Origin of the sequence: Pantoea sp. MQR6, assembly GCF_022761075.1 — a bacterium.
GTDB classification, from domain to species: Bacteria; Pseudomonadota; Gammaproteobacteria; order Enterobacterales; family Enterobacteriaceae; genus Pantoea; species Pantoea phytostimulans.
In genome coordinates, this window is sequence record NZ_JAKYXB010000004.1 from 344,376 (window position 1) to 402,046 (window position 57,671).

The 57,671-nt window shown below is 48.8% G+C and carries 52 protein-coding genes (1 of these 52 only partly in view); 28 read left to right on the forward strand and 24 right to left on the reverse strand.

Annotated elements, in window-relative coordinates:
- Positions 1-13 precede the first annotated feature (13 nt).
- Together MUG06_RS16810 and MUG06_RS16815 are read left to right on the forward strand one after the other, a co-directional pair.
- A complete protein-coding gene (locus MUG06_RS16810; RefSeq protein ID WP_243079320.1) occupies positions 14-1,273 on the forward strand; it encodes a Gfo/Idh/MocA family oxidoreductase in 1,260 nt (419 codons plus the stop codon).
- Positions 1,274-1,608: 335 nt separating this feature from the next.
- Positions 1,609-2,187: an NlpC/P60 family protein gene (locus tag MUG06_RS16815; RefSeq protein WP_243079321.1), complete on the forward strand. Its 579-nt coding sequence runs from the start codon at positions 1,609-1,611 to the stop codon at positions 2,185-2,187.
- A gap of 82 nt (positions 2,188-2,269) precedes the next feature.
- On the opposite strand, the gene MUG06_RS16820 is transcribed toward MUG06_RS16815, so the two are convergent.
- Together MUG06_RS16820 and ascF are read right to left on the reverse strand one after the other, a co-directional pair.
- Positions 2,270-3,700 (reverse strand): 6-phospho-beta-glucosidase, encoded by a 1,431-nt coding sequence (locus tag MUG06_RS16820; RefSeq protein WP_243079322.1) that lies wholly within the window; start codon positions 3,698-3,700, stop codon positions 2,270-2,272.
- 32 nt (positions 3,701-3,732) lie between these two features.
- The gene (gene ascF, locus MUG06_RS16825) at positions 3,733-5,181 is read right to left on the reverse strand and encodes a PTS cellobiose/arbutin/salicin transporter subunit IIBC (RefSeq protein ID WP_243079323.1); all 1,449 of its coding nucleotides are present in this window, start codon (positions 5,179-5,181) and stop codon (positions 3,733-3,735) included.
- A 315-nt stretch (positions 5,182-5,496) separates the two neighbouring features.
- Between ascF and MUG06_RS16830 the strand changes: the two genes are divergently transcribed.
- Both MUG06_RS16830 and umuC read left to right on the forward strand, forming a co-directional pair.
- On the forward strand, positions 5,497-6,516 hold the full coding sequence (locus MUG06_RS16830) for a LacI family DNA-binding transcriptional regulator (RefSeq protein ID WP_243079435.1): 1,020 nt from the start codon (positions 5,497-5,499) through the stop codon (positions 6,514-6,516).
- A 465-nt stretch (positions 6,517-6,981) separates the two neighbouring features.
- Positions 6,982-8,244 carry a translesion error-prone DNA polymerase V subunit UmuC gene (gene umuC / locus MUG06_RS16835; protein WP_243079324.1) on the forward strand — a complete coding sequence of 421 codons (1,263 nt, stop codon included), beginning with the start codon at positions 6,982-6,984 and terminating at the stop codon, positions 8,242-8,244.
- 89 nt (positions 8,245-8,333) lie between these two features.
- On the opposite strand, the gene MUG06_RS16840 is transcribed toward umuC, so the two are convergent.
- The 5 genes from MUG06_RS16840 to MUG06_RS16860 all read right to left on the reverse strand — a co-directional run bounded on the left by MUG06_RS16840 (position 8,334) and on the right by MUG06_RS16860 (position 13,167).
- Positions 8,334-9,245 carry a LysR family transcriptional regulator gene (locus MUG06_RS16840; protein ID WP_243079325.1) on the reverse strand — a complete coding sequence of 304 codons (912 nt, stop codon included), beginning with the start codon at positions 9,243-9,245 and terminating at the stop codon, positions 8,334-8,336.
- A gap of 226 nt (positions 9,246-9,471) precedes the next feature.
- On the reverse strand, positions 9,472-10,743 hold the full coding sequence (locus MUG06_RS16845) for an OprD family outer membrane porin (RefSeq protein ID WP_243079326.1): 1,272 nt from the start codon (positions 10,741-10,743) through the stop codon (positions 9,472-9,474).
- Positions 10,744-10,985: 242 nt separating this feature from the next.
- Complete coding sequence (locus MUG06_RS16850; RefSeq protein ID WP_243079327.1) at positions 10,986-11,705, reverse strand: dienelactone hydrolase family protein; 720 nt, start codon at positions 11,703-11,705, stop codon at positions 10,986-10,988.
- 434 nt (positions 11,706-12,139) lie between these two features.
- Positions 12,140-12,445 carry a DUF1471 domain-containing protein gene (locus MUG06_RS16855; RefSeq protein ID WP_243079328.1) on the reverse strand — a complete coding sequence of 102 codons (306 nt, stop codon included), beginning with the start codon at positions 12,443-12,445 and terminating at the stop codon, positions 12,140-12,142.
- 389 nt (positions 12,446-12,834) lie between these two features.
- The gene (locus MUG06_RS16860) at positions 12,835-13,167 is read right to left on the reverse strand and encodes a gamma-glutamylcyclotransferase family protein (RefSeq protein ID WP_243079329.1); all 333 of its coding nucleotides are present in this window, start codon (positions 13,165-13,167) and stop codon (positions 12,835-12,837) included.
- Positions 13,168-13,533: 366 nt separating this feature from the next.
- Here MUG06_RS16860 and MUG06_RS16865 point away from each other — a divergent pair, with 366 nt between their 5' ends.
- The 4 genes from MUG06_RS16865 (at position 13,534) to MUG06_RS16880 (ending at position 19,452) form a co-directional block, all read left to right on the forward strand.
- Positions 13,534-15,573: a beta-galactosidase gene (locus MUG06_RS16865; RefSeq protein WP_243079330.1), complete on the forward strand. Its 2,040-nt coding sequence runs from the start codon at positions 13,534-13,536 to the stop codon at positions 15,571-15,573.
- Positions 15,570-16,976: a glycoside-pentoside-hexuronide (GPH):cation symporter gene (locus MUG06_RS16870; protein WP_243079331.1), complete on the forward strand. Its 1,407-nt coding sequence runs from the start codon at positions 15,570-15,572 to the stop codon at positions 16,974-16,976. The genes MUG06_RS16865 and MUG06_RS16870 overlap by 4 nt, the downstream gene beginning before the upstream one ends.
- A gap of 103 nt (positions 16,977-17,079) precedes the next feature.
- Positions 17,080-17,958, forward strand: a complete 879-nt coding sequence (gene araC, locus MUG06_RS16875) for an arabinose operon transcriptional regulator AraC (protein WP_243079332.1) — start codon at positions 17,080-17,082, stop codon at positions 17,956-17,958.
- A gap of 288 nt (positions 17,959-18,246) precedes the next feature.
- Positions 18,247-19,452 carry a sugar transporter gene (locus tag MUG06_RS16880; RefSeq protein WP_215848479.1) on the forward strand — a complete coding sequence of 402 codons (1,206 nt, stop codon included), beginning with the start codon at positions 18,247-18,249 and terminating at the stop codon, positions 19,450-19,452.
- A 337-nt stretch (positions 19,453-19,789) separates the two neighbouring features.
- Here the strand turns inward: MUG06_RS16880 and MUG06_RS16885 are convergent, their stop codons facing one another.
- Both MUG06_RS16885 and MUG06_RS16890 read right to left on the reverse strand, forming a co-directional pair.
- Positions 19,790-20,545 carry a DNA-binding transcriptional regulator YciT gene (locus tag MUG06_RS16885; RefSeq protein ID WP_243079333.1) on the reverse strand — a complete coding sequence of 252 codons (756 nt, stop codon included), beginning with the start codon at positions 20,543-20,545 and terminating at the stop codon, positions 19,790-19,792.
- A gap of 73 nt (positions 20,546-20,618) precedes the next feature.
- A complete protein-coding gene (locus MUG06_RS16890; protein WP_243079334.1) occupies positions 20,619-21,881 on the reverse strand; it encodes a DUF1479 domain-containing protein in 1,263 nt (420 codons plus the stop codon).
- Positions 21,882-22,136: 255 nt separating this feature from the next.
- On the opposite strand from MUG06_RS16890, the gene MUG06_RS16895 reads away from it, so the two are divergent.
- The gene (locus MUG06_RS16895) at positions 22,137-22,958 is read left to right on the forward strand and encodes a Cof-type HAD-IIB family hydrolase (protein WP_215848476.1); all 822 of its coding nucleotides are present in this window, start codon (positions 22,137-22,139) and stop codon (positions 22,956-22,958) included.
- Positions 22,959-23,038: 80 nt separating this feature from the next.
- Here the strand turns inward: MUG06_RS16895 and MUG06_RS16900 are convergent, their stop codons facing one another.
- Complete coding sequence (locus MUG06_RS16900) at positions 23,039-23,923, reverse strand: SDR family oxidoreductase (RefSeq protein ID WP_243079335.1); 885 nt, start codon at positions 23,921-23,923, stop codon at positions 23,039-23,041.
- A gap of 100 nt (positions 23,924-24,023) precedes the next feature.
- On the opposite strand from MUG06_RS16900, the gene MUG06_RS16905 reads away from it, so the two are divergent.
- Positions 24,024-24,851: a helix-turn-helix transcriptional regulator gene (locus MUG06_RS16905; RefSeq protein ID WP_243079336.1), complete on the forward strand. Its 828-nt coding sequence runs from the start codon at positions 24,024-24,026 to the stop codon at positions 24,849-24,851.
- On the opposite strand, the gene MUG06_RS16910 is transcribed toward MUG06_RS16905, so the two are convergent.
- Positions 24,848-25,231, reverse strand: coding sequence for a helix-turn-helix domain-containing protein (locus MUG06_RS16910; RefSeq protein ID WP_215848473.1), 384 nt, complete (start codon positions 25,229-25,231; stop codon positions 24,848-24,850). The genes MUG06_RS16905 and MUG06_RS16910 overlap by 4 nt on opposite strands.
- Before the next feature lie 114 nt (positions 25,232-25,345).
- Here MUG06_RS16910 and MUG06_RS16915 point away from each other — a divergent pair, with 114 nt between their 5' ends.
- Positions 25,346-26,395, forward strand: a complete 1,050-nt coding sequence (locus tag MUG06_RS16915; protein ID WP_243079337.1) for an NAD(P)-dependent alcohol dehydrogenase — start codon at positions 25,346-25,348, stop codon at positions 26,393-26,395.
- Positions 26,396-26,538: 143 nt separating this feature from the next.
- On the opposite strand, the gene MUG06_RS16920 is transcribed toward MUG06_RS16915, so the two are convergent.
- Positions 26,539-27,294, reverse strand: a complete 756-nt coding sequence (locus MUG06_RS16920; protein WP_243079338.1) for an IclR family transcriptional regulator — start codon at positions 27,292-27,294, stop codon at positions 26,539-26,541.
- Between the two features lie 142 nt (positions 27,295-27,436).
- On the opposite strand from MUG06_RS16920, the gene MUG06_RS16925 reads away from it, so the two are divergent.
- The gene (locus MUG06_RS16925) at positions 27,437-28,579 is read left to right on the forward strand and encodes an MFS transporter (protein WP_243079339.1); all 1,143 of its coding nucleotides are present in this window, start codon (positions 27,437-27,439) and stop codon (positions 28,577-28,579) included.
- Positions 28,580-28,727: 148 nt separating this feature from the next.
- Here MUG06_RS16925 and MUG06_RS16930 read toward each other — a convergent pair whose 3' ends face one another.
- Together MUG06_RS16930 and MUG06_RS16935 are read right to left on the reverse strand one after the other, a co-directional pair.
- Entirely contained in the window at positions 28,728-28,916 is a 189-nt protein-coding gene (locus MUG06_RS16930; protein ID WP_243079340.1) for a hypothetical protein, read from the reverse strand.
- 86 nt (positions 28,917-29,002) lie between these two features.
- Complete coding sequence (locus MUG06_RS16935; protein ID WP_243079341.1) at positions 29,003-29,236, reverse strand: DUF4060 family protein; 234 nt, start codon at positions 29,234-29,236, stop codon at positions 29,003-29,005.
- A gap of 367 nt (positions 29,237-29,603) precedes the next feature.
- Between MUG06_RS16935 and MUG06_RS16940 the strand changes: the two genes are divergently transcribed.
- The 3 genes from MUG06_RS16940 (at position 29,604) to MUG06_RS16950 (ending at position 30,988) form a co-directional block, all read left to right on the forward strand.
- On the forward strand, positions 29,604-29,741 hold the full coding sequence (locus MUG06_RS16940; RefSeq protein WP_215848469.1) for a hypothetical protein: 138 nt from the start codon (positions 29,604-29,606) through the stop codon (positions 29,739-29,741).
- 656 nt (positions 29,742-30,397) lie between these two features.
- Positions 30,398-30,622, forward strand: a complete 225-nt coding sequence (locus MUG06_RS16945) for a hypothetical protein (protein ID WP_215848468.1) — start codon at positions 30,398-30,400, stop codon at positions 30,620-30,622.
- Positions 30,623-30,691: 69 nt separating this feature from the next.
- Positions 30,692-30,988, forward strand: a complete 297-nt coding sequence (locus tag MUG06_RS16950) for a hypothetical protein (protein ID WP_243079342.1) — start codon at positions 30,692-30,694, stop codon at positions 30,986-30,988.
- A gap of 81 nt (positions 30,989-31,069) precedes the next feature.
- Here the strand turns inward: MUG06_RS16950 and MUG06_RS16955 are convergent, their stop codons facing one another.
- Positions 31,070-31,273, reverse strand: coding sequence for a hypothetical protein (locus tag MUG06_RS16955; RefSeq protein ID WP_215848466.1), 204 nt, complete (start codon positions 31,271-31,273; stop codon positions 31,070-31,072).
- 356 nt (positions 31,274-31,629) lie between these two features.
- Between MUG06_RS16955 and MUG06_RS16960 the strand changes: the two genes are divergently transcribed.
- The gene (locus MUG06_RS16960) at positions 31,630-32,259 is read left to right on the forward strand and encodes an aspartate/glutamate racemase family protein (protein ID WP_243079343.1); all 630 of its coding nucleotides are present in this window, start codon (positions 31,630-31,632) and stop codon (positions 32,257-32,259) included.
- Between the two features lie 58 nt (positions 32,260-32,317).
- Here the strand turns inward: MUG06_RS16960 and MUG06_RS16965 are convergent, their stop codons facing one another.
- Together MUG06_RS16965 and MUG06_RS16970 are read right to left on the reverse strand one after the other, a co-directional pair.
- Complete coding sequence (locus tag MUG06_RS16965) at positions 32,318-32,968, reverse strand: hypothetical protein (protein WP_243079436.1); 651 nt, start codon at positions 32,966-32,968, stop codon at positions 32,318-32,320.
- A 215-nt stretch (positions 32,969-33,183) separates the two neighbouring features.
- Positions 33,184-34,071, reverse strand: a complete 888-nt coding sequence (locus MUG06_RS16970) for a siderophore-interacting protein (RefSeq protein WP_243079344.1) — start codon at positions 34,069-34,071, stop codon at positions 33,184-33,186.
- 327 nt (positions 34,072-34,398) lie between these two features.
- On the opposite strand from MUG06_RS16970, the gene MUG06_RS16975 reads away from it, so the two are divergent.
- The 3 genes from MUG06_RS16975 to MUG06_RS16985 are packed head-to-tail and all read left to right on the forward strand — an operon-like array spanning position 34,399 to position 38,051.
- The gene (locus MUG06_RS16975; protein WP_243079345.1) at positions 34,399-34,965 is read left to right on the forward strand and encodes a sorbitol dehydrogenase family protein; all 567 of its coding nucleotides are present in this window, start codon (positions 34,399-34,401) and stop codon (positions 34,963-34,965) included.
- 33 nt (positions 34,966-34,998) lie between these two features.
- Positions 34,999-36,657, forward strand: coding sequence for a GMC family oxidoreductase (locus tag MUG06_RS16980; protein WP_243079346.1), 1,659 nt, complete (start codon positions 34,999-35,001; stop codon positions 36,655-36,657).
- Entirely contained in the window at positions 36,654-38,051 is a 1,398-nt protein-coding gene (locus MUG06_RS16985) for a cytochrome c (protein WP_243079347.1), read from the forward strand. The genes MUG06_RS16980 and MUG06_RS16985 overlap by 4 nt, the downstream gene beginning before the upstream one ends.
- A gap of 48 nt (positions 38,052-38,099) precedes the next feature.
- Here MUG06_RS16985 and MUG06_RS16990 read toward each other — a convergent pair whose 3' ends face one another.
- Together MUG06_RS16990 and idnO are read right to left on the reverse strand one after the other, a co-directional pair.
- A complete protein-coding gene (locus tag MUG06_RS16990; protein WP_243079348.1) occupies positions 38,100-38,636 on the reverse strand; it encodes a gluconokinase in 537 nt (178 codons plus the stop codon).
- A gap of 21 nt (positions 38,637-38,657) precedes the next feature.
- Positions 38,658-39,422 (reverse strand): gluconate 5-dehydrogenase, encoded by a 765-nt coding sequence (idnO, locus tag MUG06_RS16995; RefSeq protein ID WP_215848461.1) that lies wholly within the window; start codon positions 39,420-39,422, stop codon positions 38,658-38,660.
- Between the two features lie 230 nt (positions 39,423-39,652).
- Here idnO and MUG06_RS17000 point away from each other — a divergent pair, with 230 nt between their 5' ends.
- The 4 genes from MUG06_RS17000 (at position 39,653) to MUG06_RS17015 (ending at position 44,862) form a co-directional block, all read left to right on the forward strand.
- Entirely contained in the window at positions 39,653-40,645 is a 993-nt protein-coding gene (locus tag MUG06_RS17000; protein WP_243079349.1) for a LacI family DNA-binding transcriptional regulator, read from the forward strand.
- Between the two features lie 151 nt (positions 40,646-40,796).
- Positions 40,797-41,744 carry a 2-hydroxyacid dehydrogenase gene (locus MUG06_RS17005; RefSeq protein ID WP_243079350.1) on the forward strand — a complete coding sequence of 316 codons (948 nt, stop codon included), beginning with the start codon at positions 40,797-40,799 and terminating at the stop codon, positions 41,742-41,744.
- A 77-nt stretch (positions 41,745-41,821) separates the two neighbouring features.
- Positions 41,822-43,129, forward strand: a complete 1,308-nt coding sequence (locus tag MUG06_RS17010; protein ID WP_243079351.1) for an MFS transporter — start codon at positions 41,822-41,824, stop codon at positions 43,127-43,129.
- Between the two features lie 662 nt (positions 43,130-43,791).
- Complete coding sequence (locus MUG06_RS17015) at positions 43,792-44,862, forward strand: diguanylate cyclase (RefSeq protein ID WP_243079352.1); 1,071 nt, start codon at positions 43,792-43,794, stop codon at positions 44,860-44,862.
- A 46-nt stretch (positions 44,863-44,908) separates the two neighbouring features.
- Here the strand turns inward: MUG06_RS17015 and map are convergent, their stop codons facing one another.
- The 3 genes from map to MUG06_RS17030 form a co-directional block, all read right to left on the reverse strand.
- Complete coding sequence (gene map / locus MUG06_RS17020) at positions 44,909-45,694, reverse strand: type I methionyl aminopeptidase (protein WP_215848457.1); 786 nt, start codon at positions 45,692-45,694, stop codon at positions 44,909-44,911.
- Complete coding sequence (locus MUG06_RS17025) at positions 45,694-45,936, reverse strand: ParD-like family protein (protein ID WP_215848456.1); 243 nt, start codon at positions 45,934-45,936, stop codon at positions 45,694-45,696. The genes map and MUG06_RS17025 overlap by 1 nt, the downstream gene beginning before the upstream one ends.
- A 263-nt stretch (positions 45,937-46,199) precedes the next feature.
- A complete protein-coding gene (locus MUG06_RS17030) occupies positions 46,200-48,386 on the reverse strand; it encodes a TonB-dependent siderophore receptor (protein ID WP_347568900.1) in 2,187 nt (728 codons plus the stop codon).
- A 303-nt stretch (positions 48,387-48,689) separates the two neighbouring features.
- Here MUG06_RS17030 and MUG06_RS17035 point away from each other — a divergent pair, with 303 nt between their 5' ends.
- From MUG06_RS17035 to MUG06_RS17055, 5 genes are all read left to right on the forward strand, one after another.
- Positions 48,690-49,775 carry a site-specific integrase gene (locus MUG06_RS17035; RefSeq protein ID WP_243079353.1) on the forward strand — a complete coding sequence of 362 codons (1,086 nt, stop codon included), beginning with the start codon at positions 48,690-48,692 and terminating at the stop codon, positions 49,773-49,775.
- 544 nt (positions 49,776-50,319) lie between these two features.
- Entirely contained in the window at positions 50,320-51,216 is an 897-nt protein-coding gene (locus MUG06_RS17040; RefSeq protein WP_243079354.1) for an ABC transporter substrate-binding protein, read from the forward strand.
- Positions 51,213-52,136, forward strand: a complete 924-nt coding sequence (locus tag MUG06_RS17045) for an amino acid ABC transporter permease (RefSeq protein WP_243079355.1) — start codon at positions 51,213-51,215, stop codon at positions 52,134-52,136. The genes MUG06_RS17040 and MUG06_RS17045 overlap by 4 nt, the downstream gene beginning before the upstream one ends.
- A complete protein-coding gene (locus MUG06_RS17050; RefSeq protein WP_243079356.1) occupies positions 52,129-52,890 on the forward strand; it encodes an amino acid ABC transporter ATP-binding protein in 762 nt (253 codons plus the stop codon). Before MUG06_RS17045 ends, MUG06_RS17050 begins: the two co-directional genes overlap by 8 nt.
- A gap of 23 nt (positions 52,891-52,913) precedes the next feature.
- A complete protein-coding gene (locus MUG06_RS17055) occupies positions 52,914-55,229 on the forward strand; it encodes a molybdopterin-dependent oxidoreductase (protein ID WP_243079357.1) in 2,316 nt (771 codons plus the stop codon).
- An 84-nt stretch (positions 55,230-55,313) separates the two neighbouring features.
- Here the strand turns inward: MUG06_RS17055 and MUG06_RS17060 are convergent, their stop codons facing one another.
- Both MUG06_RS17060 and MUG06_RS17065 read right to left on the reverse strand, forming a co-directional pair.
- Positions 55,314-56,642 (reverse strand): MmgE/PrpD family protein, encoded by a 1,329-nt coding sequence (locus tag MUG06_RS17060; RefSeq protein WP_243079358.1) that lies wholly within the window; start codon positions 56,640-56,642, stop codon positions 55,314-55,316.
- Positions 56,639-57,671 carry the 3' portion of an amidohydrolase gene (locus MUG06_RS17065; protein ID WP_243079359.1) on the reverse strand. Its footprint extends 101 nt past the window's final position, so only the last 1,033 of its 1,134 coding nucleotides appear in the window; its start codon lies beyond the right edge, outside the window; it ends in the stop codon at positions 56,639-56,641. Before MUG06_RS17065 ends, MUG06_RS17060 begins: the two co-directional genes overlap by 4 nt.

The following is a 57,671-nucleotide window of genomic DNA, read 5'->3' on the forward strand; positions in this document are numbered from 1 at the left end:
AAACGGAGGAAGCATGACCCATAAGCGCAAAGCCTCATACGCCCAGACAGGGCCGGGGACGCCCACTGGACAACCTTTACCGGTTCCAGCCCACTTTGGACAACCCGCAAAGATAGATGTAGGTAGCGTGGAGCATGAAAAAGTAAGCTTCGAGAACTGGAAAGGGCAAGCCGATCGTCCCGAGCCTGAACCGCCAGTGGTGCTGCCGCCGGAAAAACGTCTTGGCATTGCTATCGTTGGGCTTGGGCGTTTAACGCTGAATCAAATTTTGCCTGCTCTTCGCCAAAGCCAATATGCCCGCCCGGTAGCGTTGGTTTCTGGTCGACGTGACAAAGCGCAAGTGGTTGCGGCGCAATACGGTATCGATGCAGATGCTATTTATAGCTACGACGAAATGGCGCGCATGGCGGAGAACAAAGCCATTGATGCGGTCTATATCGTGACGCCAAATGGCCTGCATCGCGATCATGCAGTAGCTGCGGCGAAAGCGGGCAAGCATGTGCTGTGTGAAAAGCCGATGGCAAACACGTCTGAGGAAGCGCGTGAAATGATCGCCGCCTGTAATGAGGCGGGTGTCAAACTGATGATCGCTTATCGTTGCCAATATGACGTGTTCAATCTCGAAGCGGCGCGGCTGACGCAGTCCGGTGAGCTGGGCCGACCACGCTTTATTCAGGCTATTACCACTCAGGTGCAAGGCCCAGGCGAGCAATGGCGTATGCGTGCCGCATTAGCAGGTGGCGGGGCATTACCAGATATCGGTTTATATTGCCTGAACGGTGTTCGTACCATGCTGGCCGAGGATCCCATTGAGGTCTATGCGCAAATCATTAATCCAGAGCAGGATGCGCGCTACCAGGAAGTCGAAGAGTCGGTCACTTTTACGCTGCGTTTCCCGTCGGGCGTTATTGCCCACTGTATCACCAGCTACGGTGCGCATGAATGCAAGGATATGAACATCCGGTTAGAGAAAGGTTGGGTGTCGTTGGAAAATGCTTATGCTTATCAAGGCCAGCGCTTGTATGTAGCGCAGCGGTGCGGTGATGCTGAGCAGGTAAATGAAATCCGACTTTCGCCCCAAGATCAGTTCACGCTTGAAATTGATCACTTCGCTTACGGCATATTGCACAATCGGCCTTTCCATTCGCCGGGCGAAGAGGGGTTGCAGGATCACCTGCTGATGGAAGCAATTTATCGTTCTGCACGGGAAGGATTGCCAGTGAGGATAGATTATCCGTCTGAACATTCGCCACTGGCTGTAACGCAACGTTAAAACAACAGAAAGCCGGGCATACCCCTTAGACGCGGGTTATGTCAGGCTTTACTCGCCCATCCGCTAAATGGAGTCACGGGATAATTAACGCTTATAGATACATGTCATTATTAATCAAGAAAATAATAACGCGGTTAAATCTATTTCCCATGCTTATAAAATTTTTTATGTAAAGTGTTTAATAAAGAGAGGCGTTAATAGATTTTACAATTGTAAATTTTCGTCAATGAAGTTAAGTGTGTGTAATTCAAGTAGATAGGCCATTTTTTCAATTAAACCGGTGCTGTATAAATCCACGCACAGTTAATGTGCTAAAACACCCGGTATCCGCCATCATGACGTTATCTAAAAGAGTCAAAGTCTTATTCTGTCTGTCGTTTGTTACTTTGGCGGGGTGCTCATCTCATTCTGCTACTGGCCATAAAAATCTGCCTGCGGATACAACTGATACCTATAGCCGTTCTGATCAGCAACCTGATCTGATTCCCGTCGTCGCAGCACTGCATGACCAAATGCATTCCTGGCAAGGCACACCTTATCATTGGGGTGGAACCACGTTAACCGGGGTTGATTGCTCAGGTTTTGTCTGGCGAACGCTGAAAGACCGTTTCAATCTTCCCATGGATCGCGTGACGACCACCCAGCTTATTCAAATGGGAAAACGTGTCGATGCCGAGCATCTTCAACCGGGGGATTTAGTCTTTTTCCGCATTAACCATGAAATGCATGTTGGCTTCTATGACACTGACCACCAATTCTTACACGCCTCTTCCAGTAAAGGCGTTATGCGCTCTTCGCTCCACAATCCTTACTGGAAACGCGTTTTTTATCAGGCAAGGCGTTTACCAAAAGAATATAACGCTGAAATAACCTTTAATGCTGAACCGAACGCAGTCACCTTGGCGAAAAACTAATTGTGCTGTTTATTCTGGCGCGAAGAGGTGACCTGAGATGCGTAAAAATTAACGTTTCTCAGGCCATTGTCCGAGAAAGGACTCAGTCTAAATCTTTGCCGTTACTGGCAATCACTTTTTTATACCACCAAAATGATTTTTTACGGGTGCGCAGCAACGTTCCGTTTCCGTGATCATCGCGATCAACGTGGACAAATCCGTAGCGTTTACTCATCTCTCCGGTTGATGCTGCAACCAAATCGATGCAACCCCACGTGGTATAACCCATTACCGGAATACCGTCGGCAATCGCGTCTGCCATGGCGCGAATGTGCTCGCGTAAATAGCTGATGCGATAGTCGTCAACGATCTCGCCATCGGCATTAAATTCATCACGCGCGCCAAGACCATTCTCCACCAGAAACAGCGGTTTTTGATAACGGTCATACATCATGTTCATGGTAATACGCAGGCCCAACGGATCGATTCCCCAGCCCCAGTCGCTGCGCTTGATATGCGGGTTGGTTAATGACTTCACCACATTGGCGGCGCTGCTGTTGTTCTCATTCATATCTGCCGACGCGCAGCGTGACGCGTAGTAGCTGAATGAAACAAAATCGACGGTATTTTTCAGGATTTCAGCATCTTCATCCGCCATGACAATCTTGACATCTTTTTCGCGGAACACCCGTGCGGAATAAGAGGGGTAAGCACCTCGAGCCTGCACATCAATAAAGAACAGATTTTCACGATCTTTTTCTAATGCTGCCCACACGTCTTCGGGTTTGCTTGACCAAGGGTAGAAATTCCCGCCTGCTAGCATGCAGCCAACCTGATTTTCAGGATTGATTTCATGCGCAATACGGGTTACTTGTGCGCTGGCCAACAGTTCATGATGCGCCGCCTGATATTTCACCTGCTCTGGATTTTCACCCTCTTCAAAAACCAAGCCTGCACCAGAAAAGGGACTGTGCAGCAGAATGTTAATCTCATTAAAGGTTAACCAGTATTTCACCAGGCCATCAAACGCTTCAAAGCAGGTACGTGCATAGCGCGCAAAAAAGTCGATCATTTTGCGATTACGCCATGAACCATATTCGGTGACCAAATGCATGGGAACGTCAAAATGGCACAGCGTCACCAGCGGTTCGATGCCATATTGACGGCAGGTTTCAAACAGATCGCGATAAAACGCAATACCTTGCGGATTAGGCGTTGACTCATCCCCATTGGGGTAAATGCGGCTCCAGGCAATTGAGGTGCGAAAAACGGTGAATCCCATCTCAGCCATTAAGGCAATATCGTCGTGATAGCGATGATAAAAATCGATCGCCTCATGGCTTGGATAGAACTCATCCTGATGCAGGGTAAATCGCTTTTCCAGACCCAGCTTGACCTTCATGCGGTTGGATCCATGTGGGATCATGTCTACTGTAGTCAGTCCTTTACCACCTTCAAGATAACCGCCTTCTGACTGATTAGCGGCTAATGCGCCACCCCATAAAAAACCTTCAGGAAATGTCGATTCAGACATAAAAAACCTCAGTATCTGGCAACGATCGCCAGTCAATTAGCATTAACAGTTTTAACGGTGTCAGCGGAAAGGGGACTCGCTGATGTCGGCGCTGCTTCACTTTCCGGGATGTCTTCAAACCCTAAAATGAGCGTGAGAATAAAGGAGAGCACCACGGAAAGCACCATCACGGCAGCGACCCAGACGATGCTCATAGGGTTGGAGGGATCGAAAAATTGTACGCTGGTAAACAGGCCGGGAGAGGCCATCGAATGGCTGGCGAGCCCACCAATACCAGCAACCGCGCCGCAAATAAATCCACTGATTAAGCAGGCGATCAAAGGGCGCTTTAAGCGCACCGCCACGCCATACAGCGCTGGCTCAGAAATCCCGGCAATAATCGCCGAAGCCGCTGCAGCCAAGGCAGTTTGACGCAATTCACGATTTTTAGTCCTGAAAGCGACCGCCAAAGATGAGCCACCAAGTGACAAATTGGCGCCAATTTCAGAAGGCATAACCATGCCTTCTTTACCGGTCTCTGCGATGGTTTGAATGATGGTTGGGGTAAAAACACGATGCATGCCGGTCATCACCAACAATGGCCATATTGCACCCATAATAGCGACAGAAAGCCAGCCCAGATAACCGTGAACGGTGTAGACGATTGCCGAAATGCCGCTACCAATCCAGATGCCCAGCGGCCCGATGAAGACAATCGCAATCGGGGCAGCGATCAACACAATCAGCATGGGTTTGAGGAAGTTTTTGGTTACCGCCGGCGTGATGTGATCAACGCCTCTTTCAATGTGAGACAAAATCCAGGTCATCACCAGCGCGGGGATCACGGTGTAAGTATATTTCACTGCTGTCACTGGAATAGCGGCAAATTCGACAACCTGTCCTTGTGCCGCTTTCGCCATCAGGTCAACAAAATTGGGATGAACCAGCACGCCAGCAATCGCAATGGCCAGCGACATGTTGGTTTTGAATTTAAGCGCAGCAGAAGCAGCCACCATCACCGGCAAGAAGAAAAATGCGCCATCGCCAATAACATTCAAAATGATCAGCGTTGAGGAGCCTTTTTCAAAAACACCGGCCATATCCAGGATCATGGCCAGCAGTTTTACCATGGAGCCGCCGATAATGGCGGGGATCAACGGTGACATTGTCCCGACGAGTGCATCAAGAATGCCTGCGCCTATCCCTTTCAAGGTTATTTTACGGGGTGCGGTTGAAGACGGTGCGGCATTCGGCGTACCCAGTTTTAATACTTCCTGGTAAGCCTTCGACACGTTGTTGCCAATGATAACCTGGCACTGCGTGTCGTTGTGAACCACGCCCATGACGCCATCAATAGATTTCAGTGTCGGGCTGTTGATCAACGAGGGGTCTTTCACCACAAATCTCAGGCGAGTCATACAGTGCGTGACCGCCTCAATATTATTCAGGCCACCTAGCGCATCAACGATAGCGTGTGAGACCTCAGCGTAGTTCTTCGGCATAGGTTTTATCTCTGTAGAGAAATCGGTAAGTGTTCTGACCGGTGTGTTACATCAACGATGCCAATGTCATTTGAATAATTCAGCGCTTTTTTCAGCCTGGGCATCGCTTATGCAACCTCTGTAGGAAACCGGTTTCATAAAATCATGAAGATGTTTATCGATATGAACAAGAGATAAAATTTGTGAATTTTTGATTATGTGACGATGATCAACCTGAAGGATCACCGGGGCATGCAGTACAAATTGGAAAATATTTCAAAACAAAGAGTGACTTAGGTAGACTGCCAAAAAGAGGGCGATTCAGACGGCGCAATGATGGCAACAATACTTGAAGTGGCTAAAAAAGCCGGTGTTTCAAAAGCGACAGTTTCCCGCGTTCTGTCTGGAAACGGCTACGTCAGTCAGGAAAAGCGTGCGCACGTGCTGCAGGCCATTGCGGAAACAGGCTATCGTCCTAATTTACTGGCGCGTAATCTTGCGATAAAAAGCACGCAAACTATCGGGCTGGTGGTCACTAACACCTTGTATAGCGGCAATATCTTCAGCGAGTTGATGCTTCACTCAGCCCGCATGATGGAAGAACAAGGCCGTCAACTGATACTCGCCGATGGCAAACATACGGCTGAAGATGAAAGGGCAGCAATTCAGTTTTTACTGGATCTTCGCTGCGACGGCATCATTATCTATCCGCGTTTTCTCTCTATTGCTGAGATGGATGAGATCATTTCGCTCCACAAACAGCCCATCCTGGTCATCAACCGGCGATTGAGACGCAACGACAGTTACTGCATTTTTTCTGATCAAAAATTAACCAGCGCGGCGGCGGTAAAACATCTCATTAAATTAGGCCATCGCGATATCGCGTTTATTACCGGCTCACTGGATTCTCCAACCGGAATGGAACGCCTTTCAGGTTATAAATCTGCACTCGCTGAACAGAATATCGAGATAAATAACGCGCATATTGTGGAAGGAAAATGGACGGCGCAAAGCGGCGTGGATGCGGTTGATATATTGCTTAAGCGAGGCCAGACATTTAGCGCGCTTGTTGCCAGCAATGATGAGATGGCCGTCGGGGCTCTAAAGAGGCTGGCTGAATGCCATCTTTCGGTGCCTTCTGCTGTGTCGGTGATTGGCTTTGATGACATTCCACTGGCGCCCTACACGATTCCTTCCCTCTCTAGCATGAAAATGCCCGTCACTGAAATGATCAAAGAGACAATCAATCGCCTGCTTTCCATGTTGGATGGTGGAGAATTTGAACAACAAAAAGTGTTTACGGCCAGCCTGATCGCGCGTGATTCTATTACGACGGGTCCTTATTTCCATCCTTAGAAAATTGTCGATCAAATAGCGTCTGGCGGTAATCCACCTTTATTACGCGGTTGTCTATCCATCAAAGAAATCCCCTTTTATTCTGTTTTAGTGAAAGAGATTTGTTCATTATCTCGCCAGGCTTAACTCCTTTTTAATTAAAAAAGCCTGTCACCAAGCGTTATGCCTCAGAGCGGGCCCGGATGATGCCGCTTCCGCATAAAAGCACCCGAGATGTCATCCCGTTTAGCATGGTTTTGAAAAATTAGTCGAAAAAAGCATGAATAATGAGCAAGTTGTTCATTAAGGCCAGATTAGACTTGATCAATTCTCTGCATCAGCAATACTGTATGGATATACAGTTTATCGGTAACGCTACGATGAAAAGCTTGCTGAGCCATCAATTAATTAAAAACAGTCCGCTTTTTATCACGTCAGGTGATGCATTCACGCTGATTTGCCGATGCTTTCATTCCCTGGGCTACTATGTTTGCATTAGTCGACGTTAATAATTTTTATACCTCATGTGAAACCGTATTCAGGCCCGACCTGCGGGGAAAGCCGGTTGTCGTGGTTTCAAATAACGATGGCTGCATTATTTCGCGTTCAGCGGAAGCGAAAAAAATGGGCATAAAAATGGGTGCGCCGTATTTCAAAATCAGAGATGAATTACTTCATCATAAGGTAAAAGTATTTAGCTCAAATTACGCCTTGTATGCTGATATGTCTCATCGTGTGATGAGTACTCTGGAAGAGATGGCACCCGCAGTAGAGTTTTATTCAATTGATGAAGCTTTTATGAGTATGGCGGGCATCCGTAATTGTCGCGTGCTGGAGGAATTTGGCTACGAGATTCAGCAGCGTATCTGGCGAGAGACACATCTGCGCGTGGGCATCGGCATTGCACCAACCAAAACCCTGGCGAAGCTGGCAAATTACGCGGCAAAGAAATGGACTAAAACCCGCGGCGTGCTTGACCTCTCTAATAGTGAACGACAGAAAAAACTGATGGCGCTGGTGCCGGTTGAAGAGGTGTGGGGCGTCGGACGACGTATCAGCAAGAAGCTCAACGCTATGGGCATTATTACCGCCAAAGATCTTTCCGAACAAAGTACCTGGATCATCAGAAAACACTTCAACGTGGTATTGGAGCGCACCGTGCGCGAATTACGCGGCGAGCCCTGTCTGGAACTGGACGAATATTCCCCCAGTAAGCAACAAATCATGTGCAGCCGCTCTTTTGGTTATCGCATCACTGAATATGAAGAAATGCATCAGGCGATTTGCACCTATGCTGAACGTGCCGCAGAAAAGTTACGTCAGCAAAGGCAGCACTGTCGTTTGATCAGCGTGTTTATTCGCACCAGTCCCCATGCGGAAGGCGAAGTGTTCTATACAAATCAGGTAAGCGGTAACCTGCCAATTCCTTCAAATGATACGCGCGATATTATTCGCGTCGCCGTTCGTGCACTTGATGCGATGTGGAAAGAGAGTCATCGCTACATGAAAGCGGGGGTTATTCTCAGCGACTTTTTCAGTCAGGGCGTTGCCCAGCTTAACCTTTTTGATGAATTCCAGCCGCAGGCCAACAGCGCAGCGTTGATGCAGGTTATGGATCAGATCAATGAAAAAGAGCGCGGCCGTATTGGGTTTGCTGGACAGGGAACAGTGAAGTCATGGGCGATGAAACGCGAAATGCTTTCTCCGGCGTACACCACCCGTTTCTCAGATTTGCCGGTGGCAAAGTAGTCAACGGAAAACGGGATTGTTTAAACGTATCCGCTTTCTTACACACACATTAATCATCGAAAAGAGGGGTTGTTTCTCTTTTAAAGATATTACAGCGATGTGTCCCATGTTGGTTTTCCAGAGAATGCGGCAGCCAAAAAGTCTATTAATACCCGGGATTTATGCGCCAGATATTTGGCTGGAGGATAGACGGCGTAAAGCCCCATTGGCGGCGCTTCAAAAGCGGTGAGGACAGACTGAATCTCGCCTCTTTTAAGGGCTTCGCTCACGACGAAAGTGGGGAGACGAGAGATTCCCAGCCCGGCAATAGCTGCATTCAGACACACTTCAGCATTGGATAATTTCATTCTACCTTGTACTGGCTGCGTAGAGATGCCCTGATTTTCATCCCTGAATGGCCACTGATACGGATCGCGAAAGTTAGTATCTACAATGCAGTCATGCTCAATAAGTTGTTCCCAATGCATCGGTACTCCTCTGCGTGAAAGATATTCCTGAGAGGCAACCAGAACAATACGGATATCGCTGAGCTTTCTGGCTATCAGATTACTGTCTTCCAGATTGCCAATGCGTAATGCCAGATCAAAACCTTCATCAACCACATTCACTGCGCGATCGGCAAAATGAACATCCAGCTCAATATCAGGATACTGACGCGCAAATTCGATCAAAAGATGCGGTAATTTCAATGTTCCAAAAGTGACGGGGGCAGAAATTCGCAATGTACCTGAGGGCGAATTTGACGTATTACGCACGGAATCATTGAGTGCATCATAGTCGGCGATAAGCTGCCTAATTTGTTCATAATAGGCACGGCCCACTTCGGTGGGCGTCAAAGAACGGGTGCTGCGTCGGAGTAAATTCACGCCAAGTTCACGCTCAAGACGAGAAATAAGTTTTGATGCCTGTCCGTGGCTGGTATTCAAACGCTGGGCAGCGGCGGTAAAACTCCCTGTTTCCATGACGGCAATGAACATGCGATCACACTCAATTCTTTCCATATATCCTCATTGAACACGTTAAATCTCACTAACCTCACGGCTAACCGAAGCTGTAGTAAAACCGATCCTACATGCAACAGCCTTTCGCTCTAATTTAATCGGAAGGTTGATGGCGAGCAGAACAAACAATAACGTTTTTTCTGTGAGCATATTTCACTTCGCATTGAAAGGAGCAGTGGCTGAGTGCGTTGCCACTGCTTTAATGAGAAATTTACATCAAATCGGATTACAACAGTGAGAAAGGATACTCAACAAAGACACGAACTTCATTACCGCCGATATTGTAATCGGCTGCATCTGACGAAACGCGTAGAATCGAATAACGCAATTTCAGTTTTAAATCTTTAGCGAATCCATCCTGAACTTTGTATTGGATCTGGTTAAAGAATTCATGCTCATGTCCATTGCTGGATGCCGAGGTTTTGATATTGTCACCGCGGACATACGCTGCATCATAGCTCAACCCAGAAACACCTAATCCCGCCAGATCAACCGAGTAAGCGACCTGCCAGGATCGTTCATCTTCACCATTGAAATCTGACCAATAGGAGTTCGCCAGCCAAATGGTATTGCCGCCATCGCCAGTGCCACCCTGATTGCGATACCCACCATAATGGTATCCCGTGCTGCCACTGCTCTGCTGATAAGCCAGTTTAAACGTGTGAATATCCCACACGTAACTTGCCGCCAGGCTCCAAATGGAATTGCTGCGCCCGGTATTTTGGCTGTCTGCATAAGACTGATCAAGCCGTGAGTTATAACCATTGAAATCGAGTATCAGTGCCTGGTTAGCCACTAAAGGCTGGCGATAATTCAGATTCAGATATTGCTTGTTCAGCACATCCTGAACGTGCGAAGCGTAAAACCCACCGCTGAACTGATCGTTAAACTGATAGTGGGCGCCAGCAAAAGCCAGGCTACTGAGGCCGGTATCATGGCTGTCATCACTTTTCTGTTGTTCATCGGTAAAGTAACCCGCGCTGACATCCAGGCCTTCGATCTCTTGAGAGTCGAGCATAAAACCGGTATAGGTTTCGGCCAGCAGGCGGGAATCATCGCTGTTCAAAATGGGCAGAGCAGGGCGCTGAGTCCCGTAGCTCAGCACGGTATTTGAGAAGCGCATCTTCAAAGTAGCACCGAATTTAGCGAGGTCGGATTTTGCTTTTCCATCCTGGTCCTGAGCAAAAAAGTCGATGCCGCCAGCACCACTACGACCGCGTCCGCCATCCAAACGCACAGCATATTGAGCAATACCATCAACACCAAATCCTACCGGGCCTTGCGTAAAACCGGATGAATAGGTAGCAATAACGGCTTGGCCCCATTCCGCACGATCGCGTACGCCTTCATCTTTATAATCGCGCTTGATATAAGCGTTGCGAAGTAATACATCAAGATGGCTGTCTTCGATGAATCCATTATTTTGCTGCTCAGTACTGGCAAAGGCCGAATTCGCGCTGAGTGTCACGAATATGGCTAACGGCAAAGATTTGTTCACGTTCAATTACCCTGTCTATTTTATTTTATTCAGTAGATACCCTTTTCTCGGGCAGAGCAGACGCCTGAGGGCGAGCAATTTATCACTGTTTCAAAAAAGAGCAGGGAAAAGCTTTTATCGAATAGTGCGGATTCTGATTATAAATGTCAGGTGGGATAAATAATAAGCAATGACATAACTCACGCGCTGGTGGTAAGCGTGGTGCCTGAATATCCAGACACCACGGCAGTAAACTAAAAGGATTAAAGGACTTCGGTAAACAGTGCGAACATAGATTTAAATGCGCGACGTGAAACATCAGCATTATATTGGGAAACGCCTTCAACATTCGCCGTTGGATCGGTGAACGAGTGCACCGCACCTGCATAACTGATTAATTGCCAGTCAATATTCTTAGTCGTCATTTCATGAGAAAACGCGGCAAGCTGCTCTCTCGGCACGAGTGGATCGGCAGCACCGTCCAGGACTAATACGGCGCTTTTGAGTTCTTTATCTTCATATAAGCCACTGGTATCCAGCGTACCGTGGAAAGAAACAGCAGCCTTAATATCAGCACCGCTACGCGCTAATTCAAGTGCACAATGGCCACCGAAGCAAAAACCGATAGCGGCAATTTTACTGGCTGAAACTGCCACTTCTTTTTGATTCACCAAGGCAACCAGCGCGGCATTCATGCGTTCAACTTCAGCGGGCGTATCTTTAACTTCCATCATATATTTTCCTGCGTCATCACCTGATGCAGGTCGCTTCCCCTGACCATAGAGGTCAGCAATCAAAACCACATAGCCCTCTGCGGCTATTTTTTCTGCCTGCTTAATGGCAGTGGATGTCACACCCATCCAGTTTGGTGCCATGACCACACCGGGGCGCGGAGAGGAATTGTTATCGGTATAAACCAGTTTGCCTTCGAAACTGTCTTGGCCGACACGATAAACACAGCTGGAAGTAATCACAGTAGACATAAGTTCTCTTAAGTGAAAAGTAATGGGATGAGGGGACGAATGTTTTACATTGACTAAATAGACTCTGTTTATCAACCGAAGAAAAGTACCAGCGCAGGGAATGCTAAAAGGTGGCGTTGTTCAGTTGAGTACGAATAATAAACAAAACGGGGATACTACAGTAAACAGCGTGATTTAACTGAAGGTTGTGATAACAAAATCAAAGCTGCCGGAGAAAACTCTGCACGTAACAGAAAGAAAAGAGTAGATTCCTTTATTAATGTAAGAGTATTGAAATTTCGTAACTGAAATTTATTAAAAAATAGGCTATGCAAATGAGGGGAGGTTTAAAGTGGTGTAAAAAAACACATTGTCTCGGCAATAAAAATAAGACAATGTGCTGTTGAGCAGTTAATGAATGCCTTTGTTGTCGATAAATAATTAAACGTCACGGGTTAGCCATAAGCGACTTTTTCATTGAGGGTATACAGCGTCGCCGTCGCGGCTAGCAGATACTGCTCATCTTTACCTTGTTTGTGAGATTCGACTTCGGTGATGTGATATCCCACGGCACCCGCATCCAGGGCTTTATGTAACAAGGCGTCATTTAATTCCTCCATGGATGTCGCCCAACTTACCGATGTGACTCCCATAGGCTGAATGGAGTTTTTTTCACGAAAAGATAACCCTGAACGGATAAATACGGGTTTAACGGTCGGATGGGAAAATATAGATAAAACATCCTGAACTAATGCTTTCATTATCGAACTCCTCAGAATACGGAAGGTAAAGCCGGCCATTAGGAAAGCGTAAACACGATTGATTGTTAGACGTTGTTGCACTGTTAGCGCTGATCAACTTCGACAACGTTGATAATCACGAACCTTGTTAACAAGTTGTGATGGATGTTATCAAATACCCTTTTGTGTTATCTGTTTTAGCTTTTGCTGCTAATTAATTGCTTATGAAAACTTCAGCCACATTTGAATTAATGTTTCAGGAGAATATTTTCATCTGTTTACAAGTCGGGGGTTTCAGAAACAGTTACAGAGAGGATTAAATACGCGGATGAGGTGATGAGTGGAACCAGCGAAACAACGAAAATGTCAGTGAGGCCGCGCTGGTTTGGAAGGGCCAGTTCAGTAGATTATCAGCTGATTTGTGGCTGAAGTTGATATACCCAAGCCGTAACCTGTTGATCTGCTGCTGTTGTGACACTCACTTCAACGCGATCATAACCCTCTTCGAATTCATCCAGCATCGGCCAATGCGGCTCAAGCTTGTCAGAGAAAAAAAGGTAACCATTGACGCGTTGGCCGTTCTTATCCAGCACAACGCCTGGGAAGTCTGCTGCTGCTCCCCAGCCCCGCTCATAAAAGGTCCCCGTTACATAACCTTGTTGCCATTCACCGCCAATATTTTCCAGAATATGTGCATTAGAGCGGCCCGGACATAATGTGCCGTAGACAAATAATTTCTTCATTTTCCTTCAAGCATTCCCTAAATAAAAAAATAAAACTCACGTTGGCGTTGTCCGGTAACGCTATCAGACTCATCACCGGGTCAAAAAATATGCCAAATTATTTTAATCAGTGCAAAGCGTTCCCGGCATAAATCGATACACAGCAAACCGAGATAAAAGGGGGATATAACCTGCGCGTTATCTCATTACAGCGCGCGCTAAAGGCGCCCAAGCGTGGGTCAATCGGCTTAACCGCGGTTTTGTGATCGCGATCAGACTCTTAAGGCGATAGCAGATTTCTGTATGTTGGCGACAGCCGTCTACAGCTTCGCATCGAAGCTTTCCGCTAAGTTAGCAGCCTGAGCGGCAAACAAAGCGGGAATGCGAATGGAGAAGATTTGGTTTGGTACTGCTTATTATCGTGAATATCTGCCAGAAGAGCGTCTGGAAAAAGATATCGCCATGATGAAAGCAGCGGGCATCAATTATGTACGCATCGCTGAAAGCACCTGGAGCACCTATGAACCGCAAGAAGGCGAGTTTGATTTTTCTTCGGTAATAACGGTTCTTGATCGCATGCATGCAAATGACATTAGCGTGATTATCGGTACACCTACCTATGCCGTACCCGCCTGGCTGGCAAAACGTTATCCAGAAGTGTTGGCGACAACGCCGCAGGGTCAGAATAAATATGGGCCACGACAAAAAATGGATATCGCTAGCCCGGTTTATCGCTATTACGCCGAACGTATTATTCGTCAGTTATTAGAGGCCACGGCTGCACATCCTGCTGTCATCGGTTTTCAGGTTGATAACGAAACCAAATATTATGAAACCAGTGGCCACCACATTCAGGTGGCCTTTGTTAAGTCGCTACGCAAAAAATTTAATGATGATCTGGCTTCGCTTAACCGCGCTTTTGGGCTGGATTACTGGAGCAACCGCGTGGATGCCTGGGAAGATTTCCCGTCAGTGGAAGGCACTATCAATGCCAGCCTTGGCGCGGAGTTCAAAGCTTTTCAGCGCCAGTTAGTGATCGATTTCCTGTCGTGGCAGGTCGAGTTGGTGAAACAGTATCGTTCAGCGTCGCAATTTATCACTCACAATTTCGATTTTGACTGGCGCAACTGGTCATTTGGCCTGCGCGCTGAAGTTGACCACTTTGCCACGTCACGCCTGCTGGATGTGACCGGTGTGGATGTCTATCATCCCGGGCAATCACGCCTTACTGGCGCGGAAATCGCGTTTACAGGTGATATTGCCCGCACGACTAAAGATCAAAACTACTTTGTATTGGAAACCCAGGCGCAAGCGTTTAAAGACTGGACGCCTTATCCGGGGCAATTGAGATTACAAGCGTTTAGCCACATCGCTAACGGTGCGTCAATGGTCGGCTACTGGCATTGGCACTCAATTCATAATTCCTGGGAAACCTACTGGAAAGGTTTACTCAGCCACGATCTGCTGCCGAATCCTGTTTATGATGAAGCGTGCGGCATTGGCAACAGCCTTGAAAGGTTATCCCCCGTATTAGCGGGCCTGACCAAGAGCAATCGCGTGGCGATGCTGGTCAGTAACCGTTGTCTGACGGCGGTGGACTGGCATCCGTGGCGCGGGCATCAATTTGGCGGTGACAAGGCGCATCAATACAACGACCTTTTCCGTAGCTGGTATGACGCGTTGTATCGGCTGAATATCGAGCTGGATATTCTTGACGCTGATGATCCTCGCGCGCTGCGTTATGACGTATTAATTGTGCCGTTGCTGTATGCCGCATCGGATGAACTGCTGATACGCCTGAATACCTTTGTCGAGCGCGGCGGGCATATCATTTATTCTTTTAAATCGGGATTCGCAGATGAAAATCTGCAGGTGCGCACCGCCTTGCAGCCGGGCATTATTGGCGAAGCGTGTGGCGTTTCCTATCAGCTGTTTGTTGAGCCTGATGATGTGCGGTTGTCGCAAGAGACTTTTCAGTTAGAAGGTGATGTCGGTTGCGTAACAGACTGGATGGAATTATTGCAGCCCACCTCAGCAGAAACAGAAGTGCTGGCGCGCTATGAGCATCCTTACTGGGGTAAATATGCGGCTATCACCCGTAACACGTATGGCGAAGGTTCGGCGACCTATATTGGTTGTAACCTGTCGAGCGAAGGCATGGAGCACATCTTTAGCGGGCTTCTGGCCACGCCAGCATTAACGCCGCTACGCTCAGATTACGCCTTTCCCCTGATCGTACGGAAAGCGAAAACCAAGACGCAGCAAACAGTGATTTTCCTGCTCAATTACTCTTCTACACTGCAACAGGCGAAAAACCCTTTGCTACGGGCCACTTCATTATTGAACAACCACGCCGTTGAACAGGGAGAAACGCTGGACATTGCGGGTTGGGATCTCTGCATCCTGTGTGGCGAGGAGGCGTTATGAAAGCGAATCCACAAATTACAACCCACCCGCCGGTAGGTCTGCGTGAACGTTTATCATTTGGTTTTGGCGATTACGGCACGAATCTGACTTACACCTTGATGGTGACTTTTCTGGCGTATTACTACACTGATGTGGTCGGTGTGCCTGCGTTTTTGATTGGATCGTTGATGTTTATTGCCCGTGTTCTGGATGGCTTGCTGTGCATCTGGGTCGGCATCCGCATCGATAAAACGCAAACACGTTACGGCAAAGCGAGGCCATGGGTGTTGTGGACTGCCATCCCGTTTGGTCTCTCAACTTTTCTCCTCGCGTGCGTACCGGACGCCAGTTATACGGTGAAAGTCACCTGGGTTTGCGTAACCTATTTGCTGGCAAACATTCTTTTTACGGCTAATAACATCGCCTACGGTTCTCTACTGGCGCTGATCACGCGCGATACCGTAGAACGCGGCATTCTTAGCGTATTTCGCAAAGGGCTTTCTACTTGCGGCTCGCTGACCGTTGGCGTAATTACGTTGCCGCTCATCGCCTGGCTGGGCAACGATAGCCGCGCCTGGCTGGTGGTTTTTGCTCTATACGGCACATTTACCGCTGTTTTCCTGACGATTACCGCCCTTGGAACGCGTGAGCGCATAAAACCGGTACGCGATGATAATCGTAAGCACATCTCTTTTCACCGCGTGCGGCGCTCAATGCTGGCGAACAAGTATTGGATGATGATCTTTTTTTATTTGATGATCACTTTTACCAGCCTGACGATGTTGAGCACCATCAGCGTTTACTACTCAAAATATATTTTGAAAGACATCTCGATGATGTCGTGGATTAGCGTGGCGCAGTATCTGCCGGGACTGCTTACGCTGCTTATCATTCCTTTTCTCATCAAGAAGCTAGGCAAAAGAAATCTGGCGCTGCTTGGCTTATCGATATGCTGTATCGCTTATTTGATCCCTTTATTTAACCGCCAAGATGCACTGTTTGTGATTATCGCCACGGTGGTGCGCAGTATTGGGTTCTGTGGCATTGGGGCAACGATGTTCGCCTTTCTGGCTGACACCATTGATTACGGCGAGTGGAAAACCGGGCTGCGTATTGAAGGTATTCTGTTTAGCGCCGGTACGCTTGGTCAGACAGTCGGTATGGGATTCGGTACAGCGACGGTTGGCTGGATGCTAAGCGCTGCGGGATTTGTCAGTGGTGGCGGCGTTCAACCCGCCAGCGCATTACAGATGATCCAGTTTCTGTTTATCGCATTCCCGTTGGTACTCGCGCTGTTAAACATGGCGTTGCTCTATTTTTATCGGCTTGATGACATCTATCCGCAGGTCGCCGCAGACCTTGCGCAGGGCAAATTTGAGGCGTCAATTGTTGCGTCCTCAATCACGCTACAGGTGCATCCATAACGACCAACATTCTGAAAAGCTTCAAGATCGGAGCAGCAGCGCAGCGGAAATATTCCGTTGCGCTATGCTGCCTGACCTTATCAAGCCCGGCAGAACATAAGAAATGGCACAGGTTGAAGAAGCAGGCATGGTCGGTTTTTCCCCGCTGGTCCGGCGTTTTACTTTTAACGCCTGGATGGTAGCCGGTTTTACGCCCATTACACGTGGCAGCAAACTCGACTTTTTTATCCACCGCGCAGGCGGCATGAAGGGAGTGATCCTCAATTTAACCCTGCGTGGCAGTGGCAAAATCTATACCTCCAAAGGTAGTTTTCAGTGCCAGCCCGGCGAGGTTTTACTGTTTCCGGCGGGCGTGCCGCATCATTACGGCCGCGATGAACAGAGTGAATATTGGGATCATTTGTGGATTTATTTCATTCCGCGCACTTACTGGCTTGAGTGGCTGCAATGGAATCAATGTGTGGAAGGAATCGGGCGGCTTGTATTAACGGCACCTGAAGAAGCCGAAGAAATGCGATCGCGCTTTATGGAGGCTATTCAGCTTAGCGTCAGCGATGAGCCGCTAGCGGAAGCGCTAGCAATGAACGCTGTCGAAAAGGTAATTCTGGAGTGCTTTCGCGCTCAGCCAGACTTTCGGCAACCCAGAATCGATCCGCGTATTAAAAAACTCTGCCAGTTTCTTAATGAGCACATGACGCAAGAAACCCATATCGACCAGTTGGCTCGACTCGCCTGCCTTTCACCTTCGCGTTTAGCGCACCTGTTTAAGAAAGAGACGGGCCAAACGATATCGGCCTGGCGCGAAAAACAGCGTGTCGCCCGTGCCTGCGAGCTGCTGCAAAAAACCAACTTTGCGATAACGCAGGTCGCCCTGACCGTGGGTTATAACGATCCGCTCTATTTCTCGCGCATATTCCGCCACCACATGGGCGTTAGCCCACGCGAGTATCGGAAAAAACAGGAGAAATGTAGCCGTGCTTAGTGGTTCTGTTAATGCGATGTGAAATGAGATGCAAGGAAGCTTATATTATTTAATAATCCCAATTAAAAATTATATCGATATCAAGAATAAAAAACGGCTCATTTATTTTTTATGATAAGACTTATTTTGATTCGGATAGAGAATACTAATCATATGGCTGAATATATCTAATCCCAACGCGCCAGATTTGCGAAAAATGCGACATTGATCACATTAAGCTTGAATGAAGGAAGCTCGCGCCATTACCATTGCGCGCTTTCTTATTTCAGGTTCCAGGGTTGATTAATTATGTCTGACTTGCAAACGGTGTCCCGTAAAGTTGCATGGCTGCGTGTTTTAACACTTGCCGTTGCAGCATTCATTTTTAACACCACAGAATATATTCCTGTTGGGCTTTTATCCGATATTGGATTGAGCTTTGGCATGGAGAGTGCGCAGGCAGGCGTCATGCTGACAATTTATGCCTGGATAGTGGCGCTTATGTCGCTGCCACTCATGTTGATGACCAGCAAAATTGATCGGCGCGTGCTGCTGCTGAGCCTGTTCAGTTTGTTTGCGGGTAGCCATCTGCTCTCATTTTTCGCCTGGAATTTTGACGTTTTGCTGGTGAGCCGCGCTGGCGTGGCGCTTGCACATGCGCTGTTCTGGTCCATTACAGCTTCGCTGGCTATTCGCCTTGCTCCTGCAGGGAAGCGCGCTCAGGCGTTGGGTTTATTGGCAACGGCAACGGCGTTGGCATCCGTGCTGGGCTTGCCACTTGGCCGTATCATTGGGCAAAGTTTTGGCTGGCGCGTCACCTTTTTAGTTATTGGTGTTGCCGCCATGATTCTGTTGGCGATGATTATCAAAATTATGCCGCGTGTCACCTCTGAACAGAGTGGATCACTGAAAAGCCTGCCGGGATTACTGACGAATCCAGCGCTGTTAAGCCTGTATGCGTTGGCGGTCATCGTTGTTACGGCGCATTTCAGCGCGTTTACCTATATCGAGCCGTTTGTGCAACAAGTGGCAGGAATGAGCCATAACTTCGCCACTTTGCTGCTGCTTATCTTCGGTGTGGCTGGGATCAGTGGCAGCATTATTTTCAGCAAATATGGTGAAAAACATCTGTCGAACCTGCTGATTGGCGCGATAGCTCTACTCACCCTGTGTTTGATGACAATGGTAAGCGTTGCCCACAGTATGAGCGGTTTGATCGCTATCTGTGCGCTTTGGGGTATTGCATTCATGATCATCGGTATGGGAATGCAGATGAAAGTACTGACGCTGGCCCCAGAAGCCACCGACATCGGTATGGCAATGTTCTCAGGTATTTTCAACATTGGTATTGGCTTAGGCGCGCTGGTTGGTCAAACCGTCAGCATTGATCTTTCACTCTCCTCAGTGGGTTATGTTGGGGCGCTGTTTGGCCTGTCAGCGATGTTGATTGCAATAGTCGCATTCAAAAAATGGCCTGGCAGGGCGCGTCAGCAAGAACAAGATTTGGTCGCGTAATCGTGTTGAAGAGAGCCGGTAATTCTGTAAAGAATACCGGCTTATTTAATTAAAATAACCTTCGCGGCCTGTAATATACGTTAGTTACTTTTTAGCTTTTATTAGTTATAAAACATTCCTGCTTTACGCGTTTAATTCCCAAATTAAATCCCTTTCAGCGCTGTTATTATTGACTAAATACACGATTTAATCTGTCCCAGAATGGCAAGGGGCGGCCTTGTTTTTAGCACGCAGGGTTTATGTATTAAAAAACGTGTTGATGAGGGCGAACGGAATCTTCTCTCTGTTCACCCATACATTACACCTAAAACAGGGGCAAGGTTAAAGCACCCACATTTCAGACGACCTTCTCATTAACCTGAATAACCGCCACGTTCTGTTCCTGAAGTTGTGTCAGGAGGGTGGGATGAAGGGCGCTGTCGGTTATCACCCGACGAACCTGAAAACCCGGCGACAGTGGGTAAGGATGGATTTGCCCAAACTTGGAAGAGTCGGTCAGAACGAACGTTTCAACACCCTTCGCCAGCACGGCATCAACGACGTCGCAGCGCAGCATATTACGGCCTGTGAAGCCGGTTTCAGCATGCCAGCCATCAACACCGACAAAGGCTTTATGGAAATGAACCTGCTGTACGCAGTAACGCGTCAGAGGGCCGACCATCGATTCACTGCTTTTCTGCAACATGCCACCCAATACAATCACTTCACAAGCCGCCTCTTTGAGTAAGTGAGCAATGTAGTGGCTGACAGTAATAACGGTAACATCGCGACGATCGGATAATGTGCGTGCCAGCAAAGCATTGGTGCTGCCACCTTCGATAAAAACCGATTCACCTTCGTTGATCAGGCTGGCGGCGTGGCTGGCAATCGCCTGCTTGATGCCGTAACGCGTATTCATGCGCATGCCTACGTCATCGCTGTCCAGCGCAAGGGCCGACCCGTGAACGCGACGAAGAAACTGGTCGCGCTCCAGCATGTTGAGATCCTGACGTACCGTGACTTCAGAAACACCGGTGATCTGCGCCAGTTCACTGACGGCGATGCTGCCTCGCGTGTTAACCAATTGAATAATCTGTTGATGACGTGCGTTCATGTCGGCTATTCGCTAGAAAATAAGGGGCACAGTTTAACAGAGAATCCGCGCCGCCTGGCGACGCGGATCGTCATCAGGCTAAGCCCAGCGCACGTTTGCCGTTGAGGTTTAAATCTGCCAGCGTGAAACGATCTTTCCATTCAGCTTCATAATTCTCTGGCGGGAAGTCTCCCGGTGAGCGGCCTTGCTCCAGCGCTTTCGCCACCAAATGTGCATAAGCCAGATTCTTTTCACACAGCGGCGCAGCGGGTATATACATCACATTGCCCCAACCTTGCTGATTTTCCACCGGTGCCACTGAGTGAATGACATCGCAATGCCACCATACGGAATCACCCGCTTCAAGCGCTGGAATGGAACTTAATCCTTTTATCAGATGTGGATGCCATTTCTCACTGATGGGCAGGACTTTGCCCGGCGCAACGCCGCACAGTTCATCATCAGGAACATCAGACAGAAGTGGCCGCAGCAGCACGTATGCCATAGCTTCTGGCACGGGAACCACATGCAGCAAGCCTTGACCTGGAATCATATCGGATAACGCTGTCCAACCCTGGAAAGTACGGAACACCGAGCATTTCGTGGTATCCGGCACATCGTACTCGTTCACTTCGGTACGATAAGCCGCATTCCAGGGATCGTAAGCATCAATATCGCCACTGAAAACAGAGGCAAAAACTTTTTGATAGGCGGGAAGCAACCAGCGTTCCAGCGCACCGGAATCGGTGTGCGCACCTAATCCTTTGGAGGTGGTGCCAGGCAAACGTCGGCGAATGCGATCGGGATAAATAACGCTCACATCGGGATCAAACCATTGTTTGCCCTCGGATTCGAATCTCCATAAGCGATTAAGAAACGACTGAACCTGATTCATCGCATCGCTTTGTCGCGCCTGCATCTGCGCCTGAGACCAGTAAATCGGGTAGATTTCTGGACGTGAAGCATCAAGGCTCCCGAAAAAGTTATCGCCGGGGCCACGATACTGTTTGTCAAAATCATTGGCGTCCAGATAGTCGAGCATCGACTTGTCCCAGGCGAGCGCCTGCTCACGAGAAAACTGCTGTTTCACCACTAAACAGCCGCGCTGTTTGATATGATCGCGGGTTTCATTCGAAACCGTATTGTTTGCGATTTGCTGCAACGTGATGCTCGGCCAGGCACTACCGGTTTTTAATTCATCCGCTTTTGCGTCTTCAATCGACTTTTCAATACGGCTGCAAATCTTGGCAAACAGCGCATCAACGTCGCCAATTTGCTGGCGGAGCTGCTGCTTCAGTTGTCGAATGGCCATTTTGATATCTTGAGGTAAAGGTGTTGCCTGTGATTTTACTGTCATATATCGCTCCGCCAGATACAGGGTTGAGTTTCGAACGTAAGTTTTGTAGTCTTCGTTCGTAATAATAGAGGCGAGATTAACATTAATGCAACGACAAAAAGCGTGAGCGATAACACAGGATTCATTAAGGAACGCTCCTAAACCGCTTCACAAACTCATTATTTGAATTCTCATTAATCCACACAGCGATTAAGCTTTAGGCATCACGTTAACAAGCCGAAAGGACAACACGGCGTCAGCAAAGGGGTGGGCGAAATGGCAGTAAAAATGATTGCAGTTGATATGGATGGTACGTTTTTGGATGAAAACAAGCAGTACAACGTCCAACGGTTTTCGCGCCAATATGCGTTATTGAAAGAGAAGGGCATCCGTTTTGTTGTAGCCAGTGGTAATCAATATTATCAATTGCAGCGCTATTTTCCCGAACTCAAAGATGAAATCGCCTTTGTTGCTGAAAATGGCGCGTGGGTTTCTGACAGCAATGAAGAGATCTTTTGCGGTGAGTTAGCCAAAGAAAAAGTGCATCAGGTGTTAGATATTTTGGCGAAAGAGCCTGAAATCAGCACCGTCGTATGCGGTAAAAAAGGAGCCTATGTGCATTCATCGATATCGGATGACGTCGTTGCCATGTTGACGAATCACTACTATCGACTGGAAAAGCGCGACGATCTTTACGACATTGATGACACCATTTTTAAATTCTCGCTCAATCTTGCCCACGAAGGCGTTGATGCACTGCTGGAACGCCTACATACGCAACTCGGCGAAGTTGAAAACATCATGCATCCCGTTTCCAGCGGCTTTGGTTTTATCGATTTAATTATTCCGGGTTGCCATAAAGCGCACGGTATCGCCTTGCTGCAAGAAAAATGGGGCATCAGCGATTGCGAAGTTCTGGCTATTGGCGATAGCGCGAATGACATCGAGATGTTGCGTCAGGCTTATTTTAGCTTTGCGATGGCAAATGCGGTGGACTCGGTCAGCGCTGTGGCCCGTTACAAAACGGAAAACAATAATGATGAAGGTGCATTGAACGTTATTTCTCGCGTTTTGGCGCGTGAATTCCCATTTGATTAACGGCGTTAACCACACAGCAAAAAGGCCGCAGATGCGGCCCTTTTGCTGTTTAACACTGACAATACATGCCTTTATAACAATCAAAAATAATCTGTGTTGCGTAAGTCGCTGAGCAGATCCGGTCCTGAAGGTAGCCAACCCAACGTTTCTTGCGTCCAGCGACTTGAGGTGGGGTTATTGGCCGCCACAAAGTGTGTCATCCAACTAAGATAATGCGGTGCTTCCTCCAGCGTCACTGACTTTACGGGCAGGTTAAGTCCGGTTCCAATCACTTCTGCTATCTGTTTGAAAGAAATGCCCTGTTCCTGAACAGCATGCAGTGATGTGCCCGCCGCCGCGTGCTCCACCGCCAAACAAAACAGTTTTGCCGCATCGTAGCGGTGAACCGCCGGCCAAAGGTTCTCGCCCTCGTCGATATAGACAACAACACCGTTTTGCTTCGCCAGCGCAATTAGCATCGGGATGAAACCATGATCGCCCGCGCCATGAACGGTTGGCGGTAGCCGCACCAATGCGCTGCGGATCCCGCGTCCGACCAATGCCAGCGCGGCCATATCGGACATCGCGCGCGGGTTGCGTCCCATTTCAGTAGGGCTCTGTTCAGTCGCCAGATGGTTAAGCGGCAATAACATGGTGCCGGATGTCACAATCAAGGGTTTGTTGCTGCCTGCCAGCGCATCGCCTAATCCATTGATCGCCCGTTGATCGACCTCAACAGAATGCTGAAAGCGGCTGAAATCATGTATGAATGCTGTATGGATAACGCCATCAGCCTGTTCAGCGGCGGACTGCAAACTCGCGATATCTTCTAGCGAGCCACGCGTCACTTCGGCACCCAGCGCGTTGAGTTGCTCAGCGGCCGCATCACTGCGGGCTAAACCCACGACGTGATGGCCGCGTTTTAATAACGTGTCGACTACGGCTGAACCGATAAAACCGCTCGCGCCCGTCACAAAAATTCGCATAATCCTGCTCCTCAGGGTTTGGTATTAACCTATGATAGAGCGTCAATAAAATGCGAAAAGTCGTGACGTTATACCGGTATTGAAACTAACAGGATGCGTGATGAGCGAAGATAACCGATTTGGGAATTTCCTACGTGACCGACGAACTCGTCTGGATGCCGCACAACTGGGTTATTCAATGCAACGTCGTCGCACGCCAGGCTTGCGGCGAGAAGAGGTTGCGATGCGGGCCTGCGTAAGCGCAACCTGGTATACCTGGCTGGAGCAAGGCCGTGGTGGCGCACCCTCGACAGAGGTTTTAGAGCGTCTGGCTCAGGCGCTGGATCTGTCAGCCGCCGAACGCGAACATCTGTTTTTGCTGGCGCAAAATAGATTGCCTGGCGTCGAATATCAGAGTGGTATCTGCGTTTCCCCACAACTTCAACGCGTTTTGGACAGCATGACGATGACGCCGGCATTGGTTAAAACCGCCGAATGGCAGGTCGTTGCCTGGAACCGATCTGCTGCAACACTCTTTGTCGATTACGCCGCATTGCCACCGGAACAGCGCAACGTAATGAAAATGTTGTTTAAAGATGAGGCAAAGAAACGTCTTGCACTGCCTAACTGGGAAGCGGCGGCCCGTCGTTTAGTGGCAAACTTTCGTGCCGATATCACTCGCACCGGTGCCAGTTCGCATGCTCAGGCGCTCATCGAAGAACTCTCATCGCTCAGCCCCACCTTCTGTGAAATGTGGCAATCGCAAGATGTCAGTCATTACGGCGAAGGCTTTAAACAACTTTTCATCGCTGAGGAGGGCTTGATTGATCTTGAATACAGTACTTTTACCGTTGAGGGTAAACCCGGCTTGAGTCTGGTGGTATTCAATCCTGCCAGTGACGTCGATCGTGACAAGCTTGCGCGCCTGATGGCCCGTAAATCAGCTTAATGCTTCGCGGTGCGAGCATTCGCTTCCATTTCATCCAGCGCCGCCTGATTATCAAGCCCCCATTGATACATCACCTCAATGGGCTCGGCGAACGTTTTTCCTAACGGCGTCAAACTGTATTCCACTTTGGGTGGAACCACTTCATACACATAACGCGAAACTAATCCGCGCTGCTCAAGCTCACGTAAGGTTTGAATCAACATCTTTTTTGAAATGCCCTGCAGGCTTCGCTCAAGCTCGCCGGTACGCGCGCAATTTTTCGGCCAGTGATAGAGCGCATGCAACACCATGGTGCTCCATTTCACTGCGAACAGTTCAAGCAATCTACGCGGTGGCGAATCGGCAAAAAAGCATAATTTCCCTTCGATCCAGGCAGGCATATCCTCTCCTTAATAGACGGTAACTAAAAGGTAACTACTATCAACTTGGGAGCCACATGTCTATAGTGTGTCGCTTTCTTTTCTGCCAGAACGGCAGAGATTCAGGAGGCCACAATGAAAATTAATGCACTGATTGCCGATGATGCATCACAGCCACTAAAAGCGGGTCAAGTTGAACTGCGCGACATGCAAGCTGATGACGTTAAGATTGAAATTCTCTATTGCGGCGTGTGTCATTCTGACTTGCATATGGCCCGTAACGAGTGGGGCGTAAGCCGCTATCCGTTGGTTCCGGGACATGAAATCGTGGGACGCATCGTGGAAACGGGTGAGAGCGTCGCTAACTTCAACACGGGTGACATTGTCGGCGTTGGCGTCATGGTCGATTCTTGCGGCAACTGCCATTTCTGTCAGCAGCAGGAAGAGCAATACTGTGCTGAAGGCTTCACACCAACCTATAACGGTACCGATAAATATACTGGCGGCACGACATTTGGCGGTTATGCACAGCATGTGGTGGCCGATCATCGTTTCGTCGTTTCTATTCCAGATAACTTGCCATTAAACGCGGTTGCGCCGCTGTTGTGCGCGGGCGTTACCGTTTGGTCGCCGCTGCGCCACTTCAATGTGAAAGCCGGTGATCGCGTGGGTGTGATTGGTTTAGGCGGCTTGGGTCATATGGCGGTTAAGCTGGCTAGCGCAATGGGCGCGGAAGTTACCTTGTTTACCACTTCGCCGAACAAAGGTGAAGATGCTCTGCGCTTGGGCGCAAAACGCGTTGTGGTTTCACGTGATGCTGAACAAATGGCTGCGTGCCAAACTTCGCTGGATATCATTTTGGATTGTGTCGCAGCGCCTCACGACCTCGATCCGTATCTCGCCACGCTAAAAACCAATGGTCATCTGGTGTTGGTAGGGATTCCCGATCAGCCGCATCCATCACCCAACGTGACGCCGATGGTCTTTCGTCGCTTAAGCATTACCGGCACCTCGATCGGCAGCATTCGTGAGACGCAGGAGATGTTGGATTTCTGTGGGCAACACAACATTACCGCCGATGTCGAAATGATTAAGGGTGATGAAACTGAAGCTGCGTTTGCACGCATGTTAAAGAGTGATGTGAAATATCGCTTCGTTATTGATATGCAAAAAACCCGCTGGTGATAATTAAAGGCCTGCTGTTATGGCAGGTCATTACCAGACAGTGACATCATCAAATCTTTTTAGTCCATAGTTACAACATCCTTTTACGCGTTCTCGTAACAGGTGAAAACATTGATTTCGGCATACTGTTCCGTCTGGCAGGCTCAATTTGCAGCATCAAGCAATGTTTCAATTTCTGCTTTGCACTGCATCAACATCGATAAAAGAGAATCATATTTCTCTTCAAAGCGCAGGGCTGGGACAGCAATAGAAAGTGCATATTGTTCGCTGAGATGCGTATTCAATACCACGCCAATGGCGCATACCCCGCGTGCGTGCTCTTCGCGATCGATGGCAAACCCTGCATTGCGTACTGTTTCCAGTTCCGTTAGTAACGCCTGTTTGTGAGTGATTGTACTTTTTGTTCGTGCGTCCAGACCTGATTTAAGGAATGTATCGATATTGGCTGGTGGTTGAGAAGCCCAAAGTGCCTTGCCATGGGCAGAGGAATGGCAAGGAAACGCTGTTCCCAATGGAGAGATCACCCGTAGCTCTTGATCCGAAGCATACTGGCTGACCAGCACGACATGCATGCCGCGATAAACACTGAGATTAACTGTTTCATGGGTACGCCGGCTTAACATTTCCATAGCGGGGCGAGAAAGGGTCACGAGATCGGTATGGGCAGAAGCCGCGAGGCGAGCTAAAGCCGGGCCCAGCTGCACGCCGTTAACGCCGTTGATCAGAAGTTGTTGAGATTCCAGCGACATCACCAAACGATGCACTGTCGTGCGTGGCAATCCCGTCTCTTTTGCTAACGCAGTAATCGATAACCCTAGCGGTTGGTTTTCAAGCGCACGCAGAATCTGAGCCGCACGTATAATCACCTGTGAACCCTGATTTTCGTTTGCTTCACGCATTCCGCTCTCCTTACCGTTTCGCCTACAGCAGGCGGAGAATATATCATGAATGTTTTATTCAGCGGCAACACTCGTCATTGTGCACGCTATCCGTATAATGGATAAACAAACCAATATGCGGATAAATGGCAAGGGTGATTCTGTGGCTGAACTTCGAAATGCAGGGGCGTTTACGTTACTCGGCGTGGCATGCCTTACTATTATGGTGGGTTGCGTCATTGTCCCTGGATTAAGTGAAATCGCGCCCGCATTAGGCGTAAGTCATGCCGCCAGTTGGTTAGTTACGGTACCTTCTCTTGGTGTTGTGGTATTTGGCCCCTTGGCTGGCCGCCTGATCGATCGCTTCGGCGCCTGGCACAGTTTAGCGTGGGGCCTATTTTTGTATGGTGTATTGGGCGCAGGTGGCGTTTTCCTTCATGGTTTTTATGCCATTATGCTTGATCGTTTGCTGCTTGGCGGCGCGACTGCCATTGTCATGTCGGCAGGTACGGGCTTAATTTCCAGCTTCTATCAAGACGATGCTCGCTTGAAAATGATTGCCCGTCAGGGCATGTCGATTGAACTCGGCGGAGTCATCTTTCTGTTTATCGGCGGCATTCTTGCAACACTGAGCTGGCGTTGGCCCTTTTTGCTCTATTTGATGGGCTGGGTATTGCTGCTGATGCAGCTGCGTTTCGTGCCGCATCCTGTTGCACCTCAGAAAAGTGAGGTCGCCAAAACCCCCGTTTCAGGGGTACTTAAACCGGTTTATATGGCTGCGCTGTTATCCATGGTGAGTTTTTTCACTGCGATCATTTTGATTCCAGAATATTTCCATCAACAGGGTATTGGCGCAGCTGAAACGGGCTATTTCCTCTCTTTCATTTCACTGATTGCGGTGATTGCCGCTGCGGTCATGCCTGAAGTTATGAAACAACTTGGTGGCCATCGTACGCTGATCATCGCTTTTGTCTGTTACCTTGCCGCACATTTGATGTTTTCATTCGCTGCGGCGTTGCCTATTTTCATGCTTGGGGGTGTTTTGCTCGGATGCGGATTCGGCCTGTCAATTCCCTTGGTAAACCATATGACGGTGGATCACAGCGAAGAAGCGGTGCGCGGACGAAACCTGGCTTATCTTGCCATGGCGATATTTTCTGGGCAGTTTTTGTCTTCATTCATGGTGTTCATTCCCGGCAATGTTTCATGGATATTCTCTGGCGCTGCGTTGCTAGCCGGGCTTTCATGCGCATTTATCTGGTTTACCCAACGTAAACAACGCAGCGAAAACATGCCATCCACCTGATGTTTAATCACTATGGGTAGTACGAATAAATCTGCGGATGACATTAAAAAGGCGACCCTGAGCAAAGGTCGCCTTTCTTCGCCAGGGAAGGTTTCGTTAGCCTGAATTGGCTGGCTGACAAAAACGTCCAACTGAACGGCTAATCACATTAAACCAAGCTAACAGAAATTACGGTGATTTCTTCTGTTTCCAGTTCCATCAACTCTTTGATTTCAAAGATGTGCTTTTCCAACTCTTCCTCAACATCCAGGCCCTCGATGAAGGTATGGAATGTTTTTGTTTCCTGCTCTTTGGGTTTTACCGCATAGGAAACGAACCATTTCTTTTTCTGCATCATGCTGTCCCTCTTTTAAAACCGATACGTCTATCTTTAGCGTTAAATCGGCGAGAGCTCAAGTTGAGCCAGCGCTCTTTAACACGATCTCAGGCAGCGCCAGAGAGATGTGTAAGCTTACGCACGCCCGTGATCACGGAAGCAACCATCGTTTCACGTCGGGTTATAACCTCTATCTGATAATATTTGGCCCGGTAGGCGATGGAATAGATGACAGGATGATACTTATTGCCTTCTCCGTAGCGGGAGTAGTGCGCTTCTAGCGCTCGAGTTGCTGCAAGAATATGGGAAGGTTCTTTATCACCGCGGATGATTTGCTTCATTCAGTTCCTCAAATGCTTTACCAGAATGCAAGCTGTACGGAGAGCTTGCTGCGACGGGGTTTATAAACACTGAACATCTGACTGCTAACAACAACATTATAATAGTGTAAAACGTTGCACGTGTTTTATGACAACGCAATGACGGCATAAAAAAGCGTGCCAGATTGAGCAAAATGTTAAGCCCTAAGGCGCGCGATCAGTACCTGAAATTAATGAGGCAGAGAACGTAAGATCGCTATAGAGCCAAGCGGATGCTGCTTAAAATTTTGCAGATTTACGCTTGAATCACAAGTCAGCAATTTCCTTAAATAGACCGTTTATCCTGAAGCTAAACTTCTTTTACCCACATGGGTAACAGGAGGAATATATGTCAGAAAGACCCGATGATATTGACCCGCTTCCTGGAGGTAATCAGGTTCCTGGCGACGACGACTATATACCCGGTGATGATGAAGAAGCGCCGGAAGACTCTGAGTTTCCTGAGGATGACCTTCCCGAACGTTAAGTTCAGCTGAGCCGTCTTCGGGCGGCTCTTTCACTTAAACAATGTTTCTTCAGCCATTTTTCAGCGTTTGATCGTCGATTAAGATCCCGCTTAGCGAGCGAAGTAAAGCGACGCTTGTAGTAAAGATTCCGCTTAGCTCACACTTCTGATAATTACTTAGCGTGATAAATGTAACCTGGCTAAACTACATGTTACCCACATCGGATGAAGGAGGTAATTGTGCTTACAGACCCTGAAGTCAGAAGGTGGGCATCTTTAATGCTCACGTCCGCATTGCGCGGTAATATGCCGAAAGAATCAGTTTTAAGACAGATGTGCATTTTGCGCGCCCATCATGGTACATCCGTCTTTGAAAATGTCCTTGAGCAAATGCTACTAGAAGCCGGTCGGGTTGGGCCTTTGCATTGCAACGGAAAACTGTATAACTATACAAAAACAGAACTGCCAGATTCAGTTAAATAACTGAATATAAAAAGCTTAATAATTTTCACCGCCTAAGGGCGGTTTTTTTATGGGTGAAGGTATGCACTGGTACAGAATACAGACGAAGCGCCTGAGAGATTTGTCTGATGTGCTAAACAAACGCAATAATTAGCTTCACGAAGCAGGGCTCAAAAGTTAAGGTGTAGCTTCAAAGGATTAAAAAGGGAAAGGCAATGGTTAACGATTATTTTGGACTGCCATCAGCAGGCGTTACGCAAGAGCAGCACAAGCGTACGGTCGCCGTAGCGGCTGCGTTAGCGGTAGCGGAAAAATCTGTCAGTGCAGCAACATCCGCTAACGGTTCTAAAGCAGCCTGGGATTTACAGGCTGTAGCGAATGAAATTGCAAACCTTGCGGATGCTATTCAGGATGCGCTTGAGCTAGAAGAAACAAAATAAAGAGAGCCGCCTACGGGCGGTTTTTTATTCGTTAAGACCCGAGTCAGACTTTCTTACAGGAATCAGAGTGTGAACAAAGCTTTAGTCGTTGCTGGCATCATTCTGTTGCTCTGCGGTTGCTCTAACTCTGTTGGGCGAAATATTGATAACGCCGGCTTTCAGAAAATCCAAAAAGGGGTGACGACTAAACCAGAGTTGATTGCGTTGTTCGGCCAACCCAATGCAGAAACGCCTTATCCTGATGGACAACAACTTCTGAAATGGACTTACAGCGAAGCCAGAGCAATGGATACTACCGAAGGGAAAACGCTGACAGTGCAGATGAAAAACGGCAAAGTCTTCAGCTATTCTCTCAGTAAAAGTTAGTGTGAGATTAGCCGTGCATTAAGCGTTTCGCGTAACTGCACGACTCAATCATTACCTGAAACAAATAACAGGAACCAAGACCTAGAACAGCGTCTCTTCTTTGGCCTTTGCCGCTGTTTTTTCATCCGCTAATGCTTTTATCGGATCGGGCGACGTTAACCATCGATCAAATTTTTGGTAGGTTTCAACGAATGATTTGAAATAACCTGTGGCACTAGAAATGTTCTCTTTGCGGTTCATGAATGCCATCGTAAGTTCAAACGCATCTTGATTATCAAATTTCATGAGTTTCTCCTCTGTCTCGGTATCCATTGAGCGTAGCCTGGGTTTTCAGCACACGCATTCAGACAAAGACCAATGGCAGACATTTATCAGTGCAGGCTCAGCATCTCAAGTTTGCGCCAGAGAATAAAAGCGTGGTAACCACGCAAACCCGACGCGGTAATAAGGAAAACATCAACGGATTGGTCAAGGCCAAGATGGTAATCGGAATTTATCATTGAGTAACAACGCTTATTATTTCCCGTGCTTGATTGTCGGTAGACGGTATTTTTTTTACGCGTTATATCTTCTTGTTAAATATGTATCGCGGCAGTGTTCTGCTAACAACCTTCTCTCATTGGCTTTAACGGGATTGTAAAATGTTAGGAATTATTCGGGTACTTACCCACCAGGATCAGAATTTTGTTGAAGAGCATGGGCGGCTGATTCACCAGCAATATGGACTGGATTCGATAAGTCGTTGCATACCCGATCAGCCAAAAGGCATTTTTGACGACGCCAGCGAAGCGATTGCCGTGCCGAAAATCATTGCGCTAGGCCAGCAATTTCAGGCGGAAGGATGTGATGCCATTTTCCTGAGCTGTGCTGCCGATCCGGGATTAGAGGCGCTGCGCAAAACAGTAACGATACCGGTTATTAGCGCCGGTAGCGCCTCCGCCAGTATTGCGGCGATGCTACAACGCCCCGTTGCGGTAATGGGAATTGGGGCGGAAGCACCGCGCCCGTTCAAAGCGCTGCTCGGCGAGTCGGTTATCTATGCACGGCCTGAAGGGGTGTTAAATACCACCGATCTCCTGTCATCTCAGGGACGACAGAGCGCGCTGGCCTGCGCGGATGAGCTTTACCGGCAGGGCATTGAAGTCATTGCATTCTCTTGCACCGGTTTCTCAACTATTGGTCTTGCTGATGCGATTAATCAGCAACTTGGCCAGATTGCAGTGGATGCGGTACGCGCTGCCGGATTATTTGCCAGCCAGTTAGGGTGCTAATAGCGTGGCAGAATCGCCAGCGTGATGCCTGACGATTCTGCAAGGTAATCAAATCTGATCAGCCTTGGTTTTCATCTTCTTTTTTGGCGTCAATCTGCGTCGTTTCTGCCGCGTGCTTAAAAGGCTTCAGTAACTGAATATCCAAAATAACGTAGGTCATTGTGCTGATGAACAGAGATATTACGCTACCAAAGACGCCACTGGTGGTGAAAGTCAGGTAGTTATAAATAATCATCCAGGTTAAGCAGATAAATAACGCGAGCGAGATATAAATGGAAGGAAGGGAATAGTTGCTGGTTCCCGCACCCTGAGAATGGGTTAATTTGAACAAATTTCCCACAGAGTATTTTTCTAAGGTATGAATGGTTTTTTCCCAGTCAACCTGTTTACGGGCGCTGGCTCGACTAATAAACACGAAAAGAATAGAGATAAAGAAACCCGAAAAAGCAATCAATACGGGGATAGCCTGCAAAGCATATTCAATACTTTTATGACCCGCTTCGCTTGCAGATAAATCGAGGGTAAGTGAGGCGCCAAGTGCGGCATAAAGAAACAGAAAAAGAGCCAGAAAGGTGGTGGAACGCTTCCAGTCTGTCTCAATTTCAATATTCTTCTGCGCTATAGCGATGTGGAGAGATTGCTGAATTCTGTCGGCATGAATGGAGGATGATTCAATTTTCACCACGTCCTCATCCAGTAAATCACGCATAAATTGCGCATCGTCTTTGTGCACATCAATATTTGGCATTATGAATTTCTCAATAAAAAATTTCCCTTATTTTAATCGGCCCCAGAGGAATTAACAGGTAATTAATTGTATTAAAGAGAGCAGGGTTATTTGTTCCTGAATTTTTGTGGAACAACCGACAGTTCACCCGCTCTGGCTTAAAATCACGTGGCTTATAGCCCTATCAATAACGGCTATCACGCACGATATGACCAGTAAGCCATAAAGTTGAGGGTGCTGCGATCAAGACAGCACTCATCAAGAAGATAACGGCGCAGGCGCTTCACGGCTGAAGATTCAGCAGCAACCCAGGCGTAAAAAGGCTGATTACCTTCAGCTCGTTCCCACAATAACTCATCCTCGCCTGTTTCAGGCAACTCGCCATTCTGTGGTTTGCAGGCAAGCGCAGGAACCGGCACGTCTTGCCTGATCGCTGCCAGCAAGCGTTCTCCCCAAACGGTACTGCCGGTTTCCTCACGGGGTAACCACGTAATTTCCGCGAAGGGGAAATCGCCCTGCATCACGCAATCTGCCCTTAAAGGCACTTCAAAAAATGCCCGAACTGTCGGGGGGCTTGTTTGCTGTGCAAGCGCCTCCAGAATACTCATGGCTGCAGGCAGGGCCGTTTCATCGGCGATCAGTAAAGCTTGCTGAACCTGTTCATGAGGAAGCCATTCATAGCCGCCGCTGTCTGTTTCGGCCAACGCATTCGGTGCGACGATCTGCAATTCATCACCGGGCCGGGCATTATAAGCCCAGCGAGAAGCCGGACCCGTTTCACCATGCATAACAAAATCAACCACCGCCTGCTGCCTTTCGCGCGATACGGCGCGCAGGGTATAGGTGCGTAACAGAGGTCGGCAATGTCTCGGCAGCGCCAGATAATCTTCGTACCAGGTATCGCTCACAGACATGCGCGTCCATTCACCGTTCTCAGCGGCAAACAGCAACTTTATGCGTTGATCGGGGCCATCAAGTTTCATCTCACTGATTTCAGAACCGGCAAACACGCAGCGCAGCATTGAAGGTGAAAGCAGGGTTTTGCTTTCTAAGTGAACGTTAAACAGACGATACCCGGCTGCCATGCAGTGATTCTCCAAAACGTCAGATAAGGGCGGGCTAGCCTGATCCCGTCATAAACGAGAATTATTATCATCCATTACTTGCACTGTCCAATCGAATTTAAGGATGACGGCTTAGGCCAGCGTGTTATATCCGCAACAGAAAGTGAACAAGCTTCGATGCACATCCGCATAAGACGGTTGTTTAAGAAACAAAATTATCATTTAGAGCGAATTTATTAACATGGCGACATCTTTTCGCTATATCTCATTAACAAAAACAGCAACGAAGCGGTAATATCCGTGATCTGCATCACCTTTCAAAGCTTGTCCTTCTAACCAGGAAAACCCATGAAGCACGAATCAGCTACAAAAAGTGCAGCTTTAAATAAAAATGGAACCGGTTCCACTCGTCGAGAATTCCTCTGTGCGGTTGCTGGATTAACCCTTACCGGCGCTATTGCTGCGATACCGGGTATCTCTTTTGCCGCCACAATCGCCAGCGCCAGTGATCCGGTGAAAGCCTTCATTACCGTGTCACAAACGATTACTGAACATAAGCAAATCGATAGTGCATTGGCAGCACGTTTCCTTGAGGTATTTACTCAACGCGATCCGCAATTTGTCGCCCGTATTTCCCAACTAGAACGATTAGCGATAGCGGGAATCGATGCCAGGCAGTTCATGACTAAAGCCACGCAAGCAGGTTTAAACGAATTTCTCTATCAGATTGTTACAGCCTGGTATACCGGAACGGTAGGTGATGATTATCACGGCACATTGGTCGCCTATAGACAGGCCCTGATGTACCAAACCGTGCGCGATGGATTGGTTGTACCAACCTATTGTAGCAAGGGTCCGATGTGGTGGACTGCGCCTGTTCCCGTTGAAAATGACGGTTTGATCGCCAGCCTTTAACTCCCTTAGAAACATATTTAGAAAATATAAAAAATGAATAAACAACCGGTATTTACTGCTCAAGGCGACGCCTCAGCAGATATTGTTATTGTGGGCTCAGGTATCGTTGGCGGCATGATGGCTAATGAGTTAGTCAGTCAAGGATACTCTGTGCTGGTGCTGGAAGCCGGCTTGCGAATTGATCGTGCTCAAGCGGTAGAGAACTGGCGCAACATGCCCTTTGCAAATCGTGCAGGATCAGATTTTCAGGGGCTTTATCCGCAGTCAAAATTTGCCCCGGCGCCACTCTATTTTCCGCGTAACAACTACGTCAATGTCACAGGCCCAAATGCGTCGAGCTTCCAACAAGGCTATTTGCGCACCGTGGGTGGAACAACGTGGCACTGGGCCGCATCCTGCTGGCGCCATCACCCAAGTGACTTTGTCATGCAGTCAAAATATGGGGTGGGCCGCGACTGGCCTATCAGCTATGACGAACTGGAACCCTGGTATTGCAAAGCGGAAAATGAAATTGGGGTGGCTGGCCCGAATGATCCTGCCAAACAATCGCCGGTAGAACGTAGTCAGCCTTATCCGATGGATATGGTGCCCTTTGCTCATGGTGATAATTATTTCGCCAGCGTGGTCAATCCTCATGGGTACAATCTGGTGCCGATACCGCAAGGTCGCAGCACGCGCCCTTGGGAAGGGCGTCCCACCTGTTGCGGCAACAACAATTGCCAACCCATCTGCCCCATCGGAGCGATGTACAACGGTATTCACCATGTAGAACGTGCTGAGCGTGCAGGAGCGGTGGTGTTGGCAGAAGCGGTGGTCTACAAAATGGATACCGATAATAACAACCGTATCACTGCTGTTCACTGGCTGGATAACACCGGCGCCTCTCATAAAGTCACGGCTAACGCTTTTGCATTAGCCTGCAATGGCATTGAGACGCCGCGTTTACTGCTCATGGCGGCTAATGACGCTAATCCCAACGGGATTGCCAATGGTTCTGACATGGTTGGTCGAAACATGATGGATCACTCCGGCTTCCACTGCTCCTTCTTGACTAAAGAGCCGGTTTGGCTTGGCCGTGGACCCGCTCAAAGCAGCTGTATGGTGGGCTATCGCGATGGGGAATTCCGTCGTGACTATTCAGCCAATAAAGTCATTCTGAATAATATCTCGCGCGTCGTGACGGCAACACAGCAGGCTTTAGCGAAAGGCTTGGTGGGTAAAGAGCTGGACGAAGAGATTCGTTACCGCGCGGTACACAGCGTTGATCTCTCCATTAGCCTTGAACCCCTGCCGGATCCTGAAAACCGCTTAACCCTGAGTAAAACCCGTAAAGACCCGCATGGATTGCCATGCCCCGATATCTATTACGATGTGGGCGACTATGTGCGTAAAGGTGCCGAAGCCTCACATGTGCAACTCGAAAAGATCGGGCAATTGTTTAATGGTAAGGAGTTCATGATCAGCCAAGGTCTGAACGCCAATAACCATATTATGGGCGGCGTGATCATGGGGAAAAGTGGTAAAGATGCCGTGGTAGATGGTAATTGTCGGGCCTTTGACCATGAAAACCTTTGGCTTCCTGGCGGCGGCGCGATTCCGTCTGCCAGCGTGGTCAACAGCACGCTGACGATGGCGGCATTAGGCTTAAAAGCGGCTCATGACATCAGCCTGCGCATGAAGGAGTTCGCATGAAACGCCTGCTGATCACCTCTTTCGCCGCCATGATGACATTAAGTGCGCAGGCTGAAACCCCCAATAGCGATCTCTTGTCCAGAGGCGAACAGGTCGCTATCGCATCCGACTGCCAGGCTTGTCATACCGCGCCCGGCAGCAAGAATGCATTTAGCGGCGGCTACGGCATCGCTTCGCCTATGGGAACGATCTACTCCACCAATATCACCCCCGGCACGCGCGGTATTGGACAGTATAGCGAGGCTGAATTTTCAAATGCTGTTCGCTTGGGCGAGCGCGCCGATGGCGCAAAACTCTATCCCGCTATGCCTTATACCTCTTACAGTAAAATGACGGATGAGGATCTCCATGCGCTCTATTACTATTTCATGCACGGGGTGAAACCGGTCGAGCAGGCTAATCAACAGACCGAATTACCTTTTCCCTTCAACATGCGCTTCAGTATGACCTTTTGGAACCTGCTGTTTGCGGATAAAGAACCCTATCAAAACGATGCCAGCCAAAGCGCAGAATGGAATCGCGGTAATTACCTGGTAAACGGGCTTGCGCACTGCAATACATGCCATACGCCACGAGGCGTCTTGATGCAGGAAAAAAGCGATCAACCGCTGGCGGGTGGACCGCTTGGCAGCTGGTATGCGCCAAATATTACCTCTGACCCGATTAGCGGCATTGGCGGATGGACGAATCAGGAGTTGGTCCAGTATCTAAAAACCGGCCGCGCAGAGGGCAAAAATCAGGCCGCAGGCGGCATGGCTGAAGCGGTAGAAAATAGCCTGCAATATCTTCCTGAAAGCGATCTCAATGCTATCGCTGTTTACCTGAAAAGCACGGCTCCCATTCGGGAAGAAGGGGAGACTCAACCCGCTTATCAATATGGTAAACCGATGGATGTTGAAAACAGCATTCGTGGGCGCAACCCGAATAATGCTAATCACAGCTTAAGCAATGGAGACGTTTTATTTAGCGGAAATTGCGCCAGTTGCCACCAGCCAGATGGCGCAGGCAGTGTGAATCAGGCTTATCCTTCTCTGTTTCACAATACGGCGACGGGAATGCGTAACCCCAACAACCTGATTGCCGCTATTTTGTTCGGCGTTCAGCGTAAAACCGCAGACGGTGACGTCCTGATGCCGGGTTTTAGCTCGCCTTCTTACGTTGATAAGCTGACAGATCAACAAATCGCAGAAATCAGTAACTTTGTCCTGCACAATTATGGAAATGCTGAGGTTCGCGTAACGGCAGGTGATGTCGCCTGGATTCGCAAAGGTGGGCATCCACCGGTACTGGCACAAGCACAGCCGTGGATTTTGCCGGGCATTATCGTCGCTATGGTGGTGCTACTCGTGGTTATCGTGCTTTGGCGACGAGGCCGACGCAGCAACATTAAATAAACTAAAGGTGTTTTCATGCCTCATTCTGACGAGGCATGAAACGCACTATTAAGAGGCCAGACGAGCAGGCAAGGGTGTATCTGCACGTAAAATATCTACGCATTGATTCACAATTTGGCTGAGTGAAGGTGCGATATTTATCGATATGACGTCGTTCTCCTCCTCATCTGGCGCTTCTAACGTGGCAAACTGACTTAAAAGTAACGCTTCAGGCATGAAGTGACCTTGTCTGCATTTCAGGCGTTCAAGCACACATTCATAGTCGCCGTTAAGCCAGATAAAGCGCAGATTCGGGTTTCCCGTACGGAGTTTATCGCGATAGCGTTTTTTCAACGCAGAACAGACCAAGACACCCGATTCACTTTTCTGGTCAAGGCTAAAAATGACATCAGAGAGCCGCTCAAGCCAAGGCATACGATCATCATCATTTAATGCTTCGCCTGCTGCCATTTTCACGATATTAAAACGCGGATGAAGATCATCACCGTCAATAAACTTGGCATGGACCGCTTCTGCCAGCGCCATACCCACAGTTGATTTACCTGTACCGGAAACGCCCATCACGATAATGCATTGTCCTGCCATCTCAGTTTCTCCTTAATAAGATCACACTGCCGCCAACATGCCGCCATCTACAAATAACAGATGGCCGTTAACAAAATCAGAGGCTTTTGATGAGAGGAAAACGGCAGCGCCAACCAGTTCTTCAGGATTACCCCAACGTGCTGCTGGCGTACGTTTACAGAGCCATTCTGAGAATTCAGCGTTATCGACCAGTGCTTGCGTCATCGGCGTTTGGAAATAGCCGGGTGCGATGCCATTCACCTGAATATTATGGCGAGCCAGCTCGACGCACATGCCGCGCGTTAACATTTTTACCGCACCTTTTGCTGCTGCATAAGGCGTAATGGTGTCTCTGCCTAATTCACTTTGCATTGAGCAGATATTAACAATTTTGCCTTTTTTACGTGCCACCATTCTTTTGGCTACACATTGCGAAACAATGAATACGCCGGTTTGATTGGTGGCAATAATATCGTTCCATTCGTTCAGCGGAAATTCAGTAAAGGGATGTCGCCGCTGGATGCCGGCATTGTTAAACAATACGTCAATCGGCCCAATATCATTTTCAATCTGCGTAATGGCCTGCTCAACGGCTGCTTCATCGGCAACATTAAACAACGAAATATGGGCAGTGAATCCCTCATCGCGTAATTTCATTGCCGCGTTTTCAGCACGCTCAGCATGGGTGCCATTAATAATCACCTCCGCCCCTTGTTCAGCTAAACCGCGCGCCATAACAAAGCCGATCCCCTGCGCTGAACCAGTCAGCAAAATACGTTTACCTGCCAGACTGAAAAGTGTATTCATCGAAAACTCGCCTTGATTGCGAAATTGATGATGCTATCTCACGGTTTTACAGCTAACAAAACTGTGATGGAGATCACTTTAAATGATGTTACAAAACTCAGTTACACTTGCTGTGAGGCATCGCGTATTTTGCAGTTAAATCGCCGCATTACGCGGCTTCCAGGGATTCAACATTGCTGTTTCGCCGGGCATACTATGCAGACGGGATGGACGTTCAACGGAAAGAGTCAATGAAAATGCAGCGCATCACGTTACACGATATCGCAACGCTAGCGGGTGTAACAAAAATGACGGTAAGCCGTTATTTACGTACCCCAGAGAAAGTGAAAGCTGAAACGGCTGAACGCATCGCCAGCGTTATTGAAGAAGTCGGGTATCAACCGGATGCTGATAATCCTGCCATGGCAAGTCAGGCTATGCCGCGCATTGGCGTATTAATTCCCTCTTTTCATAATCAGATATTTGCTGATTTATTAGCGGGTATAGAATCGGTTACGGCGACGCAAGGCTACCAGACATTGGTGGTTAATTATGATTACGATAGCCAGCGTGAAGAAGAACAAATTGCGACGGTATTAGCTTTCAATGTTAAAGCACTTTTGTTAACTGAATCGGCACATACCGTACGCGCAGAAAAATATTTAAAAGCAGCTAACATTCCGGTGGCTGAAGTGATGGGTCTGAGTCAAACTCCGGGACGTATCAATGTGGGTTTTGATAATTATCGCGCCGGGTTTGATATGACCAACATGTTGATTGGTAGCGGCAAAAAGCGCGTTATCTATTTTGGATCGATGTCAGATATTCGTGATGAGCAGCGTTACGCAGGCTACCGTGCAGCGATGAGCGCCGCAGCGTTACCTGATGGCCGCATTGTGCCGAATAAGGTCTCTTCGGTGTCGATTGGAACCGGCATGATGACGCTAGCCCGCCAGATGTATCCTGATATGGACGGCATTCTTTGTACCAATGATGACTTAGCCGTTGGCGTGTTACAGGAGTGCCGGGCAGCAGGCATCAACGTACCTGAAAAAATAGCAATTGCGGGTTTTCATGGTTTAGAAATTGGTCAGGTAACAACGCCAAAGCTGGCGAGCGTGATTACTCCACGTTTTGAAATGGGCAAGATTGCGACAGAGATTCTGATTAAAAAACTGCGTCACCAGCCAACCATTGAGCAGGTTGATCTGCATTATCGGTTATCGATGGGTGCGACGATCTGAACCCTTCCAACTACCTGAATAGTCAGCAAGATCACGACATCGGTAACACAAATTAGTAACACTATTTGACGTGACCTTAGTCACAATAAAAAGCTCAAAATCGCCTTTAATAGAGGTCATCTGCCGAACGTAACTGTTATGAGGAATGCTGATGACTTCATCTACCCGACACACTGTTTTATTAATCGCACCTGTTCTTGACTCACTGTTGGAAAAGCTGAGCAATAGCTTTGAGGTCTTTCGCCTTTACGAACAAGCTGAGCCACTGGCATGGCTTAATCAACATGGCAGCACAGTCCGCGCGGTGGTTACGCGTGGCGATGTCGGCGTAAGTAACGCGGTGCTTGAGCACCTGCCTGATGTGGGTTTAATCGCTATTTTCGGTGTTGGAACGGATGGCGTAGATTTGAATTACACCCGTCAGCATAATATCGCTGTCACTATCACATCTGGCGTTTTGACCAATGATGTCGCGGATATGGCGCTCGGCCTGATTTTAAGCGGGGCGCGTAATCTGGTTACCGGTGATAAGTTTGTACGACAAGGTCAGTGGATTACACAGGCTCCGCCACTCGGCACTCAGGTAAGTAATAAACGTATCGGTATTGTCGGCATGGGCAACATTGGGCGCGCTATTGCTAAGCGTGCTGCAGCCTTCGATATGGCAGTCAGTTATTTCAGTCGAAGCGCTAAACCCGCGTTGCCGTATGTATGCCGAGATAATTTAATTTCATTGGCTCAAGAAAGCGATTTCTTGGTGGTTGCTGCATCGGGCGGTGAAGAGACGCGTGGACTGATTGACGACTCTGTGTTGGCTGCAATGCCGAAACATGCCTGGCTGATTAATATCGCTCGCGGATCCTTAGTGGATGAGAAGGCGTTAATCACTGCCTTGCAAAACCGATCAATAGCAGGCGCTGCTTTAGACGTTTTTGAAGATGAACCTCAGGTTCCAGCTGAGCTTATAGCGTTAGAGAATGTGGTTTTACAGCCGCATGTCGGCAGCGCTACCCATGAAACCCGACAAAAAATGCGCGACGTGGTTTACGCCAACGTTGATGCCTTCTTCAAGCAGCAAACTCTACCAAACGCAATTTAACTCACTCAATTTTGCAATAACGATGAGCTTCTGGCCCATCGTTAAAGCTGCGTATTGCTTAAAACAGAGGGCGTGATATGAACAATAAGATACCCGGAACACGCTGGCTGCGCGTGATAGCCCCGATTCTGATTACCTGCATCATCTCCTTTATGGATCGCGTAAATATCAGTTTTGCTTTACCCGGCGGCATGGAGCAGGACCTTGCCATTACCAGTCAGATGGCGGGCATTGCCAGCGGCATCTTTTTTATCGGTTATCTTTTTTTACAGGTGCCCGGTGGCCGTATTGCGGTAAATGGCAGTGGTAAGCGTTTTATCGCCTGGTCGTTAATAGCCTGGATGGTGGTTTCTATAGCGACTGGATTTGTGACCAATCACTATCAACTGTTGGCGCTACGCTTTGTCTTGGGTGTTTCTGAAGGTGGGATGCTGCCAGTGGTATTAACCATGGTCAGCAACTGGTTCCCGGAAAAAGAGCTAGGCCGCGCCAACGCTTTTGTCATGATGTTTGCGCCGCTGGGTGGCATGTTAACGGCACCTGTTTCGGGCATGATCATCAATATGGCAGACTGGCGGTGGTTATTTATCATCGAAGGCTTACTCTCTGCCGTCGTGTTGTTGGTATGGCTGTTAGTGATCAGTGACCGACCAGAAGAAGCACGATGGTTACCGGAACGTGAACGAGAATATTTGATTGAAGCGCTTAGCCGTGAGCGCGCCGCACGCCAGTCCAAACAACCCGTTAGCAAAGCGCCGCTTAAAGATGTTTTTCGTAATAAAGGATTGATGAAGCTGGTCGCACTCAATTTCTTCTATCAAACCGGTGATTATGGCTACACCTTGTGGCTGCCGAGTATTTTGAAAAATCTGACAGGCGCAAATATGGCGAATGTAGGCTTGCTGGCGGTGCTGCCTTTTGTCGCGACCATGGTGGGTATTTACCTTATTTCTCTGTTCAGCGACCGTTCAGGTAAACGTCGGATGTGGGTAATGATTTCACTGTTTTGCTTTGCTGCCGCGCTGTTGGCATCAGTGATTTTACGCAACCACATCGTGGCTGCCTACATCGCGTTGGTGGTCTGTGGATTCTTCCTGAAAGCCGCAACCAGTCCATTCTGGTCTATTCCTGGACGTATTGCCTCGCCAGAAGTCGCGGGCAGCGCACGAGGCGTCATTAATGGATTAGGTAATTTAGGGGGATTTTGTGGTCCTTATCTGGTCGGCATCATGATTTATCTTTACGGCCAAAATGTCGCCGTCTGCGCTTTAGCGGCTTCATTAGTAATTGCCGGATTGATCAGCCTATCTTTACCCGCGTCATGCGATCTTCATGAATCATCGAAACGTGAAAAACAGGATCGTCGTCAGCCGCATCAGGTTTAAAATATATAGTTTAAAACAGAACTCTTATTGTTTTGCTGTAATAGTCGCTAGCGCAATACTCATTTCTATTGAGTAATATCACTAACGGAAAGAAAGTTAGCCTCTGTTTTATCATAAAACGTGAGAAAAAAAGCGTTTGCCGCAGCCTGATCCTGGGCTGCGGCTGTAGCGCTGACCAATAACCCAAAAAACAGATAGAAATTTATTATTGGATTTTAAGTCGAGATGGCAACGCTCTGCTCGAATGCCAGTGCTATGAGGATGCTATTACATTATCCCGCTTGGCTTATTATTGAAATATAAAAACTAATGAACCATTTCCTGCATTAACTGTTGCGCAGTCAACTGTTAGCATTAGGTGATAACCGTCCTGGTTAAGCCTGTTTTGCAGAATATTTTCGTGATGGCAGGAGACAGCATGCGTTGACATTTTCCAGAACGGAATAAAGAAACGTTAAATTTATTTCTGTTGAAACCGCGCTAGCTAAAGAGAATTAGCGATCGGAAGCGGTTCTATGCGTTAGCTTTCCACCTTGAGCGTAACGATTCGAATTTCTTATATTTAAAAAAATCATACTTCAACCTGAAAAGTCTCAAAAAATTACCCTATTTAAGTTAAATCTCGATAAACTGCTTTAACCCTACGTTGATGCTGTTAATTGATGAATTACTACTCACCTGATGACAACCATCTAAAGCTGCGTTCGACACGCTTTGTACGTCGCATGTTTGCTATGCGCCAACTGGGTACATTTTTGTGTTTTCTGCCCATTTTATCCGTCTTGATGGAGCAGGGAAAAAGCTTGGGTGCCTGTGGATTGCTGTTCATAAATGCTTTTGCCTGGCCCTATATCGCCTACCGTTTAGCGTTAAATTCATGTGATGCCACCGGACGCGAACGCAACAATTTAACTCTCGATGCCGCTTTCGGTGGTATTTGGGTTGGGTTGATGGCGCTCAGTCCGCTGCCTTCATTTGTGATTATAGCGGTTCTGATTTCTGACCGTTATTCTGCCGGGGGCTGGTCACAGTTGATCGCCGCTGTTCAGGCTTTTTTGTTTGCTTTTGCCTTGGTCTGGGCTTTGGAAGGCGCCCCGATAGAAACGGAATTTTCGACGCGCACCGTATGGTTAACGTTGCCACTGGCAACCGGTTATTTACTGGCGCTGAGTGTGGTATCGCACAACCTTACGCTAAGTTTAAGGAAAAAAAATAGCGAACTGGAGCGCATCGCGTTAATGGATCCAGGCTTAAAAATTCCTAATCGACGCCTGTTTGAACACCGTCTCGAAAGCGAGTTTCTTCGCACCAAACGTGGCGAAGGTAATGCGTATCTAATGCTACTGGATGTTGATCATTTCAAGCATGTTAACGACACGTTTGGCCATGAAGCGGGAGATTTCTTGTTGGCAGAGATTTCGGGATCGCTGCGTGACAACGTCGGAATGAAGGACGTGCCCGCACGTTTTGGCGGCGATGAGTTAGGTGTTATCGTTCGGGATGCAGATGATGTCACCATCATTGCCATGGCAGAGCGAATCAAAAATCAGATCGAACTGATCCGCTTACCCGCTTCCCCTGACTATCAATGTACCGTCAGCATCGGTATCGCTGCGGCACGAGAGGCGGGTTCGATCCATGAATGGTTGCGTTATACCGATGAAGCACTTTATCGGGTCAAACGCGCTGGACGCAATGGCATTCAGCTAAGGCAATCCACATCACAGCACTAATCTTTAACGGAAGCGCTTACGGCGCTTCCGCCTTATTTTCTCAGAATCAAATGGCCGGATAATCGCCGGTTCCTTCAGGCCACGGCGTTAACAGGTCAAAACCGTCTTCGGTCACGGCAACGGTATGCTCCCATTGCGCGGAGAGTGAACGGTCTTTGGTCACTACTGTCCAGCCATCGGAAAGCAAACTGGTTCCGGCTTTGCCTGCATTGATCATCGGCTCGATAGTAAAAATCATCCCTGCTTTAAGCGGCATGCCTTCGCCCGGTGTGCCGTAATGCAGCACCTGCGGATCGGTGTGATAAATCTCGCCTACGCCGTGTCCGCAATATTCACGCACCACGGAAAAACCGGCGCCTTCCGCGACGCGTTGGATTGCAGCGCCAATATCCCCTAAGGTTGCGCCAGGACGAACAGTTTTAATGCCCGCAACCATGGATTGATAGGTGATTTCTACCAGACGTTTGGCGCGTACTGAAGGTTGCCCAACAAAGTACATACGGCTGGTGTCGCCATACCATCCGTCTTTGATGATCGCGACATCAATATTCACGATGTCGCCATCTTTGAGCTTTTTCGCAGCGGGAATGCCATGGCAAACCACATGATTAACAGAAGTACAGGTGGTACGGGTATAACCGTGATACCCAATGTTCGCGGGCGTAACTTTCAGCTCATTGACGATGTAATCATGGCAAATATCGTCAAGTTCTTCTGTCGTGATCCCGGGTTTGACGTGTGGAGTGATCATCTCCAGCACTTTAGCGGCAGCATGACCCGCTGAACGCGCCATTTCAATTTCCCGTGCCGTGTGAATTTTTACTGTGTTCATTACACATCTCCTTGTGAAGTGAGATTGTCGCTAACGACTAAGTTACGAATATCTGAACTGCCATCCAGTTCGGCGCGAATTAACATTTGCGCCAGTTCATGCTGATTCAGCTGTGGATAGAGTTCGGCCATCATGCCCAACTTCAACCAATGCTCTGCTTGAGAGTTAATGGAGCGACTCATCGCCTGACTGGCGATACGCAAATTCTCATGCATAAGGTCGGAAATTTTTACAATGCCCATATTATGCCTATATGAAACGTATATGCTTTGTATATTTGCATGCTGAGTGAAATTTTTCAAAGGAAATATAGGTGACGTTGTCACTAAAGGAGGGCGTGCTCTCTAGAATCATTATGTTCACAACCTAAATCTGAAAAGACCCACGCCAAACTCTACGAATCTTCCTGATAAAATCGACGACAAAAACACAGTAACACTTATCTAATTGTTTTAAATAAAAAAAGCGCCTCATAAAGAAGCGCTTTTTTGAGAATAGCCCGTAATCAGAAGGACATTGTTAAGCCAGCATAGTATGCGCGACCGGGCTCATTATAGGTTGAAGCACCTTCCGCTTCGCGATAAATACGCTTATCCAGCAGGTTGCTGATGCCGGCATTAGCCCGCAAATTTTTGGTCAGGTCGTAATTGAAGTTCAGACCGAAAACAGAATAGGCACCCACTTCTTTGGTCGATAATGAGCCTGCTTCGGTACGTGATTCTGCATATTCACGCGGCTTTTGACGACCATACATTGTCCAGTTCAGGTTACTGGAAAAATCTTGCGTAACCTGCCAGTCCAACATGGTGTTGATGGTGTACTCGGGAATGATCGAAAGCGGATTCCCCGTATCCTTGTCTTTTGACTGAATCATGTACGTTGCGTTAGTACGCCATTCCAACGTGTCACGAATGACCGGGATCGTCATGTTACCTTCTAGGCCTTCAACCACAGCTTTGCCGCCGTTGCTCCACTGCAGAATGTTATTACCATTCGAGGCATAGCCAATGATATCGGTACCGGCGACAATTTTGTTTTTGTAATCATTACGGAACCAGGTAATGCCAGCGACGTAACCTTCATTGATGAACTCAATCCCCAACTCTTTGTTTACGCTAACTTCAGGATCCAGATCTTCGTTACCCAATAAATAACAACTGCCGGTGGCGATACCGATTGGACAACCATTGCCGCGCGTTGAAAGGAGATAACCCTCTGTGGATTGATAAAGGTTGGGTGCTTTAAATGCACGTGCAATACCGGCCTTCAACGTGAAGTGATCGCCTAAGCCCTGTGAAATATTCAGGCTTGGGCTCCAGTTAGCACCAAAACTATCGTGATAATCAAAGCGCAAGCCGGGGATTACTTCTGTACTGTCAGTCGCAGCAATGTTGTCTTCAAAATAGAGTGAACTGATGGTTGCGGTGTTTTTACTGTTTCGGGCTGAAGCATCGCCGCTTACGTCACCAATGACAACACCGGATGCGTTGGTTGCCTGCATGGATGCCGGATCGTTAAGCTCATCACGATTCCATTCAGCACCGAGAGTAACCGTTTGATCCCGCAATAATTCCAGCGGGAAACTGACTTCGCTGCCAGCGCGGTAACTTTCAAACCGGCTGGTGGTGTAAGTATTGCTGTTAATGCGGCCTTCACTGCTGCCGGTGGTTCCTTCCTGCAAACGCGTATTGTTGGTTTTTTCGTAGTTGAAAGTCAGTTTCGACTGTCCCCAATCCCAAATACCGTTATGCGCGATGCCATAACTTTGGCGGTAAAGGCGATTGGTTTCATCACCTTGCAGAGATTCAATCAGCGCGTTGCCGCCACCGTTACTGTATTGCGTATCACCAGCGTAGATATTGCCTTGTCGGCTATAGCCATAACTAAAATCCAGAATTTGCTCTGGCGTCATTTTCCACGAAAGTACCGAGTTGATATCTTTGTTACGCACACCTTCGCGCCCAGCTGCGGCAGAACCATTTTCTGCGGTGTTGATGTCGAAAGCATCAGCATCGGTTTTATTGATGTTGCCGTACAAGCGCATCGTTAATGCGTCGCCTGCCAGCGGGCCGCTCAAATTAAAGTTGGCGCGTTTCGTTGCACCTTCTTTGTCATCTTCCGGTTGATTAGTGTAAAGCGATAACGAACCATGCCAGTCATTAGTGGGCCGTTTGGTAATAATGTTAACGACGCCGCCCGCTGCGCCAGAACCGTAACGTGCGGCAGCAGGACCGCGAATGACTTCAATACGTTCCACCATTTCCGGCGGCACCCAGTTAGTGTCGCCGCGGGAATCACGTTCGCCGCGCCAGCTATAACGTACAGAGTTGCGCGAAGAGGCGGGAACACCATCAATCAGGATCAAGGTATTTTCTGGTCCCATCCCACGAATATCAATTTGGCGATTATTGCCGCGACTGCCGTTAGCCGTATTACCGGTAAGATTGACGCCAGGCATTTTGCGAATGATGTCGGAAAGGTCATTTACAGGCGGGCTTTTTTCAATATCCTGCGCCGTAATGGTTGAGACGCCAGGTTGTTGTTTTAATTCCTGTTCGGCGGTGACTAACATGGTTTCACCGTCAGCCAATTTATCCGTTTCTTCTTCATTAGCGCCGTAAGCAGAAGTGCTCAACAGTCCAGCCAGCAAAAGCGCAATGGGACGCTTCTGGACATGCGTAGTTACATTCACTTAATCAATCTCCCTGATACGTTAACGTTTGTAAGTAAATGCGTATGATAATGATAATAGTTATCATTGTATATATTGACGTGTCACCTTTACATTCCTCCACAATTGGTTAAATAAACAGCAAAAAAACGCAGCTCGATTCTAATTTTGAGCCGGTAATCAGGTCGATAAGGTGAATAAAATACGTTAAAACGCGTCTTTGTGACTCCAGACCTATTAAGTCTGGAGTCACAAGCAATTGGACAGTAAAATGCGTCGTTTAGCACCTGTGTAGCTGCGCGTTGGAAAGGGGAAAGTTTGCGAATGACACTGTCTTCATCACACGTTGGTCGTCATGTTTTGGTTTGGCTGGACGACATCAAAACCTCTTCACTTGGCCAACTCGATAATTTTGGTGATGAAGGCTCGGTAGAGCAGGTGATGAAAGTGTGGGTAAAACTTTCGTTACTGGTTACTCGACGTCGACCCGAGATCGCTATCTCCTCTTTACTCAAACATGTGCTGCCGCAGATCGGCTCACTTCCGCTGAAAAGCATTACCCGGTTACGATTGAATCGCCTTTACAACATCCTGATCGCTGACGGTAAAAAAGAAGAAGCGCGGCGCGTTTTTGCCTTAACTAAACAGTTTTTAGCCTGGGCGGAAATTCAGGGTTATCTCGATCATTCGCCAATCGCCTCCATGAAAAAACGCGATGTGGCCGGGCGCGCTACGCCGCCTCGAACCCGACAATTATCTGACGCCGAAATCTGGGTTTTTTGGCATGGGCTTGATAACTGGGCGCTTTCAGAACAAGCGCGCTGGGCGCTGCGTTTGTGCCTGGCGAGTGCGCGGCGTCCAGATGAAATTATTCAGGCCCAGAAATCTGAGTTTGATCTGCAATTGGGTTTGTGGAAGCAGGGCACGCGTAACAAGTCGCAGCGCGAACACATTTTGCCGATTTCACCGCTGATGCGTCTGTGTATCGAACAGTTAATAAAATCATCGGATTCGCGATCGCCCTGGCTAGTTCCCGCGCCGCGTGATGCGCAGCAACCGCTATCGAAAGGCGCACTTAACCAGGCATTGCGGCGGATGATTCGGGCACCGCGCGGATTAGGGCTTGAGCCATTTTCACCGCGAGACCTGCGTCGAACCGCACGTTCGAAGTTATCTGCATTAGATACGCCAAACGATGTCGCTCGAAAAATCATGAACCATGCACTGGAAGGAATTGACCGCGTTTATGATACACATAATTATTTGGACCAAATGCGTGAGGCGCTAAATAACTATTCAGATGCTTTACTGCAAATTACGTCCTGTGAAAGTTATTATGCATTGCGGCATCGATTCGAAGGTGAAAAGTTAGCCTTGAGTGATATGTCACTCATGTTCATGTCATCATGACTATAATTAAAATAAGCAGTAAATAATAAATAAGCGTTAAGATTGATGTGAGTGACTTAAAATAGATTTTAAATGTTATATCTAATAACTTAACGGAATACCTATAACGATATTGCTTTAATTCTTTAGAGCAATAAAGGGTTGATGCATCGCGATTAATCTTATGTCTGGCGGTTGGATTGATCGGCTGTTTTATGTCGAATCGCATCAAACTTATTGTATGTATTGATTTTTTTAGGCCGTCTTACCTGGCTTTACTGTTTGATTTAATTAATAACTATAAACACGACTTTCTCTTTTAAAAGTATAGGGTAATAACCCCCGGCATAGCTTTATTCCTAAATACCCTTCCTAAAGTCATTTTTAGCAAAAGCTTAGATGTTTTTCGCATTTGTTATAGATGCATATATTCACAGACAATGATCTGCGTCAGCGACAGCCAATGAATTGGCGGCGGTGTAACGTTATAAACGATTTACTTTGATGATGTTAATTCTCCCATTTTGGAGAATATTTGATGATTCTTATCAGGAGAAAGGTTCCAGTGAAATTAACTAAAGGAATGACCTTATTAGCGCTCGTAATGGCCACTCACTTCGCTAACGCTGCCGATGTTTCTGTTCCCACTGACAGTTCGCTGCATGTCGATGCCGATGCCAAACTAAAGAGCCTGCTGCCGCCAGATATTACTCAGCGCGGATATATCGTCGCTGGAACCAACCCTAATACGCCGCCAACCACCTTCTTTAAGGAAGACAATAAAACCCTGGCAGGCCGTGAAATCGACATCATGAATGCGGTGGGTGAACGTCTGGGTATCAAAGTGCAATGGCGCGATACCGGCGGTTTCGACAATATCATTCCGGGTTTAAAAACCGGTCGCTACGATGTTGCCTTATCTAACATCAATGCCACGCAAACGCGCCTGAAACAGGTCGATTTTGTTGGCTACTATAACGCCAGTCGCCTCGGCATTATTTCTCTGAAGTCTGCCAACATTGCCCCTTTTACCGCCTTTGATGCCGTATGCGGTAAAGAGGTCGGTGCAGGCGCGGGAACAACGCAAATCATGCGACTGGAACAAGCCAGCAAAGCCTGTGAAGCCGCTGGGAAGCAGCCGATCAAAGTGGCGGTATTTCCCGATCGCCCTGCTGGTGTTCAGGCTGTTGTAAGTGGTCGCGTGCCGATGTTTTTTGGCCCTTATGAGGGCCTGAGCTGGCAGACCAAGCTGATCAAACCTTTGGCGTTAAGCGGTGAAATCCATGTTGATGACGCGCCGGTTTCCGTTGCTTTCCCGAAAGATTCTCCGCTTGAACCTGCTGTCCAGGCCGCGCTGAATTCTCTGATCAAAGATGGCAATTACCAAAAAATTCTCGATCATTGGGGCATTGGTTTCGGTGCAGTAACGGAAGCCAAACGTAACGAAGAGATTTTCAAATGAGTTCACATTCCGAACACACTGATGATTTACGCATCGTAAGTAAACGCTATTACGGTCGTTGGTTCAGCGCCTTGGTGGTGCTGTTCTGCGTAGTGGCAATGGCGCATTCGATGATGAACAACCCACGCTTTGAGTGGGGCGTTATCGCTGAGAGTTTTACTGAAGCGTCAATTTTGCAGGGCGTTTTGATGACGCTGCAGCTCACCGCCATATCAGTCGTGCTCGGTTTTGCTTTCGGAACCGTACTGGCCTTGATGCGACTCTCATCCAATCCAGTATTGGTTGCAGTGAGCTGGGCTTACACCTGGTTCTTCCGCGGTGTGCCGATGCTGGTGCAACTGTTTCTGTGGTACAACATCGCGGCACTTTACCCCACAATTGCGCTCTCTTTGCCGGGAGTCGGTGAGCTCTGGAGTGCGCAATCTAACGCGTTAGTGAGTCCGTTCAGTGCAGCAGTGATCGCCTTAGTCATGCATCAATCTGCTTATGCGGCTGAAATTGTGCGAGCCGGTATCCAAAGCGTAGGAAATGGTCAGCTTGAAGCGGCCCGTGCGTTGGGTTATCGACCAGCACAAATTTTTCGTCATACCGTTTTACCGCAGGCGATGCGCGCCATTCTGCCGCCTGCGGGTAACGAAATTATCGGTCAGCTTAAAACGACCGCCGTGGTTTCAGTTATCTCACTTCAAGACGTTCTGTTCTCTGCGCAGATTATTTACCAGCGTACTTATGAAGTGATCCCGCTGCTGTTAGTTGCCACCTTGTGGTATCTGCTGATGACCTCGGTGTTGTCGATCGGACAATATTATGTTGAACGCTACTTCTCCCGTGGCGTCACGCGCCAGGAAAAGCGTGGTTGGCTGAGCATTATTACCGGTTTTACGCTGCCTAAAGCCGCAAGGAGTGTCAGCAATGGCTGAAGCAATTACGTTACGTAAAGTCACTAAGCGCTTTTCCGGTAACACGATTTTGGATGCGGTAAACCTTGATATTCCAGCGGGTTCGGTCACGGTGATCCTCGGCCCATCCGGTTCAGGCAAATCAACCCTGTTGCGCTGCATTAACCATCTCGAAAAGCTCGATGGTGGCACCATCCGTATTGGTGGCGAAATGGTGGGATATAAGCAGAAGGGCCAGGCGCTGCACGAACTCAATAGCCGTGACGTTGCGCGGCAACGCAGTCAGATTGGCATGGTGTTTCAGCAGTTCAACCTTTTCCCGCACCGTACCGTGTTGCAGAACATTATTGATGCGCCCATGCGGGTGAAAAAACAGAGCCGTCAGCAAGCAACCGAGAAAGGCAGAAAACTGCTGCAACAGGTGGGACTGGCGGGACGCGAAGATGAATGGCCGCAAAATCTGTCGGGAGGACAGCAGCAGCGCGTGGCGATTGCTCGTGCCTTAGCGATGGATCCCGGCGTAATGCTGTTTGATGAACCCACTTCCGCGTTAGATCCAGAGCTGGTGGGGGAAGTACTCCAGGTCATTCAGCAACTGGCACACTCTGGCATCACTATGGTGATTGTTACACATGAAATCGGCTTTGCGCGTGAAGTGGCCGATAACATCGTGTTCATGGAGGCGGGGGCGATAGTGGCTGCAGGCCCAACCCAGCAGGTGCTGGATGATCCTGAAAATGGTCGCGTACGTAATTTCATTTCAACGGTGCTTTAGGCACCGTTTTAACTGGGAATATCATGTCCAGCATGCACAGTTCGCACTGGGGTGCTTTTCGCGCGCACCCTAACGGCAATTCGTTAATTATTGAGCCCTTCCGCGGCGATCCCGATCCCAGCCCGCTACTTAGCAACTTTACGCAGGTTCTCGATCATCCGGCGCGCGTGACGCAACCGATGATCCGTCGCGGCTGGCTGGAGAAGGGGCCTGGCGCAGACTCACGCCGTGGCGATGATGAGTTTGTGGCGGTGAGTTGGGATCACGCTTATTCCCTGATCGCCGCTGAGCTCACTCGCGTTAAAAACAGTTATGGGCCGGAAGGGATTTTCGGTGGATCGTATGGCTGGTCCAGCGCTGGCCGCTTTCACCATGCCCAAAGTCAGGTTCATCGCTTTCTGAACACCACCCTTGGCGGCTACGTTCGTTCGGTTAACAGCTACAGCTCAGGTTCCGCATCGGTGTTGTTGCCGCACATTGTGGGCGACATGAATGAAATTGCCCGGCGTGGGGTCAGCTGGCAAGAGATTGCCGAACACAGCGACATCGTCCTGGCATTCGGTGGCTTAGCATTAAAAAATTCACAGGTTGCCAGCGGTGGCGTCAGCGAACACACCGAGCGCGGCTACATGCAGCAGGCTTCCACACGTGGCGCACGCTTTGTTTCAGTTAGCCCGCTAAAAAGCGATCTCCCGGCTGAAGCCCAGGGTGAATGGATAGCGCTGAATCCCGGCACCGATGCGGCCTTTATCCTCGGTTTGCTTGCCGTGCTGATTGAACATCAGTTAACCGATGAAGCTTTTCTGGCGCGTTACTGTGTCGGTTGGGAGACAATGAAAGCGTATATCCTCGGTGAAGAGGATGGCGTGAAACGCGATGCGCAATGGGCAGCGCAGATTTGTGGTCTGTCAGCAGATCATATTAGGGATATTGCTCGCTCGTTACAGGGTCGACGCGTGCTTGTCACGGTGGCCCATGCGCTTCAACGCGCAGAATTCGGTGAACAGCCGGTGTGGCTTGGATTAGTGTTAGCGGCGGCATTGGGCCAACCGGGTTTACCGGGCGGCGGCTATACCTATGCACTTGGCGCGCTGGGTCATTACGGTAAACAACATAATCTGGTGAGCCTCCCGGCGTTGCCGCAGGGTAAAAACGGTATTGATCGCTTTATTCCTGTGGCGCGCATCGTTGATATGTTGCTGCATCCAGGTGAAAAGTTTGATTATAACGGACGCCGTTTAACCTATCCCGACATCAAACTGGCCTACTGGGCAGGCGGCAATCCGTTTCATCATCATCAGGATTTAGCGCGTTTACGACGTGGATTCTGTCGGCTTGATACGTTGATCGTGCACGAAATTGCCTGGACCGCCACTGCTCGTCACGCAGACATTGTGTTGCCAGCGACCATGACGCTGGAGCGAGAAGATATTGGCGGCGCCCCAACCGATCGCCACTTGATTGCCATGCAACCGGTTGCCGCGCCTTATGCCCAGGCAAAAGATGATTATGTGATCTTCACCGAGCTGGCTAAACGTTTAGGCGGCGAACAGGCGTTTACCGAAGGGCGCGATACACAAGGTTGGTTACGTCATCTCTATGGTCAAATGCAGGAAAAATTAGCGGCGCACCGCGTCAGCACCCCCGATTTTGATGACTTTTGGCAACAAGGTTTCTTAACGCTGCCGCAGTTGAACGATGCCGGACGCATGATCAACGCTTTTCGCGCCGATCCCGATGCGAAGCCGCTGCCTACGGCAAGCGGAAAAATCGAAATCTACTCGGCGACCATTGCCAGTTTCGGTTACGAGAGCTGTCCTGGACATCCGGTTTGGCGTGAGCCGCGTGAAAAACCGAATGCAGAATATCCGCTTTGGCTGATTGCCAATCAACCCGCAACGCGACTGCACAGCCAACTCGATTTTGGAGCCTACAGTCAAAGCGGTAAACAAAATGGACGTGAGGTGTGCAGCCTCAACCCGACAGATGCCAGTCGGCGCGGCATTAAACAGGGTGATGTTATTGAGCTGTTTAATCTACGCGGACACGTACTGGCCAGCGCTCGCGTGACCACAGATGTTATGCCTGGCGTTATTCAGCTTCCGACCGGCGCTTGGTATGACCCGGTAGATGTGCATGCAGCCCGGCCTTTGTGTCGTCACGGCAACCCGAATGTCTTAACCAACGATATTGGCACATCTTCGCTGGCGCAGGGGTGTACCGGCCAGATCACGGTGATAGAGGTGAGGAAATTTTTGGGCGATGCGCCTGACGTTCGCGCTTTTCTACCGCCTGAAGCGGCTATTTCAAAGCCGTTCGAGGCTTACCGGCACGTTTGAGACTTAGCGTTGAGTTTCAACAAATAAATAAGAGAGGCTCAGGCGCTATATCACGCCTGAGCCTCTTGTTTTCATTTTTTGATTTCAATGTAATGCGTTAAAAACGGCAGCGGTTAATTGGGTTAAATCAGCGTCATTGCGCAGTTCACAGGCTTTCAGCATGGCTTCACATTGTTCAGGTGATCCCGCTTCCAGCGCTCGCTGCAATTTACCCTCAACGTCAACCGGCGTAGCCAAAGATTGCTGACGCGTTTGTCGGCAACGTAACGTTTTTCCATCACTCCGTTGAACGGTAATGTCATGAAATCTCAGCCCGGGGTTTAAGGCATCCGGCGGGGCGGTTTCGTCAGGACAGCGATGCACCTTTGCAGCCAATGCGAGCACGTCAGCATTCACGTCACCTTCGGCAAAGTCAGTCATGCGCAGCTCGTTATAAATCAGCATGGCAGCAATAACGTATTCGAGACTAAAACGCGCCTCGATACCATTTTTGGGCACGCGCACGGATGCAGCGATATCGCCGCCCGGAGGAAAGGCCACGTCAATCCGTTCAATTTTACGCAGAAAACTCTCCAGCGATTCACCGTTGGCAAGTCCTTGTTCGCGTATTGCACGTGCGGCCTCGGCTGCGCTGTGCGTGCCGCTACAGGTGGCAAAAGGTTTATATTCAAGCCCTGGCGAGCTGATCCGCCAGGGATTTCCCCAGTGAGTAATCAGGCGTTCAGGTTGATGCTGACCCTGGCTGCTACTGGCTATAAAGGCTTCCAGCACCGTACTGGCTTGCCCGTGGAATTCGGCCAGCGCCAGTTGCGTGGCACTCACGGCTCGTTCAGCGGCTAAGCCTGCGTGTAAAGGTTTAACTGCCGATCCAAATTGTGCTCGTAAGCCGCTGGCCTGCGTTGCCGCGATACCCAGAAGCACCGCAGTTTGGGCTTCGGTGGCTTCTGTTAATCGCGCCAAGGCAGCAGCAGCGGCCAGCGTGCCAAGCGACGCGGTATTGTGATAACCCAATGTGTAATGCTGTTGCGTAACGGCCAAACCGAGACGGCCTGCCACTTCAACACCCAAAATGTAAGCATCCAGAAAACGGTTCAGATCCACACTTTCAGCCTGGTATATCCATGCCATCAGTGCAGGCAGAATAACGGTGCTGGGGTGCCCACGGAAATCCGCATGAAAATCATCAAAATCCAGGGCATGTCCGGCGTATCCCAGCAACAGCGCGCGCGATCGCGGCTCTTTCACATCATAAAGAGTGCGTAGCGTAGGCAAACCGCTGTCAATTACGTGACGTTGTAACACCGGCCAGGCGACGGCGATAAAATCTTTCACGCCTCGTTTAGCAGCCTGATGTGCCTGCTCATCAGGCTGAGAATGCACAACTAAATGGGCTAAATCAGCGGTTAAATTCATGAAGCTTTTACCAGCGCTTTCACAGCAAGTTCAGACAGATAACGAGCGGTTGGCGCTAAAACATCATCATTTACACGAAAAGCGGGATGATGCAGCGCGTAGGGTTCGCCGGTGCCAATCATCATAAAAGCGCCAGGCAGCGCCTGTTGATAGAAAGCAAAGTCTTCACCAATGGGGCTGGCTTCCACTACACGTGCCTCGAAGCCGCTTTGGCTTGCCTGTTCCAGCGCAAACTCAACCCAGTTTGCATCATTGACCACCGAGGGTGGCCCCGCTTGCCAGTCAATCTCAACCTGAGCATTAAACGCAGCAGCAATGCCATTAATGATCTGATGAAAACGTTGAGAAAGTAATTCACGTGTTTCGGCTGAAAAGGAACGCACCGTTCCTTCGAGCCAGGCGCTATCCGGGATCACATTCCAGGTGGTGCCGCTGTGAATTTGCGTAACTGACACCACCGCATTGTCATTTGATGGCGCATTGCGGCTGATCAGCGTTTGCAGGGCCGTAACAATTTGCCCGGCGATGACAATGGGATCGATGCTTTCATGGGGACGCGCGGCGTGACTGCCGATGCCGCGAACCGTCACCTTGAAACGATCAACCGCGGCGGTCAGCGGGCCAGCCTTGCTGCCGATGACGCCTGGCGGTAAAGTCGGATCGTTGTGAATGCCAAAGATCACGGCGGCATCGTGTAATGCGCCGGTTGCCAACAAAACGGGTGCGCCCTGTCCGGTTTCTTCTGCTGCCTGGAATAAAATACGCACCCGCCCGGCTAACTGCGCTTCCTGCTGTTTTAGTAAGATAGCGGCACCCAACGCGGCGCAGCTGTGAAAATCATGACCACAAGCGTGCATCACGCCGGGGCGTTCAGAACGGAATGACACATCAGATTGTTCTTCAATTGGCAAAGCATCGATATCAGAACGCAGCACCACGAGCGGGCCTTCGCTCGAACCAATCTCTGCCACTAAACCCGTGGCTAAAGGCAAATCGAGAATTCGGATTTCATGGTGCTCCAACTGCGCC

Bases quoted from the DNA above. Each gene is read 5' to 3' on its own strand.
- MUG06_RS16810 (WP_243079320.1), top strand. From the start codon at position 14: ATGACCCATAAGCGCAAAGCCTCATACGCCCAGACAGGGCCGGGGACG.
- MUG06_RS16815 (WP_243079321.1), top strand. From the start codon at position 1,609: ATGACGTTATCTAAAAGAGTCAAAGTCTTATTCTGTCTGTCGTTTGTT.
- MUG06_RS16820 (WP_243079322.1), bottom strand. From the start codon at position 3,700: ATGTCTGAATCGACATTTCCTGAAGGTTTTTTATGGGGTGGCGCATTA.
- ascF (WP_243079323.1), bottom strand. From the start codon at position 5,181: ATGCCGAAGAACTACGCTGAGGTCTCACACGCTATCGTTGATGCGCTA.
- MUG06_RS16830 (WP_243079435.1), top strand. From the start codon at position 5,497: ATGGCAACAATACTTGAAGTGGCTAAAAAAGCCGGTGTTTCAAAAGCG.
- umuC (WP_243079324.1), top strand. From the start codon at position 6,982: ATGTTTGCATTAGTCGACGTTAATAATTTTTATACCTCATGTGAAACC.
- MUG06_RS16840 (WP_243079325.1), bottom strand. From the start codon at position 9,245: ATGGAAAGAATTGAGTGTGATCGCATGTTCATTGCCGTCATGGAAACA.
- MUG06_RS16850 (WP_243079327.1), bottom strand. From the start codon at position 11,705: ATGTCTACTGTGATTACTTCCAGCTGTGTTTATCGTGTCGGCCAAGAC.
- MUG06_RS16855 (WP_243079328.1), bottom strand. From the start codon at position 12,445: ATGAAAGCATTAGTTCAGGATGTTTTATCTATATTTTCCCATCCGACC.
- MUG06_RS16860 (WP_243079329.1), bottom strand. From the start codon at position 13,167: ATGAAGAAATTATTTGTCTACGGCACATTATGTCCGGGCCGCTCTAAT.
- MUG06_RS16865 (WP_243079330.1), top strand. From the start codon at position 13,534: ATGGAGAAGATTTGGTTTGGTACTGCTTATTATCGTGAATATCTGCCA.
- MUG06_RS16870 (WP_243079331.1), top strand. From the start codon at position 15,570: ATGAAAGCGAATCCACAAATTACAACCCACCCGCCGGTAGGTCTGCGT.
- araC (WP_243079332.1), top strand. From the start codon at position 17,080: ATGGCACAGGTTGAAGAAGCAGGCATGGTCGGTTTTTCCCCGCTGGTC.
- MUG06_RS16880 (WP_215848479.1), top strand. From the start codon at position 18,247: ATGTCTGACTTGCAAACGGTGTCCCGTAAAGTTGCATGGCTGCGTGTT.
- MUG06_RS16885 (WP_243079333.1), bottom strand. From the start codon at position 20,545: ATGAACGCACGTCATCAACAGATTATTCAATTGGTTAACACGCGAGGC.
- MUG06_RS16890 (WP_243079334.1), bottom strand. From the start codon at position 21,881: ATGACAGTAAAATCACAGGCAACACCTTTACCTCAAGATATCAAAATG.
- MUG06_RS16895 (WP_215848476.1), top strand. From the start codon at position 22,137: ATGGCAGTAAAAATGATTGCAGTTGATATGGATGGTACGTTTTTGGAT.
- MUG06_RS16900 (WP_243079335.1), bottom strand. From the start codon at position 23,923: ATGCGAATTTTTGTGACGGGCGCGAGCGGTTTTATCGGTTCAGCCGTA.
- MUG06_RS16905 (WP_243079336.1), top strand. From the start codon at position 24,024: ATGAGCGAAGATAACCGATTTGGGAATTTCCTACGTGACCGACGAACT.
- MUG06_RS16910 (WP_215848473.1), bottom strand. From the start codon at position 25,231: ATGCCTGCCTGGATCGAAGGGAAATTATGCTTTTTTGCCGATTCGCCA.
- MUG06_RS16915 (WP_243079337.1), top strand. From the start codon at position 25,346: ATGAAAATTAATGCACTGATTGCCGATGATGCATCACAGCCACTAAAA.
- MUG06_RS16920 (WP_243079338.1), bottom strand. From the start codon at position 27,294: ATGCGTGAAGCAAACGAAAATCAGGGTTCACAGGTGATTATACGTGCG.
- MUG06_RS16930 (WP_243079340.1), bottom strand. From the start codon at position 28,916: ATGATGCAGAAAAAGAAATGGTTCGTTTCCTATGCGGTAAAACCCAAA.
- MUG06_RS16935 (WP_243079341.1), bottom strand. From the start codon at position 29,236: ATGAAGCAAATCATCCGCGGTGATAAAGAACCTTCCCATATTCTTGCA.
- MUG06_RS16940 (WP_215848469.1), top strand. From the start codon at position 29,604: ATGTCAGAAAGACCCGATGATATTGACCCGCTTCCTGGAGGTAATCAG.
- MUG06_RS16945 (WP_215848468.1), top strand. From the start codon at position 30,398: ATGGTTAACGATTATTTTGGACTGCCATCAGCAGGCGTTACGCAAGAG.
- MUG06_RS16955 (WP_215848466.1), bottom strand. From the start codon at position 31,273: ATGAAATTTGATAATCAAGATGCGTTTGAACTTACGATGGCATTCATG.
- MUG06_RS16960 (WP_243079343.1), top strand. From the start codon at position 31,630: ATGTTAGGAATTATTCGGGTACTTACCCACCAGGATCAGAATTTTGTT.
- MUG06_RS16965 (WP_243079436.1), bottom strand. From the start codon at position 32,968: ATGCGTGATTTACTGGATGAGGACGTGGTGAAAATTGAATCATCCTCC.
- MUG06_RS16970 (WP_243079344.1), bottom strand. From the start codon at position 34,071: ATGGCAGCCGGGTATCGTCTGTTTAACGTTCACTTAGAAAGCAAAACC.
- MUG06_RS16975 (WP_243079345.1), top strand. From the start codon at position 34,399: ATGAAGCACGAATCAGCTACAAAAAGTGCAGCTTTAAATAAAAATGGA.
- MUG06_RS16980 (WP_243079346.1), top strand. From the start codon at position 34,999: ATGAATAAACAACCGGTATTTACTGCTCAAGGCGACGCCTCAGCAGAT.
- MUG06_RS16985 (WP_243079347.1), top strand. From the start codon at position 36,654: ATGAAACGCCTGCTGATCACCTCTTTCGCCGCCATGATGACATTAAGT.
- MUG06_RS16990 (WP_243079348.1), bottom strand. From the start codon at position 38,636: ATGGCAGGACAATGCATTATCGTGATGGGCGTTTCCGGTACAGGTAAA.
- idnO (WP_215848461.1), bottom strand. From the start codon at position 39,422: ATGAATACACTTTTCAGTCTGGCAGGTAAACGTATTTTGCTGACTGGT.
- MUG06_RS17000 (WP_243079349.1), top strand. From the start codon at position 39,653: ATGAAAATGCAGCGCATCACGTTACACGATATCGCAACGCTAGCGGGT.
- MUG06_RS17005 (WP_243079350.1), top strand. From the start codon at position 40,797: ATGACTTCATCTACCCGACACACTGTTTTATTAATCGCACCTGTTCTT.
- MUG06_RS17010 (WP_243079351.1), top strand. From the start codon at position 41,822: ATGAACAATAAGATACCCGGAACACGCTGGCTGCGCGTGATAGCCCCG.
- MUG06_RS17015 (WP_243079352.1), top strand. From the start codon at position 43,792: ATGAATTACTACTCACCTGATGACAACCATCTAAAGCTGCGTTCGACA.
- map (WP_215848457.1), bottom strand. From the start codon at position 45,694: ATGAACACAGTAAAAATTCACACGGCACGGGAAATTGAAATGGCGCGT.
- MUG06_RS17025 (WP_215848456.1), bottom strand. From the start codon at position 45,936: ATGGGCATTGTAAAAATTTCCGACCTTATGCATGAGAATTTGCGTATC.
- MUG06_RS17035 (WP_243079353.1), top strand. From the start codon at position 48,690: ATGACACTGTCTTCATCACACGTTGGTCGTCATGTTTTGGTTTGGCTG.
- MUG06_RS17045 (WP_243079355.1), top strand. From the start codon at position 51,213: ATGAGTTCACATTCCGAACACACTGATGATTTACGCATCGTAAGTAAA.
- MUG06_RS17050 (WP_243079356.1), top strand. From the start codon at position 52,129: ATGGCTGAAGCAATTACGTTACGTAAAGTCACTAAGCGCTTTTCCGGT.
- MUG06_RS17055 (WP_243079357.1), top strand. From the start codon at position 52,914: ATGTCCAGCATGCACAGTTCGCACTGGGGTGCTTTTCGCGCGCACCCT.
- MUG06_RS17060 (WP_243079358.1), bottom strand. From the start codon at position 56,642: ATGAATTTAACCGCTGATTTAGCCCATTTAGTTGTGCATTCTCAGCCT.